59 protein-coding genes (2 of these 59 running past the window's edge) are annotated in these 54,558 nt (G+C 65.8%); 27 read left to right on the top strand and 32 right to left on the bottom strand.

The window, feature by feature from the left end:
* Together GD627_RS15040 and GD627_RS15035 are read left to right on the top strand one after the other, a co-directional pair.
* Positions 1 to 483, top strand: partial view of an isopenicillin N synthase family dioxygenase gene (locus tag GD627_RS15040; RefSeq protein ID WP_152273216.1) — the 3' end only. The gene continues 549 nt to the left of window position 1, outside the view; 483 of the gene's 1,032 nt are visible here — the last part of the coding sequence; the start codon falls outside the window, past its left edge; the stop codon is at positions 481 to 483.
* Positions 484 to 493: 10 nt separating this feature from the next.
* Entirely contained in the window at positions 494 to 883 is a 390-nt protein-coding gene (locus tag GD627_RS15035; protein WP_152273215.1) for a hypothetical protein, read from the top strand.
* 85 nt (positions 884 to 968) lie between these two features.
* On the opposite strand, the gene GD627_RS15030 is transcribed toward GD627_RS15035, so the two are convergent.
* The 4 genes from GD627_RS15030 to GD627_RS15015 are packed head-to-tail and all read right to left on the bottom strand — an operon-like array spanning position 969 to position 4,673.
* Positions 969 to 1,661, bottom strand: a complete 693-nt coding sequence (locus tag GD627_RS15030) for a glycosyltransferase family 2 protein (protein WP_152273214.1) — start codon at positions 1,659 to 1,661, stop codon at positions 969 to 971.
* Positions 1,658 to 3,007, bottom strand: coding sequence for a PIG-L family deacetylase (locus GD627_RS15025; protein WP_152273213.1), 1,350 nt, complete (start codon positions 3,005 to 3,007; stop codon positions 1,658 to 1,660). The genes GD627_RS15030 and GD627_RS15025 overlap by 4 nt, the downstream gene beginning before the upstream one ends.
* Positions 3,001 to 4,056: an acyl-CoA dehydrogenase family protein gene (locus tag GD627_RS15020; RefSeq protein WP_152273212.1), complete on the bottom strand. Its 1,056-nt coding sequence runs from the start codon at positions 4,054 to 4,056 to the stop codon at positions 3,001 to 3,003. The genes GD627_RS15025 and GD627_RS15020 overlap by 7 nt, the downstream gene beginning before the upstream one ends.
* Positions 4,053 to 4,673, bottom strand: a complete 621-nt coding sequence (locus GD627_RS15015) for a class I SAM-dependent methyltransferase (RefSeq protein ID WP_152273211.1) — start codon at positions 4,671 to 4,673, stop codon at positions 4,053 to 4,055. The genes GD627_RS15020 and GD627_RS15015 overlap by 4 nt, the downstream gene beginning before the upstream one ends.
* Before the next feature lie 142 nt (positions 4,674 to 4,815).
* On the opposite strand from GD627_RS15015, the gene GD627_RS15010 reads away from it, so the two are divergent.
* Both GD627_RS15010 and GD627_RS15005 read left to right on the top strand, forming a co-directional pair.
* Positions 4,816 to 6,933, top strand: a complete 2,118-nt coding sequence (locus tag GD627_RS15010; protein WP_210250518.1) for an NAD(P)/FAD-dependent oxidoreductase — start codon at positions 4,816 to 4,818, stop codon at positions 6,931 to 6,933.
* A gap of 189 nt (positions 6,934 to 7,122) precedes the next feature.
* The gene (locus GD627_RS15005) at positions 7,123 to 7,851 is read left to right on the top strand and encodes a hypothetical protein (protein ID WP_152273210.1); all 729 of its coding nucleotides are present in this window, start codon (positions 7,123 to 7,125) and stop codon (positions 7,849 to 7,851) included.
* 36 nt (positions 7,852 to 7,887) lie between these two features.
* Here the strand turns inward: GD627_RS15005 and GD627_RS15000 are convergent, their stop codons facing one another.
* Positions 7,888 to 8,469, bottom strand: coding sequence for a TetR/AcrR family transcriptional regulator (locus GD627_RS15000; protein WP_152273209.1), 582 nt, complete (start codon positions 8,467 to 8,469; stop codon positions 7,888 to 7,890).
* A gap of 55 nt (positions 8,470 to 8,524) precedes the next feature.
* Here GD627_RS15000 and GD627_RS14995 point away from each other — a divergent pair, with 55 nt between their 5' ends.
* From GD627_RS14995 to GD627_RS14985, 3 genes are all read left to right on the top strand, one after another.
* Positions 8,525 to 10,018 carry an MFS transporter gene (locus GD627_RS14995; protein WP_152273208.1) on the top strand — a complete coding sequence of 498 codons (1,494 nt, stop codon included), beginning with the start codon at positions 8,525 to 8,527 and terminating at the stop codon, positions 10,016 to 10,018.
* Between the two features lie 137 nt (positions 10,019 to 10,155).
* Positions 10,156 to 10,371, top strand: a complete 216-nt coding sequence (locus tag GD627_RS14990) for a helix-turn-helix domain-containing protein (RefSeq protein WP_152273207.1) — start codon at positions 10,156 to 10,158, stop codon at positions 10,369 to 10,371.
* Between the two features lie 4 nt (positions 10,372 to 10,375).
* Entirely contained in the window at positions 10,376 to 10,957 is a 582-nt protein-coding gene (locus GD627_RS14985; RefSeq protein ID WP_152273206.1) for a Clp protease N-terminal domain-containing protein, read from the top strand.
* Between the two features lie 571 nt (positions 10,958 to 11,528).
* Here the strand turns inward: GD627_RS14985 and galK are convergent.
* A complete protein-coding gene (galK, locus tag GD627_RS14980) occupies positions 11,529 to 12,680 on the bottom strand; it encodes a galactokinase (RefSeq protein ID WP_152273205.1) in 1,152 nt (383 codons plus the stop codon).
* Positions 12,677 to 13,807 (bottom strand): galactose-1-phosphate uridylyltransferase, encoded by a 1,131-nt coding sequence (gene galT, locus GD627_RS14975; RefSeq protein ID WP_152273204.1) that lies wholly within the window; start codon positions 13,805 to 13,807, stop codon positions 12,677 to 12,679. Before galT ends, galK begins: the two co-directional genes overlap by 4 nt.
* Positions 13,808 to 13,957: 150 nt before the next feature.
* Between galT and GD627_RS14970 the strand changes: the two genes are divergently transcribed.
* The 4 genes from GD627_RS14970 (at position 13,958) to GD627_RS14960 (ending at position 18,199) form a co-directional block, all read left to right on the top strand.
* Complete coding sequence (locus GD627_RS14970) at positions 13,958 to 14,986, top strand: NADPH:quinone reductase (protein ID WP_152273203.1); 1,029 nt, start codon at positions 13,958 to 13,960, stop codon at positions 14,984 to 14,986.
* Positions 14,987 to 15,233: 247 nt separating this feature from the next.
* The gene (locus tag GD627_RS14965) at positions 15,234 to 16,751 is read left to right on the top strand and encodes an LTA synthase family protein (RefSeq protein ID WP_246165549.1); all 1,518 of its coding nucleotides are present in this window, start codon (positions 15,234 to 15,236) and stop codon (positions 16,749 to 16,751) included.
* 98 nt (positions 16,752 to 16,849) lie between these two features.
* Positions 16,850 to 16,996: a hypothetical protein gene (locus GD627_RS16615; protein WP_194266074.1), complete on the top strand. Its 147-nt coding sequence runs from the start codon at positions 16,850 to 16,852 to the stop codon at positions 16,994 to 16,996.
* A gap of 129 nt (positions 16,997 to 17,125) precedes the next feature.
* Positions 17,126 to 18,199, top strand: coding sequence for a DNA polymerase IV (locus GD627_RS14960; protein WP_484463050.1), 1,074 nt, complete (start codon positions 17,126 to 17,128; stop codon positions 18,197 to 18,199).
* A gap of 31 nt (positions 18,200 to 18,230) precedes the next feature.
* Here the strand turns inward: GD627_RS14960 and GD627_RS14955 are convergent, their stop codons facing one another.
* Positions 18,231 to 18,827, bottom strand: a complete 597-nt coding sequence (locus GD627_RS14955) for a TetR/AcrR family transcriptional regulator (RefSeq protein WP_152273201.1) — start codon at positions 18,825 to 18,827, stop codon at positions 18,231 to 18,233.
* A 63-nt stretch (positions 18,828 to 18,890) separates the two neighbouring features.
* Between GD627_RS14955 and GD627_RS14950 the strand changes: the two genes are divergently transcribed.
* Complete coding sequence (locus tag GD627_RS14950) at positions 18,891 to 19,964, top strand: hypothetical protein (protein ID WP_152273200.1); 1,074 nt, start codon at positions 18,891 to 18,893, stop codon at positions 19,962 to 19,964.
* A 62-nt stretch (positions 19,965 to 20,026) separates the two neighbouring features.
* Here the strand turns inward: GD627_RS14950 and GD627_RS14945 are convergent, their stop codons facing one another.
* Positions 20,027 to 20,923, bottom strand: coding sequence for a helix-turn-helix transcriptional regulator (locus tag GD627_RS14945; RefSeq protein ID WP_152273199.1), 897 nt, complete (start codon positions 20,921 to 20,923; stop codon positions 20,027 to 20,029).
* Between the two features lie 101 nt (positions 20,924 to 21,024).
* On the opposite strand from GD627_RS14945, the gene GD627_RS14940 reads away from it, so the two are divergent.
* Together GD627_RS14940 and GD627_RS14930 are read left to right on the top strand one after the other, a co-directional pair.
* Complete coding sequence (locus GD627_RS14940) at positions 21,025 to 21,717, top strand: SDR family NAD(P)-dependent oxidoreductase (protein ID WP_152273198.1); 693 nt, start codon at positions 21,025 to 21,027, stop codon at positions 21,715 to 21,717.
* 415 nt (positions 21,718 to 22,132) lie between these two features.
* On the top strand, positions 22,133 to 22,714 hold the full coding sequence (locus GD627_RS14930; protein WP_152273196.1) for a TetR/AcrR family transcriptional regulator: 582 nt from the start codon (positions 22,133 to 22,135) through the stop codon (positions 22,712 to 22,714).
* A gap of 22 nt (positions 22,715 to 22,736) precedes the next feature.
* Here the strand turns inward: GD627_RS14930 and GD627_RS14925 are convergent, their stop codons facing one another.
* Genes GD627_RS14925 through GD627_RS14915 form a run of 3 tightly spaced genes read right to left on the bottom strand, consistent with a single transcriptional unit; the run spans position 22,737 to position 27,066 of the window.
* Positions 22,737 to 24,989: a cytochrome P450 gene (locus GD627_RS14925; RefSeq protein ID WP_152273195.1), complete on the bottom strand. Its 2,253-nt coding sequence runs from the start codon at positions 24,987 to 24,989 to the stop codon at positions 22,737 to 22,739.
* Between the two features lie 17 nt (positions 24,990 to 25,006).
* Positions 25,007 to 26,218 (bottom strand): serine hydrolase domain-containing protein, encoded by a 1,212-nt coding sequence (locus GD627_RS14920; RefSeq protein ID WP_152273194.1) that lies wholly within the window; start codon positions 26,216 to 26,218, stop codon positions 25,007 to 25,009.
* Positions 26,219 to 26,253: 35 nt separating this feature from the next.
* The gene (locus GD627_RS14915) at positions 26,254 to 27,066 is read right to left on the bottom strand and encodes an SDR family NAD(P)-dependent oxidoreductase (RefSeq protein ID WP_146363964.1); all 813 of its coding nucleotides are present in this window, start codon (positions 27,064 to 27,066) and stop codon (positions 26,254 to 26,256) included.
* Between the two features lie 420 nt (positions 27,067 to 27,486).
* On the opposite strand from GD627_RS14915, the gene GD627_RS14910 reads away from it, so the two are divergent.
* Positions 27,487 to 28,938 (top strand): amino acid permease, encoded by a 1,452-nt coding sequence (locus GD627_RS14910; RefSeq protein ID WP_246165566.1) that lies wholly within the window; start codon positions 27,487 to 27,489, stop codon positions 28,936 to 28,938.
* Here the strand turns inward: GD627_RS14910 and GD627_RS14905 are convergent.
* The 4 genes from GD627_RS14905 to arsB are packed head-to-tail and all read right to left on the bottom strand — an operon-like array spanning position 28,935 to position 33,114.
* The gene (locus GD627_RS14905; protein WP_152273193.1) at positions 28,935 to 30,056 is read right to left on the bottom strand and encodes an ArsO family NAD(P)H-dependent flavin-containing monooxygenase; all 1,122 of its coding nucleotides are present in this window, start codon (positions 30,054 to 30,056) and stop codon (positions 28,935 to 28,937) included. The genes GD627_RS14910 and GD627_RS14905 overlap by 4 nt on opposite strands.
* The gene (locus GD627_RS14900) at positions 30,057 to 31,538 is read right to left on the bottom strand and encodes an FAD-dependent oxidoreductase (RefSeq protein ID WP_246165548.1); all 1,482 of its coding nucleotides are present in this window, start codon (positions 31,536 to 31,538) and stop codon (positions 30,057 to 30,059) included.
* Between the two features lie 26 nt (positions 31,539 to 31,564).
* Positions 31,565 to 31,987 carry an arsenate reductase ArsC gene (locus tag GD627_RS14895; protein ID WP_152273191.1) on the bottom strand — a complete coding sequence of 141 codons (423 nt, stop codon included), beginning with the start codon at positions 31,985 to 31,987 and terminating at the stop codon, positions 31,565 to 31,567.
* Positions 31,984 to 33,114 carry an ACR3 family arsenite efflux transporter gene (gene arsB, locus GD627_RS14890; protein WP_152273190.1) on the bottom strand — a complete coding sequence of 377 codons (1,131 nt, stop codon included), beginning with the start codon at positions 33,112 to 33,114 and terminating at the stop codon, positions 31,984 to 31,986. Before arsB ends, GD627_RS14895 begins: the two co-directional genes overlap by 4 nt.
* 94 nt (positions 33,115 to 33,208) lie before the next feature.
* Here arsB and GD627_RS14885 point away from each other — a divergent pair, with 94 nt between their 5' ends.
* Positions 33,209 to 33,559 carry an ArsR/SmtB family transcription factor gene (locus GD627_RS14885; protein WP_246165547.1) on the top strand — a complete coding sequence of 117 codons (351 nt, stop codon included), beginning with the start codon at positions 33,209 to 33,211 and terminating at the stop codon, positions 33,557 to 33,559.
* A 227-nt stretch (positions 33,560 to 33,786) separates the two neighbouring features.
* Here the strand turns inward: GD627_RS14885 and GD627_RS14880 are convergent, their stop codons facing one another.
* Genes GD627_RS14880 through GD627_RS14870 form a run of 3 tightly spaced genes read right to left on the bottom strand, consistent with a single transcriptional unit; the run spans position 33,787 to position 36,899 of the window.
* The gene (locus tag GD627_RS14880) at positions 33,787 to 34,725 is read right to left on the bottom strand and encodes a DMT family transporter (protein WP_152273189.1); all 939 of its coding nucleotides are present in this window, start codon (positions 34,723 to 34,725) and stop codon (positions 33,787 to 33,789) included.
* Between the two features lie 10 nt (positions 34,726 to 34,735).
* A complete protein-coding gene (locus GD627_RS14875; protein ID WP_152273188.1) occupies positions 34,736 to 35,719 on the bottom strand; it encodes an N-acetylglucosamine kinase in 984 nt (327 codons plus the stop codon).
* A 25-nt stretch (positions 35,720 to 35,744) separates the two neighbouring features.
* Complete coding sequence (locus GD627_RS14870; protein WP_210250516.1) at positions 35,745 to 36,899, bottom strand: SIS domain-containing protein; 1,155 nt, start codon at positions 36,897 to 36,899, stop codon at positions 35,745 to 35,747.
* 162 nt (positions 36,900 to 37,061) lie between these two features.
* Here GD627_RS14870 and GD627_RS14865 point away from each other — a divergent pair, with 162 nt between their 5' ends.
* Positions 37,062 to 37,958 (top strand): DeoR/GlpR family DNA-binding transcription regulator, encoded by an 897-nt coding sequence (locus GD627_RS14865; RefSeq protein ID WP_152273187.1) that lies wholly within the window; start codon positions 37,062 to 37,064, stop codon positions 37,956 to 37,958.
* Positions 37,959 to 38,026: 68 nt separating this feature from the next.
* On the opposite strand, the gene GD627_RS14860 is transcribed toward GD627_RS14865, so the two are convergent.
* Complete coding sequence (locus tag GD627_RS14860) at positions 38,027 to 38,242, bottom strand: DUF4177 domain-containing protein (protein ID WP_246165546.1); 216 nt, start codon at positions 38,240 to 38,242, stop codon at positions 38,027 to 38,029.
* Positions 38,243 to 38,611: 369 nt separating this feature from the next.
* Here GD627_RS14860 and GD627_RS14855 point away from each other — a divergent pair, with 369 nt between their 5' ends.
* Positions 38,612 to 39,400: a hypothetical protein gene (locus tag GD627_RS14855; RefSeq protein WP_152273186.1), complete on the top strand. Its 789-nt coding sequence runs from the start codon at positions 38,612 to 38,614 to the stop codon at positions 39,398 to 39,400.
* Between the two features lie 11 nt (positions 39,401 to 39,411).
* Here GD627_RS14855 and GD627_RS14850 read toward each other — a convergent pair whose 3' ends face one another.
* The 4 genes from GD627_RS14850 to GD627_RS14835 all read right to left on the bottom strand — a co-directional run bounded on the left by GD627_RS14850 (position 39,412) and on the right by GD627_RS14835 (position 41,653).
* A complete protein-coding gene (locus tag GD627_RS14850; protein WP_152273185.1) occupies positions 39,412 to 39,879 on the bottom strand; it encodes a hypothetical protein in 468 nt (155 codons plus the stop codon).
* A complete protein-coding gene (locus GD627_RS14845; protein ID WP_146363946.1) occupies positions 39,876 to 40,217 on the bottom strand; it encodes a PadR family transcriptional regulator in 342 nt (113 codons plus the stop codon). The genes GD627_RS14850 and GD627_RS14845 overlap by 4 nt, the downstream gene beginning before the upstream one ends.
* 80 nt (positions 40,218 to 40,297) lie before the next feature.
* A complete protein-coding gene (locus GD627_RS14840; protein WP_152273184.1) occupies positions 40,298 to 41,134 on the bottom strand; it encodes a PhzF family phenazine biosynthesis protein in 837 nt (278 codons plus the stop codon).
* A gap of 51 nt (positions 41,135 to 41,185) precedes the next feature.
* Positions 41,186 to 41,653 carry a VOC family protein gene (locus GD627_RS14835; RefSeq protein WP_152273183.1) on the bottom strand — a complete coding sequence of 156 codons (468 nt, stop codon included), beginning with the start codon at positions 41,651 to 41,653 and terminating at the stop codon, positions 41,186 to 41,188.
* A gap of 106 nt (positions 41,654 to 41,759) precedes the next feature.
* Here GD627_RS14835 and GD627_RS14830 point away from each other — a divergent pair, with 106 nt between their 5' ends.
* Entirely contained in the window at positions 41,760 to 42,722 is a 963-nt protein-coding gene (locus GD627_RS14830) for a helix-turn-helix transcriptional regulator (RefSeq protein ID WP_152273182.1), read from the top strand.
* On the opposite strand, the gene GD627_RS14825 is transcribed toward GD627_RS14830, so the two are convergent.
* Both GD627_RS14825 and GD627_RS14820 read right to left on the bottom strand, forming a co-directional pair.
* Positions 42,719 to 43,486 carry an EAL domain-containing protein gene (locus tag GD627_RS14825; RefSeq protein WP_152273181.1) on the bottom strand — a complete coding sequence of 256 codons (768 nt, stop codon included), beginning with the start codon at positions 43,484 to 43,486 and terminating at the stop codon, positions 42,719 to 42,721. The genes GD627_RS14830 and GD627_RS14825 overlap by 4 nt on opposite strands.
* A gap of 42 nt (positions 43,487 to 43,528) precedes the next feature.
* Positions 43,529 to 43,786: a hypothetical protein gene (locus GD627_RS14820; RefSeq protein WP_152273180.1), complete on the bottom strand. Its 258-nt coding sequence runs from the start codon at positions 43,784 to 43,786 to the stop codon at positions 43,529 to 43,531.
* Between the two features lie 32 nt (positions 43,787 to 43,818).
* Here GD627_RS14820 and GD627_RS14815 point away from each other — a divergent pair, with 32 nt between their 5' ends.
* From GD627_RS14815 to GD627_RS14795, 5 genes are all read left to right on the top strand, one after another.
* Entirely contained in the window at positions 43,819 to 44,799 is a 981-nt protein-coding gene (locus tag GD627_RS14815; protein ID WP_152273179.1) for a sensor histidine kinase, read from the top strand.
* A complete protein-coding gene (locus tag GD627_RS14810; RefSeq protein ID WP_152273178.1) occupies positions 44,799 to 45,491 on the top strand; it encodes a response regulator transcription factor in 693 nt (230 codons plus the stop codon). Before GD627_RS14815 ends, GD627_RS14810 begins: the two co-directional genes overlap by 1 nt.
* Before the next feature lie 161 nt (positions 45,492 to 45,652).
* Positions 45,653 to 46,711, top strand: coding sequence for an ABC transporter substrate-binding protein (locus tag GD627_RS14805; protein WP_246165545.1), 1,059 nt, complete (start codon positions 45,653 to 45,655; stop codon positions 46,709 to 46,711).
* Between the two features lie 134 nt (positions 46,712 to 46,845).
* Positions 46,846 to 48,504 carry an ABC transporter permease gene (locus GD627_RS14800; RefSeq protein WP_152273176.1) on the top strand — a complete coding sequence of 553 codons (1,659 nt, stop codon included), beginning with the start codon at positions 46,846 to 46,848 and terminating at the stop codon, positions 48,502 to 48,504.
* Between the two features lie 32 nt (positions 48,505 to 48,536).
* On the top strand, positions 48,537 to 49,688 hold the full coding sequence (locus tag GD627_RS14795) for an ABC transporter ATP-binding protein (protein ID WP_152273175.1): 1,152 nt from the start codon (positions 48,537 to 48,539) through the stop codon (positions 49,686 to 49,688).
* A 17-nt stretch (positions 49,689 to 49,705) separates the two neighbouring features.
* On the opposite strand, the gene GD627_RS14790 is transcribed toward GD627_RS14795, so the two are convergent.
* Both GD627_RS14790 and GD627_RS14785 read right to left on the bottom strand, forming a co-directional pair.
* Positions 49,706 to 49,924 (bottom strand): hypothetical protein, encoded by a 219-nt coding sequence (locus GD627_RS14790; protein WP_152273174.1) that lies wholly within the window; start codon positions 49,922 to 49,924, stop codon positions 49,706 to 49,708.
* Entirely contained in the window at positions 49,921 to 50,541 is a 621-nt protein-coding gene (locus tag GD627_RS14785) for an ArsR/SmtB family transcription factor (protein ID WP_152273173.1), read from the bottom strand. The genes GD627_RS14790 and GD627_RS14785 overlap by 4 nt, the downstream gene beginning before the upstream one ends.
* 139 nt (positions 50,542 to 50,680) lie before the next feature.
* On the opposite strand from GD627_RS14785, the gene GD627_RS14780 reads away from it, so the two are divergent.
* Positions 50,681 to 51,193 carry a PaaI family thioesterase gene (locus GD627_RS14780; protein WP_152273172.1) on the top strand — a complete coding sequence of 171 codons (513 nt, stop codon included), beginning with the start codon at positions 50,681 to 50,683 and terminating at the stop codon, positions 51,191 to 51,193.
* Here GD627_RS14780 and GD627_RS14775 read toward each other — a convergent pair.
* The 3 genes from GD627_RS14775 to GD627_RS14765 form a co-directional block, all read right to left on the bottom strand.
* Entirely contained in the window at positions 51,149 to 51,445 is a 297-nt protein-coding gene (locus GD627_RS14775) for a hypothetical protein (protein WP_152273171.1), read from the bottom strand. The genes GD627_RS14780 and GD627_RS14775 overlap by 45 nt on opposite strands.
* Before the next feature lie 108 nt (positions 51,446 to 51,553).
* On the bottom strand, positions 51,554 to 52,129 hold the full coding sequence (locus tag GD627_RS14770; protein ID WP_152273170.1) for a GrpB family protein: 576 nt from the start codon (positions 52,127 to 52,129) through the stop codon (positions 51,554 to 51,556).
* Positions 52,130 to 52,210: 81 nt separating this feature from the next.
* Positions 52,211 to 52,633: a nucleoside 2-deoxyribosyltransferase gene (locus GD627_RS14765; protein ID WP_152273169.1), complete on the bottom strand. Its 423-nt coding sequence runs from the start codon at positions 52,631 to 52,633 to the stop codon at positions 52,211 to 52,213.
* 225 nt (positions 52,634 to 52,858) lie between these two features.
* On the opposite strand from GD627_RS14765, the gene GD627_RS14760 reads away from it, so the two are divergent.
* Positions 52,859 to 53,254 (top strand): VOC family protein, encoded by a 396-nt coding sequence (locus tag GD627_RS14760; protein WP_152273168.1) that lies wholly within the window; start codon positions 52,859 to 52,861, stop codon positions 53,252 to 53,254.
* A gap of 38 nt (positions 53,255 to 53,292) precedes the next feature.
* Here the strand turns inward: GD627_RS14760 and GD627_RS14755 are convergent, their stop codons facing one another.
* Positions 53,293 to 53,799, bottom strand: coding sequence for a GrpB family protein (locus tag GD627_RS14755; protein WP_152273167.1), 507 nt, complete (start codon positions 53,797 to 53,799; stop codon positions 53,293 to 53,295).
* Between the two features lie 267 nt (positions 53,800 to 54,066).
* Here GD627_RS14755 and GD627_RS14750 point away from each other — a divergent pair, with 267 nt between their 5' ends.
* A protein-coding gene (locus GD627_RS14750; protein WP_152273166.1) for an alpha-hydroxy acid oxidase crosses the window boundary here: on the top strand, positions 54,067 to 54,558 show its start. The gene runs 582 nt beyond the window's last position; the window shows 492 of its 1,074 coding nt (coding positions 1-492); it begins with the start codon at positions 54,067 to 54,069; its stop codon lies beyond the right edge, outside the window.

The raw sequence follows: 54,558 nt of genomic DNA, 5'->3' as shown, positions 1-54,558 counted from the left end.
AAGCTCATCCACTACGTGGGCGGCGTCGTGAAGGAAGCCGGCACCCAGGGTGTCGGCGAGCATGCCGACTACGGCTTCATCACCCTGCTGCTGCAGGACTCGGTGGGCGGACTGGAAGTGAAGCCGCACGAGTCCGACGTTTGGCTTCCGGTGGAACCCATTCCCGGCGCACTGGTGGTGAACCTGGGCGAAATGCTCGAGGTGGCCACCCAGGGCTATCTCTCCGCCACCATCCACCGTGTCCTGGCGCCCGCGGCCGGGGTGGACCGCTACGCCATTCCGTTCTTCTGGTCCCCGCGGCTGGATTCGGTGATTGACCCGGTGCAGCTTCCTGCCGAACTGGCCGCACAGTCGCGCGGCATCTCCGATGATCCGGACAACCCCATGCTGGCTTCCTACGGCGCCAACGTCCTGAAGGGCTGGCTGCGGGCGCACCCGCAGGTGGCTCAGCTCCATCATCCGGAGCTGGTGGCCGGCAAGTAGAATCCGCGGCATGGGGATCAGCGGGCGGCCGGCGGGCAGGGTCTTTGTGACCCTGCCCGCAGCCTGTTTGCTGCTAGCCGGGCTGGCAGCGCTGCTTCTGGTGCCCGGTGGAATCTATCCGCGTGCCGCGTTCACAGCTGTGGCCATGCTGTGCGGGCTGGCCTGGACGGCAGTGGTCTGGCATCCGCTCTGGAAACGGCTGACGAAGGAGCCGCTGCCGTCAGCGTTCCGCCTGGCAGCCATGTCCGGAGCCGGGGCGCTGCTGGCGCTCCCGTGCGCAATAGTGGAATTCACCACTGAGCAAAGTCTCCTCGTCTCTTTCTTCGCCGGTATGTACGGAACCGCAAGCGGCTTTCTGGGCGGCCTGGTCCTGGTCTACGCCTTTCCGGACGCCGGATAGTCGGATCGCAGGACCACCAAGCGACGGCGCCGTCCGGCCTCTCCGCCGCGCGGCGCCGTCGGCGTTTCTCCGGCCGGGGCGAAGCTCAGGCCCCGAGCCGGCGCAGGTAGCCGGAAAAACCGCCCGGAGCCCTCCCGTCCAGTCGCCCGGAGGTGACGGCCCGAATCTGGTCCGTGGCGGCCCAGCGCGCCCCGGCGGCCCGGATCCGCGAGACCAGCTGGACGTCTTCGTGGACGTGCAGTGCTTCGAACCCGCCGGCAGCGTCGTAGGCACGCGCGGAGAAGGCCATGTTCGCCCCATGGATGTACGGATGGCCCTCGGCCAGCCGGTGTTCGGCATGCCAGCGGGCCAGGCGTTGCGCACTGAGGTCCGCCGCGTCGGGCACCACCGTGCCCAGGACCAGCTCATAGCCGGCGTCAGCAAAGCCCCGCTGGATGGTCAGCCAACCACCCGGCACCACTGTGTCCGCGTCGGTGACGGCAATCCACTGCGCACCCAGCCCGAGCATGGCGGCGGTGCCGGCCGCCCGGGCCGCACCCACCGACCCTGAATCCGTCTGCAGCAGGTGCAGGTCCAGCCCCAGCCGCAGGCCGGCCTGCGCGGCGGCCCGGGCGGAGCCGTCAGTGCAGGAGTCGAGCACCACGGCCACGCTCACCTGCGCGGAGGCATCGTGGTCCTGCAGCGCCGCCACGGCGGCGGCCACCGCGGCCAGGCAGCGGGGCAGGAGCTGTTCCTCGTTGCGGACAGGAATAACGACGCCGACGCGCGGCCGGGTCACAACAGCCCTTCCCGGTCTGCCACGGACCGAGCCGGCGGATGCACCAGCACATCAATGCGGAAGTCGGCCTCACAGTGTTCAGCGAGCAGCTCCAAACCGCTGTCGGACCGAAACACCTCGTGCACCTCGTCCCCGTCCATCGGCCAGTCCCGGATCGGATGCCGCCAGTGGCAGAGCAGCAGCACGCCGTCGCTGTCCAGGGCTTCCGCAGCCCGGAGGACCGTGCCGCGCAGCTGCTCCCGGCTGAGGAAATAGCCGATCTCGGAGAGGACCACCAGGTCGAAGCTGCCGTCCGGCCAGTCCTCCGGGATGGATCCCTGGCGGAGCCGGATCCGCTGGTCCGCACCGATCCGCTGCCGTGCCAGTTCCAAGGCACGCGCGGAAATGTCCATGGCCGTAACACTTTCCGCGCGCCGGGCCAGCTCCGCAGTGAGCACTCCGATGGAGCAGCCGGGTTCAAAGACGCGGCCGAACCGTTCGCGCGGCAGAAGGGCCAGGGTCAGATCCCGTTTGCGCCGTTCATAGAAGCTGTCCCCGAAGTTCCAGGGGTCCGGCGAGGCGGCGTAGAGGTCTTCGAAAACCTGCTTGCCGGTCCGCGGCACGGTCACTTTGAACGTCTCGAAGGGCCGCGCAAAGTGGGCCAGGACCTCCGGCGCCAGAAGCGCCTCGTCCCCCGGCCGATCCGAGAGCGGGGCCACCTGACTGCGGTGCGCGCCCATCGCCGCGGCCTTGGCAGCGGGGGCGCCCTGCGGCAGGGCCAGCGTGTGCATATCCTCCGGCAGGTCCGCGGCGGTGCCCCAGTGCCAGAGCCAGATCGGGTATTCCAGCAGCGGTACCCGTGCCTTGGCGGCCAGCCGTGCGGCTGCAGCTCCGGCGGCGTCGTGGTCGGTATGCCCGTCCCCGCGCCAAGGGGCAGCCAGCCAGAGACCGTCCGTGTCGGTGCCGACCACCCCGGCCAGGAACGCGTCCAACTCCGCACGGTGAGCGGCAAGCTGCCCGTCCGGCAACCCCAACAGGTGAACCCGGGCGTTCGGCGCGAGCCGCCCGACGGCGGTGCGCAGCTCCGTTTCACGCAGCACGGTCAAGGTCTGCGGGGTGTGGGTCGGGGAATCGGGGTGGGAGGCTTCCCCGGCGGTCGCCACCACCACGTCAACGGCGGTGCCGGCGGCCGCGAGAGACGCGATCAGGCCGCCGGCACCGAGGGACTCATCGTCCGGATGCGCGGCCAGGACCACCAGGCGGCGGGGCGGTTCCGGCAGGACGTCCGCCAGCCCGGGCAGCCCGTCCAGCACCGGCAGCCAACTGTCCTCGCCCGGCGTCGGGTCCCGGTGCGTGAAGCTCACCATGGCTCGCCTCCAGCGGTAAGCAGGGCGCGGCCGAGGGCTGCCGAGTCCCGTTCGGCATGGTGCTGGCGCAGATAGACCTGCAGGTCCACCACTCGCCGGGCGTGGTCCTCCTCGCCGGTCAGCGGCCCCGGGCCCAGCCCGTGTCCGGCCAGCCGGAGGACCTGCTCGGCGGCGTCCGCCACCACGGCCCGGACCTGCCCGGCGAGCAGGGCGCCGTCGGGCCCGTTGGCGCGGCCGGCGTCGACGTCGGCCGCCGCGGCGGCCAGGACGCGGCGGGCGGCGTGCAGGGCGGCGTCCGCCTGGCCCAGCAGCATGAGGGCAATCTGGTCCGGTTCCCGGTCCCGGCCGGCGGCGGCCAGCCTGCGGGCAACGCCCACGGCCCCGCCGAACCAGACCGCGGCAACGCCGATGCCGCCCCAGGCGAAGCCGCTCCGTGTGAGGTACCAGTTATCCCCGCCCACCGGCACAGCGGGTACAGCGGTGAAGTCGACCGGGGTGCTGTCCACGCCGGCCAGCCCGCGGCTGGCCCAGGTTCCCCGGCCCGGGCTGACACCGGCGTGGCGGAGGTCCACGGCGAAGGCCCGGCGGGTGCCGGCCCCGGTATGGGCGGTGACCACCGCACGGTCCAGCTGCGCGGCCAGGGAGCACCACGGTTTGGTGCCGGCCAGGCGCCAGCCGCCGCCTTCCGGCCGGGCGTCCAGGCGCAGCCGGGGAGCCTCGGCGGCGTACACGCCCCAGGAATGCGCGGCGGAGCCTGTGCTTCCGGCACTGTCCAAGCCGGCCTGGGCCAGGATAGCCAGGGCATCGAGGTGGGGCTCGATCACCCGGGCGGCGGTGAGGTCTGCCGCACCCAGGGTGGCCAGCAGCTCCCAGAGCCGCACCGTGGCGCCGGTGCCGGGCAGCGGCGCCAGCGCCTCAGCCGGTGCAAGCAGGTCCAGGGCGGCGTCGACGGATCCTTCCGTCGCAGCGGCCCGATGGGCTAAGTCGGCAAGCAGCGCCTGCCGAGCTGCCGCCGGGGTATCGGAGTCCAGCAGGACGGGGCGGTTCACGCCCCGCTGCCAAGTGCGGTGGAGAGAACAGCCACCAGGAACCCGGCGTCCGGGGTCAGCGGGCGCAGGTCCCAGGTGGACAGCTTGAGGTCCACGCTCAGCCCGGCGGCCTCGGCGTCGGCGAAGAACTGCTCGAAGTCGTAGCCGCGCCCGGCGCCGAAACCGATCACCACCCGTCCCTCCGGCGCGAGGTGCGCGCGCATCCGGGCCAGCACCTCACCCGCGGTTCCGGGGGCCAGGAATGTCATCACGTTGCCGGCACAGACAATCAGGTCAAACGGTTCGCGGATACCCGCGGCGGGCAGGTCCAGTTCCGTCAGGTCCCCAACCAGCCAGGTGGCCTGAGGATGGTCCTTCCGGGCCGCGTCGATCAGTTCAGGGTCCACATCCACACCGACGACGGCGTGCCCGCGCCGTGCCAGTTCGCCGCCCACCCGGCCGGGCCCGGCACCGGCGTCGAGGATGCGCGCGCCGCGCGGCACCATGGCGTCGATCATCCGAGCCTCGCCGTGCAGGTCCGCGCCCTGCTCCCGCATCTGCTCGAAACGCTGGATGTACCAGGCGGAGTGGCCCGGATTCTGCTTCTTCTTGGCTTCCCAGAGGGTTTCCTTGCGCATCCTTCCAGCGTACTCAACCGCGGACGGGGAAAATGCCCGCCCTGGCGCCTGCCGACGGCAGGAACCGCTGCGGTTGGGGGTGTACGGCGGCTCACCCCACACCGAGTGTTTACGGTGTAAACATCAGCGGTAAAGTACCACTGTGAGCACTAAAACCTTCCCCCATTTGATGTCCCCGGGCCGTATCGGCCCGATGGAAACGCACAACCGCATCGTTCTCCCCGCAATGGACATGAATGTCTCGGAGCACGGTGAGATCGAGCAGCCGGAGATTGACCACTATGTGTCCCGCGCGGCCGGCGGCGCGGGCCTGATCATCACCGGTGCCTGCGCCATCGCCTTCCCGCACGGCGCGGCGTCGATGAAGGAGCCGGGTCTCTCGGATGACAAGTACATTCCCGGGCTCAAGGCGCTGGCCGATGCCGTCCACGCCGCCGGCAGCAAGCTGTGTATCCAGTCCACGCACCACGGCAAGGTAGCCCGCGTCGACGTCGCCAATGACCGGCCCGTATTCGCCCCCAACCAGCCCGACTACACGTATGACATGTCCGCCCTGGCGGACAGCACCCGCGAAGAGCTCGGCAAGATGGGCGCCGCGACGGCCGGCAAGCAGACCGAATACCGCGAGATGACCGACGAGGACATCGCCTGGCTGATCGAGACCTGGGCAGACGCCGCCGAACGCATTGCCAAGGCCGGCTGCGACGCCGTCGAAATCCACGCGGCGCACGGCTATATCCTGGGCGTGTTCCTGAACCAGCGGGACAACAAGCGCACGGACCAATACGGCGGTTCGCTGGAAAACCGTGCCCGGCTCGCCTGCGAGGTCATCAGCGCCGTCAAGCAACGCGTGGGCGACCGCCTGGCCATCCTGGTCCGCGTGGCCGGCGAGCAATACGGGCAGGACGGCGGCCTGACACTCGACGAAGCGGTTGAAGCCTCCAAGCTGTTCGAGCAGGCCGGCGCGGACGCCATCCACGTCACCGGCTGGGGCCGCAATCCCTTCGACAACTTCACCGACGGCCCGCTGCCCAACAAGGTCGGCGCCTATCTGGCGAACGCGGCGGAGATCAAGAAGCACGTCTCCCTCCCGGTGATCGCTGTTGGCCGCATGCTGCCGGAAGTCTCCGAGAAGGCCCTGGCCGCAGGGCAGATCGACTTCGCCGCCATGGGACGCCAGCTGCTGGCCGATCCGGAGCTGCCGAACAAGCTTCGCGACGGCAAGTTCGACCAAGTACGCCCCTGCATCAACTGCTACCTCTGCGTCGCCGAGAACTTCTTCGACGACACCCCGTTCTGTGCGGTCAACCCGGCCCTGGGCAACGAGGCCCTGCTGCCGCTGAAGCCGGCTTCTGCCTCCAAGCACGTGGTGGTTGTAGGCGCCGGACCTGCCGGCCTCGAGAGCGCCCGGGTGCTCACCGAACGCGGCCACCGGGTCACCGTGGTGGACAAGTCGGACCGCCTCGGCGGCACCATGTGGTTCTCCACCATGACCACCCCGGACAATGAACGCCTGCTGAAGTGGTTCAAGGCCGAAATCAAGCGCCTGAACATCGCGGTGAAGCTGAACACTCCGGCAACGGTGGAATCCATCAAGGCGCTGCGCCCGGACCACGTTATTGTGGCCACCGGCGCCGTCCGCCCCAAGCCGGACTTCCCGGGCGGGGACCTGCCGAATGTGCAGACCGGTGACACCCTGCGGGCCATGATGCTCGGCACCGCCACCGCTGAGGAAGCCGGCGCCCTGCTGAGCACCTTGGGCAAACTCGGCCGCCTGTCCGGCGTGACCAAGAGCCCGGAGTTCGTCCGACAGTTCACCAAGTTCTGGCTGCCCATGGGCAAGGACGTCGTGGTGATCGGCGGTTCGCTCGTAGGCCTGGAACTCTCCGAATTCGTGGCCGAGCGGGGCCGCCGCGTCACACTGCTGCACGAGAAGCAGCAGCTCGGCCTGCCGCTGGCCATGCCGCGGCGTTGGACCGCGGTCAAGGACGCCGAAAAGCACGGCGTGAAGATCCACCGCAACGTCTCCATCACCCGCATCACGGAGAAGAGCGTGGAATGGACCGAGGGCGGCGAATCCTTCTCCGCCCCGGCGGACATGGTGGTCTATGCGGACGGCACGACGTCGGCCTCTCCCCTGGCGGACGAGCTGCGGGCTGCGGACCTTGGCATCGGCGTCGACGTCGTCGGTGACGCGGGCGCGGTCAACTACATCCACGGCGCCATCCACTCATCGTGGAAGGTGACTACGGAGCTGTAGTCCGGCACCTCGGCTGCGCCCCTGATGTCCGCATCGGGGCGCAGCCGTTGCCGATCGGCCTGAGAAACACGGCGACTGATCCGCGGCTGTCGAGCCCCATAAGCCCATTCGCCGTTTATATCGCCGCCGCTTGGGATGACACTGGATTCAACTCCATCCCCGGAAAACTCTTCGACCCGAGGAGACGGCATGAGCGCAAATCTGGGAGGAATCAGCCGGGAATACAAGGTACTCGCTGTGTTCCTCGCCTTAGTGGTCATCCTCGCGCTGGTTCTCGCTGCCTCTGCCGCCGCCCCTCGCCTCGTCTCCACGCCCCCGCCCGTGGGTGGCTCTTCAACTGAGAGCGGGTCCGGGAGTCTGGCTTACCTGTTCATCGCCTTCGCTGCGGGAACCCTGATCATCTTTGGCATCCTCTTCGTATTCGCCGCACTGGGTCGATGGATCAGCGGCAACGACGCGTCCGAACGGGGTGCACTAAGCCTGCCCCACGGGAGCATCAGTGCCGTTCTGGCACTCATTATCGTGGTTGTTTTCTCGGTTACCTCAATTCACGTTTACAGTGAGCTCCGCGCGGGAGAGGACGTTGGCATCGAGAGCGCAGGGGTAACCCAGGAGGCACTGGATGCCCTTCCCAGAGACCGGGTGCTGCACATAGCGCCAGAGACCGCCATGGACGGCCAGCCCGCCACCTACACAGTCACTCTTGCCAATCCGCATGAGAACAGTACGGTTTTCGCCGGCGATCTGATGACCATCTTCTCCACCCTGCTGATTGCCATCGTGGGATTCTATTTCGGCCAAGGGGCCACTGCTGCCGGCGTGCGCGAGGCAGAGAAATTGAAGCTCGGGGAAAACCGGGGCGGCACGACCGCTATCAAAGACACGGAGACACCTCCCTCCGAAAACACCGGCGGATAATCCCGGTTTTGGGAGCGCAGCCTCGGCTGGCCGGGTCTACTGCTTCGTTTCCGCAGGCGCCAACAGTTTGCAGGCCGCAGCAATGGCGGCCTGCCGGCGTCGTTCGCGGGCGGCGTCGGAATCCTCGGTCTTGCCGGTATAGAGCAGTTCCGGGGACTGCGCCCAGGCAGTGGCCAGTGAAAAAAGCAGGGTCATCAGGTCATCCGGATCCCAGGCGGGATCGATGATCCCCCGCGCCTGGGCGGCGGCAATATCGGCCGACGCCGGTCCCGGGCGGCTGGAGGGCGCGAGCGCATCCGGCGCCCCCTCGAGCCGGGCCCAGTCCAGCATGCGCAGATGCTCGGGGTGCTCCAACGCATGGTCATATAGGGCACCCACAAACCCGGGAAGATCCAGCGCGTCCCGGGGAACCTGGTCCGTGGTCTCCCGGAGATTGGCGGCCAGCACCGCGGCGAACAACGCACTCTTGCCGCCGAAGTACGCGTAAAGGCGTTCCTTGCTGGCCCGCGCCTCTTCGGCAATGCGGTCCACCCGGGCACCGGCCAGGCCGTACCGGGCAAATTCTTTTCGTGCTGCGGCCAGGATCCTGGCCCGCGTGGCTTCGCCGTCGGTTCTCATCCCTGTAGTCTATCTAAGCCAACCAACCAGTTCGTTTGATGAGGATTTCCGCTTTATGGACCGCACCACCCCCTCCGGCCTGCAGCAGGCCACCACTCCGGCGCACGATCACTCCGCGCATCCGCACCGCTGGCTGCTGCTGGCCGTCCTGGCGCTGGCCCAGCTGATGGTGGTCCTGGACGGCACCATCGTGAACATCGCCCTGCCGGACGCGCAGCGCGAACTGGGCATGTCCGACGGCGACCGCACCTGGGTGGTCACGATCTACGCCCTGGCCTTCGGCTCGCTGCTGCTGCTCGGCGGACGCATTGCCGATTACTGGGGCCGCAAGCGCACGTTCATGGTGGGAATGGCCGGCTTTGCCGCGGCTTCCGCCATCGGGGGTTTTGCGGAAAGCACCGAAATGCTCCTGGCTGCCCGCGGCCTGCAGGGCGCCTTCGCCGCACTGCTGGCACCGGCGTCGCTCGCCATCCTGACCATCACCTTCCCCTCAGGCAAGGACCGCATCAAGGCCTTCGCCGTGTACGGTGCCATCGGCGGCGGCGGCGCGGCCATCGGCCTGCTGCTGGGCGGCGTCCTCACGCAGTACGCCAGCTGGAACTGGTGCCTGCTGGTCAACGTCCCCATCGCGATTGTCGCCATGGCCGCCGCACTGCCGCTGATCCGGGAGAGCAAAGCCCACGGCAACACCCGCTACGACCTGCCCGGCGCCATCCTGGTGGTGGCCGGTCTCGCCTCGCTCGTATACGGGTTCTCGCAGGCCGAAAACGGCTGGGCACGTGTTGAAACCATTGCTTTCCTTGCCGCCGGCGTGCTGATCCTGGCGCTGTTCGTGTTTGTGGAAAGCCGCGTCTCCAACCCGCTGCTGCCCCTGCGCGTGCTGGCCAACCGGGTCCGCGGCGGCGCGTTCCTGACCTCCACGCTGACCGGCGCTGCCCTGCTGGGCGGCATCCTGTTCCTGATCTTCTATTTCCAGATTGTGCTCGGCTACTCGCCGCTGAAGTCCGGCCTGGCCTCGCTGCCGATGACCCTGGCGATCATGGTCGGCGCCGGCGTGCTGTCCAACCTGCTGCCGCGCACCGGCGTCCGCCTGCCCATGACCGTGGGGCCGATCGTCGGCGCCGCCGGACTGATCTGGCTCTCCTTCATCACGGTGGAAGGGAACTACGCGCTGGAGGTCCTGCCCGGCCTGATCCTGCTGGGCTTCGGCTTGGCAATGATCTTCGTGCCGCTGCAGAACGTGGCCCTGGCCGGCATTGACGAGCACGACGCCGGCGTGGCCAGCGCCGCCGTTTCGGCCACCCAGCAGATCGGCGGGTCCATCGGCACCGCCCTGTTCACGGCCGTCTACACCGCCGGCATCACGTCCTACCTGAGCAGCAACGGCGGCCGGCCGGCCGCGCAGCTCGAGGCGCTCGTCAGCGGCTACTCCACGGCGTTCATCTGGGCCGGCGTCGCGCTGTTCCTCGCCGCTCCGATCGGCTTCTTTATGATCCGTCCGGCCAAGGAGGACCTGATGAAGGTTCCCGATATGGCGCACGTCGGCTAGTTTCCGCGCGCTGCAGCAAAGGAGGTCCGGACATTCGGGCCTCCTTTGCTGTTTCCAGAGACCCGGCGGCACCGGCGGATTCACCGATTCGTCAATTCCTCTTGACGCATCCTGATCGTCAATCTAGATTGACGCTTATGGAAGACAATTCCCCCTTGGCCGCCGCGGCGGCGAGTCCCGATCCGGCCACCGGGCTGCGCGCCGTCGTCGCCCTCGGTAGGCTGCGCGACCAGCTCGAGGCCGTGCAGGTGGCCAATGCCCGGGCGCAGGGCTGGTCCTGGCAGGCCATCGCCGACCAGCTCGGCATCAGTAAGCAGGCAGTGCACCAGAAGTACAACCGGAAAGCGAAGTAACGCCATGTTTGAACGGTTCACTCAGCAAGCCCGCCAAAGTGTCGTCCTCACCCAGGAAGAAGCCCGCACCTTGGAGGCGACCCAGATCCTCCCGGTGCACGTGCTGATCGGCGCGGTGTCCGCCGTGGAAACATCCACCCCTCGGCTGGCGTCCGTGCTGGCCGAGTGCGGCCTCACGTCAGCGCAGCTGCGTGCGGACCTACGCGCCGTGGGACCGGACTCCGGGTACGACGACGCCGCCGCCTTGGAATCCGTCGGTATCGACCTGGACGAGGTGCGCCGCGCCGTCGATGCGCAATTCGGGGAAGGCACCCTGGACGCCGCCGCCGGTCCCGCCCCGCGGCGCCGTCACCTGTTCGACTCCCTCAAAGGCGGGCACCTGCCCTTCAGCAGCGGCGCGAAGGCCGTACTGACGAACAGCCTGCGCGAATCAACGGCCCGGAAGGACGGGTACATCGGGACGGAACATCTCCTGCTGGGGATCCTCCGCGGTGCCGACCCCGCCGCTCTGTCCCTGATCAGTCGACACGTGGGGCCGGAAGACCTGCGGGGTCGGATTCTCGGCACCATGGACGCCGCGGCCTAGTCCCGGCCGTCGGCGGCCAGGCGGTTCCGCATCCGGGTAGCACCTCGACGGCGGTGCCCGGTGCGAGGATGGTCATCACGTTGCCGGCGCGGCAGCAGCGCGTCATTCAGCTGGGCCTCGTCCGGCAGTCGGGAAAGGTGGGCCACGGCAGCAAACCGCCCCGAACGCACTCTGCCGAGAAAAACAGCAGACTACGGGTTCCAAACCGGCAGAGTGGTGCAGGATGGGGATACCCAGCCGGGGCCGTACGAGTTCCGGACCGCACAGCCGAAAGGGCAGAATCCGATGGCAGATCTAGGCGGCATGGCAGATAAGGCAAAGGACGCAGCCAAGGACCACCCGGAGAAGGTGGACCAGGCGAAGGACAAGGTGAAGGACACCGTCGACGGACATAAGGACGACCAGAAGTAGTCCACCGTCGCAGGACATGGGCCGGATCGTCCCCTGCGGGCGGTCCGGCCCTCCCGCTGTAAGGGGCACGGCCGCGGATGCATAGAGGGCGGGCCAGCAGGAACCCGCCGCGAAACTCCGATGCCCCAGGGCGCGCCGCCCTCAGCCGGCGGTCCGCTCCTCAGCCGGCCCGGCCCGCCCCGGCCCCGGGAAGGACGCTGAAGATGCCCGGTGCGCGGAAGTCCGCGGAGGCGAAGGCCTGCTCAACGGCAGACCGGATCGCCGGCACGTCCGAGACCCGCGCCAGTGCAATGGCGGAGCCGCCGAAGCCGCCGCCCGTCATACGGGCTCCGAGGGCTCCGGCTGCCAGGGCTGCCTCCACCGCTGTGTCCAGCTCGGGGCAGGAGATTTCGAAGTCATCACGCATCGACGCGTGGCTGGCAACGAGCAGCGGTCCGAGTGCGGCGGGGCTGCTGCCGGTGAGCACCTCGACGGCGGCTTCCACCCGCGCGTTCTCGGTCACCACGTGACGGACGCGCCGGAACGTTTCCTCCTCCAGCACATCGGCTGCCCGGCCGAGGTCCCCGACGGTCAGATCCCGAAGTGCGGGAACACCCATCTGTTCGGCGCCGAGCTCGCAGGAACGACGGCGCGCGGCATAGCCGCCGGTGGAGTGGGAGTGGCTGACGCGGGTGTCAATCACCAGCAGCTCCAGCCCGGCCGCCTCCAGATCGAGGGGAACAAGCCGGGCTTCGCCGGAACGGCAGTCGAGGAAGACGGCATGGCCCGGCTTACCGAGGAGGGAGGCGGACTGGTCCATGATGCCGGTGGGCGCACCCACCATCCGGTTCTCCGCGAGCTGCCCGATGCCGGCCAGCTCCCGGCGGGACATGCCTGTCTGCGCGAGGTCCGTGACGGCAACCGCGACGGCGCATTCCAGCGCGGCGGAAGACGACAGGCCTGCTCCCACGGGCACATTGGAATCGACCAGCAGGTCCAGGCCGGGACAGCGGTGCCCGGACTGCTCCATGGCCCAGAGGACTCCGAGAGGGTAGGCGGCCCAGCCGTGGACGCCGCCTTCGGTGAGGAGGTCAAGGTCCGCTTCCACGGGCTCGTCGTCGGGCGCGAAGGTGGATGAGACCCGGACCGTCCGGTCGCGGCGCACGGCGGCGGCAACCGTCGTCGAGTGTTTGATGGCGAACGGCAGGACGAAGCCGGCGTTGTAGTCCGTATGCTCGCCGATGACGTTGACGCGGCCGGGCGCTGACCACAGGCCGTCCGGCTCCGTACCGAAGCGCTCGGCAAAGGCGGCCGCGAGCGCGGCGGAATTCATGACCGGTCCTTTCCGGCGGAGCGGCCGACGGCGTTGCGCAGCGACTGGGCGACGGCCTCAGGAGTGGTGTCGTTAATAAAGGCGCCCATCGCCGCTTCGGATCCGGCAAGGAATTTCAGCTTGTCGGCGGCCCGGCGGGGCGAGGTCAGCTGCAGGTGCAGGTGTCCGGCAGGCCGCAGCGCGGGATCAACCGGCGCCTGCTGCCAGGCTGCAATATAGGGCGTGGGCGTGGGATACAGGGCGTCGATGCGGCCGAGGAGATCGAGGTAGAGCGTAGTGAGCTCGTCGCGCTCCTCGCCGGTCAGCCCCGAAAGGTCCGCGACCTGCCGGTGGGGAACCAGGTGGACCTCCAGCGGCCACCGTGCGGCGAAGGGCACAAAGGCACTGAAATGCCTGCCCTCAATCACTATCCGCTCCCCGGAAGCCCGCTCGGAGGCGAGGGCGTGGCCCACGAGGGTCTGTTTCCCTCCGGATGCGGCGTGGAACGCAGCTGCCCGTGCCGCCAGGGTTGCCGCGCGCGGCGGCAGGAACGGATACGCGTAAATCTGTCCGTGCGGGTGCAGGAGTGTCACGCCTATCTCGGCTCCGCGGTTCTCGAAGCAGAAGACCTGCCGGATGCCGGGCATCGCGGACAGCGCCTCGGTACGCTGTGCCCAGGCATCGATGACGGTCCGGGCACGCGCAGGGGTGAGGGAACCGAAAGAACCTTCGTGTGCCGGGTCGAAGGCCACCACTTCGCACCTCCCGTACGCCGTCGCCGTCGTTCCCCATTCCGGTGCGGCCGGGAGCTCGCCGAGGTCCGGTCCGAAGGAGGGGAACCGGTTCTCGAATACCACCACCTCATAATCGGAGGCGGGAATCTCGGACAGGTGCCCCGGCGCCGCGGGGCAGAGCGGGCACTGGTCCGCGGGCGGCAGGTGGGTGCGGGACTGCCGGTGGGCGGCGACGGCGATCCATTCCCCGGTGAGCGCGTCATACCGTACGGTTCCCGCGGGACCGCGTGCGGGCAGTCCCCGCGCGTCCCGGGCTGCTGCGGGGCCGCGGTGCCGTGCTGCGCTCTCCTCGTCCGCGTCGAAGTAGATCAGCTCCCGCCCGTCGGACAGCCTGGTGGGGGTAACAAAGGTCATGGGCGCCCTTCCGGGGGTCGCAGCGGACGCAGGACGGAGGAACGGGTCCGCACTGAAACGAACAAAATTTATCACGGCGGAGAAGGGATGGGGGCGCCGCCGTCTGTCCCTTCCGGGAATAGAACACAGACCATCCCTCTTGTACCGCCCATGAAAGCAATCGTGTACTCCGCCACAGGTTCCTCTTCCGTCCTCTCGCTCGTGGACCGCGACGTCGCCGCTCCCGGTCCGGGCGAAGTGCGGGTCCGCGTCGCTGTTTCGGGTGTGAACCCGACGGACTGGAAGGCCCGCGCCGCCGGCGACCTTGCCTTCCCCGAGGTGGTCCCGAACCAGGACGGGGCCGGCACGGTGGACGCCGTCGGAGACGGCGTCACCGACCTGCAGGTGGGTGACCGAGTGTGGATCTACCTCGCTGCCCACGGCCGGCCGACCGGAACCGCCGCCGAATTCACCGTCCTCCCCGCCGACCGCGCAGTGAAGCTGCCCGAGGGCATCGGGTTCGACGCCGCGGCCAGCCTCGGCGTGCCGGCCATGACGGCGCACCGCGCCCTGACCGTCCACGAGAACGGCCCGTCCCGCCTCGCTCCCGGCGCGCTTGAGGGACGCATGGTCCTCGTCCAGGGCGGCGCCGGAGCCGTGGGCCACGCTGCCATCCAATTCGCTGTCTGGGCGGGTGCCACCGTGATTGCGACGGTCAGCAGCGACGCGAAGGAGCAGCTGGCCGGCGCCGCCGGCGCGCACCACGTGGTTCGGTACCCCGACGACGCATTGGCTGAGCGCATCCGTGAGATCGCCCCGAACGGCGTAGACGCCATCGTCGAGGTGTCCCCTGCCCAGAACGCAGCCCTCGATGTGGACGTGATCGCCAACCACGGCAGCATCGCCTACTACGCCAACAACAACGGCGAGGAGTTCACGGCGCCGATTGTCGCCAGCTTCGCCAAGAACGTCCGCTGGCAGGGTGTGCTCATTTACACAGTGGGAACCGAGGCCCAGCACGCCGCGGCGGAGGATATTACCGCTGCCCTGCGGGACGGCGCCCTGCCCGTCGGAGAGGCCGCCGGGCTCCCCCTCACCTGGTTCCCGCTGGAGGAGACCGCGGCAGCACACGACGCGGTCGAGAACGGCACCACCGGGAAAATCCTCATCCGGGTTGCCGGCGAAACCGGTGCCGCCTAACCGAGGCCCGCTGCGCGGAAGGGGCCCTGCCTTACGGCGGGGCCTTTTCCGTGTCGCGCCCTTTCCGCGGCCGCGCAGCGGCTCTCCGCAAGGACGCGGAGAAGCCGGGTGTACCGGCTAGCCCAAGGTTGAGCGGGTAGCATGACGGTACTATTCTTCTTCCACCCCTCACCGGGCTGGTTGTCAAGGGTGTCCAGCCAAACCGCGGGGAACGTGAGGTATTGCAATGTCCGGCCAGATTCTAGACGTGACCCGACGGGTCGGCGTCGTTGTGGGGCGTGTGCTCGTCTACGTCCTGATCTGGCTTGGCCTTGTGCTGCTGATCGCCGCCGCCGGCATCCACTTCTTCTGGGGTGAGATCTCGGTGGGGCAGATGCTCCTGAACCTCGTTTCGGTGGAGACCGACGGCGGCGGCGGCGGCATCGTCTGGCTCGGCATCATCGGCGTCGGCGTCCTGCCCCTGCTCATCACAGCCGGCATTGCCCTCTGGCAGTACTACCGCCGCCGCAAACGCCGCAGCACCGGCCAGGAGCCGCGCCGCCCCTGGCTTCGGCGCACCGTTGCGGCGGTCCTGGTAGGCGCAGTGGTGGTGGGCGGCACCACGGCCTTTGCCACCACCGTGGGCATGGCCGATTACATCAAGGCCGCGAACTCCAAATACAACATCGGCGACTACTACGTGGAGCCAACCGTCACCGGCGACAAGCAGAAACGCAACCTGGTGCTGATTTACCTGGAATCCGGCGAGGCCACCCTCGAGGATGACCAGCTCTTCGAAAAGAACGCGTTCCTCCCGCTGACCAACGCCACCCAGCCTGGCTGGCAGAGCGTGGAAAACTACCAGCAGTACGAGGGCGGCGGCTGGACCATGGCCGGCCTCGTCTCGACGCAGTGCGGCGTTCCGCTGAAGGGCGTTGGCTCCGGGGAGAGCAGCGACGCAGGCAACCTCGACGACGACGGCGACACCTACCTGGGCGGGTCCATCTGCCTCGGCGATGTCCTTGCCGAGCACGGGTACACCAATGTCTTCCTGGGCGGCGCCAACTCGTCCTTCGCGGCGAAGGACGTGTTCCTGGGCACCCACGGCTATTCCTCGGTGAAGGGCCTCGACGACTGGCGTGCCGCCGGCGAACCGGAGGAAAACTTCCGCAAGGACTGGGGCCTGAGCGATGAACGCCTGATGGCCCACGCCAAGGAAGAGGTTGACCGCCTGCATGCCGAGGCGGAACAGACCGGCAAGCCGTTCAACCTCTCCATGTTGACGCTGGACACCCATGAGCCGGTGCATGTGTACAACTACTGCGACGTGGATACGGAAAACAACGTCACCTCGGTGTTCGCCTGCTCCATGACCCAGGTGGCCGGCTTTGTGGACTACATGAAACAGCAGGGGTATCTCGAGGACACCGCCGTGGTGATCATGGGCGACCATCTCAAGCACATGAGCGCCGGCGACGCTTTCCACGAGCAGCTGGACCACCACGGCAACCGCACCGTCTTCAACCGGATCTGGATTCCGGGCCGGGACGCCTCCGCGCCGCTGCGCCCCGGCGTGGACCAGCTGAACATGTACCCGACCATCCTGGAAGCCGCCGGCCTGACCCTGAAAGACAGAGAAGCAGGTTTGGGTGTCTCCGCCCTGGCGCCGGAAGTCCCTGCCGGATCGGCGCAGGCGCTGGAACCGGAAGCCTACGCGGAGCTGCTCAAGTCCCTGTCCCCGCAGTTCTACGCCCAGGCCTGGGCCGGGCCGGGCGCAGTCAAGTAGCCCCTTCCAAAGAGGGCGCGTCGTGCGTGACTCTGGCTAGGACCGTACCTGTATGGTTCGGAGTCTGGAACCCCTTCGGTTCCGCTAGAGGAGCGAACATGTCAGACAAGTCCCCGCGCCAGGCAGCATCCAAGAAGTCCAGCAAATCCATTAAGGAAAAACGCGCCGACAAGAAAGCCGCGGCAGCTCCGGCCAGCTCGGCCGACAAGGCCACCGCTAAACCTGCACCCTCCAAAAAGAAGTAAGCGGGCCTGCGGGCCGGCTCACGCCCGGCGTCCTTTCCGGCGTGCGTGAGCCTGCCGGACGCCGCGGAACCGGACAGCATCGGCGGGTGAGGCGGTGCGGCTGAGCGCCCGATAGGGCAAACTGGTCGCGTGGACGCTACGCCCTGGGTGCTGCACGTTGACCTCGACCAGTTCATTGCCGCGGTCGAGGTGCTCCGGCGCCCCGAACTGGCCGGCAAGCCGGTCATCGTCGGCGGCCGCGGCGATCCCACCGAACGCGCCGTGGTGTCCACCGCATCCTACGAGGCCCAGGCGTTCGGCGTCGGGTCGGGGATGCCGCTGCGGATCGCGGCCCGGAAGGTGCCCGACGCCGTGATCCTGCCGGTCGACGCCGAGGCCTACCTGGAGGCGTCCGACGTCGTGATGGCCACCCTCCGTGCCCGGCCCGGCGCCGTCGTGCAGGTCCTGGGCTGGGATGAAGCCTTCGTGGGCGTCTCGACCCAGGATCCGGAAGCCTATGCCCGGGAGCTGCAGGCCGCCGTCCTGGAGCAGACCCAGCTGCACTGCAGCGTGGGCATCGGTGACACCCTGGTCCGCGCCAAGAACGCCACCGATCTCGGCAAGCCCGCCGGCGTCTTCAGCCTTACTGCCGGAAACTGGCTGGACGTGATGGGCGGCCGTCCCACCAAGGAGCTGTGGGGTGTCGGGAACAAGATCTCGGGCCGGCTGGCGAAGCTCGGTATCAGCACCGTTGCCGAACTCGCCGCGGCCGACCCCCAGTCTCTGGTGCCGGAATTCGGCCCCAAAATGGGACCCTGGTACGCGTCGCTGGGGCGCGGGGACGGTTCCAGCGAGGTTGATGACACCCCGTGGGTCGCCCGCGGACACTCACGGGAAACCACCTTCCAGACCGACCTCACCGACCCGGAGCAGGTGCAGGACGCCGTGCGGCAGCTGGCCGCGCAGGTGCTGGCGGATGTGGCTGCGGAGGGCCGGCCAGTGATCGGGCTGACCCTGAAGGTCCGGTACGCCCCGTTCACCACCAAGACGCATGCGAAGAAGATCCCCGAAACGTTCGACCGGGAGGATGTCCTGGCCCGCGCCCTGGACCTGGCCGGAGCCATCGAGCCCGGCCGCCCGATCCGACTGCTGGGCCTGCGGGCGGAAATGACGATGCCCGACGACGCGCGGCAGGGACATACCCCGACCCGCGGCGGATGGTGAAGGGCCCCACGGTCGCGCTGTGCTGAATTCCCTACCGGGCGGTCTCTGGACCGGCCGAGCGTGACCCCTTCAGCACCCGGTCGGCAAGCTGACTGCCGGCAGGATCGGCAGCCATCTCCATCCGCAGGCCCATGAGGGTATTGATGAGCATTCCCCGGGCAATGAAGTCATCAGCCTCGGCGGGGGAAAGCTCCGCTTCCTCCAGCAGGAATTTCAGCAACTGCAGGAACCCGCCGCGTGCTGCCGGCCCGATCACCGGGTCCGATCCCATGGCAAAGGCATGCATCAGGGGAAGGTGGACGCCCCGCTGCTCGGCCAGCATGACGTAGGCCGCCCCCAGCCGGTCCATCGTGGACCCCTCACCGTCCGGCGCGGCCAGGGCCTTGCGGAACCCGTCGAGGATGAGCTCCAGTGACTGGCCCATGACGGCAAGGAAAAGCTGCTCCTTGCTGCCGAACATCCGCACGACGTACGCCTGGCTGATGCCGGCCTCCCGGGCGATCCGGTCCGTCGTCGCGCCGTAATAGCCATGCTGGGCGAACACCTCGGCGGCGGCACCGAGCGTAGCCTGGCGCCGTTCTGCCGCAGGGAGCCGGGGAGTGGACCGGCTGGGGTCTTGTGTCTTCATGGGATTAGGTTATCATTCGATTACTTACGTTGTAATCAACCGATTACAACCAGAGAGGACATCATGAGCTCACCAGAATCAACCACCCCTGCGCCCCGGCTGGCCGGCGGGCGCCTCGTCGGCATGCTGGGCAGCCAGGTCATGGTGGGGGCCGCCGTCGCAGCCGCCTTCGTTGGGCTCTACGTTGGGCTGCAGCGCGATCCGCAGCCGGACCACCTGCCCATAGCTGTGGTCGGCACGGAAATGGCTGAAGGCGCCTCGCATGCCTGGGGTGAAAGGGTGACCGTGCTCCAGGCCGCCGACACGGCGGCGGCGACGCAGCTGCTCCAGGACCATGCGGCGGTGGCCGCGCTCGTGCCGGATCCCGGGGCGCCCGGACTGGACCTGCTCACCGCAGGAGCCAACGGGCGAAGTGCCGTGGGCGCAGCGACCGCCCTGGCGGCAGGGCTCGCCGAAGCGGTGAAGCAGCCTATCCTCTCGACCACCGACGTCGTACCCCTTGCCGCGCAGGACATGCAGGGGCTCTCCGGCTTCTATCTCGTCTTCGGCGTCACCCTGGCATCGTTCATCCTGGCGCAGATCATGTACTCGGTGGCTGCACTTGTTCGGCTTCGCTGGCGGGTCCTGACCCTCGTGGTCGGCGCGGCCGCCATCGCCGCCGTGGCGGCCATCCTGGCCGGGCCGGTGTACGGGGCCGTTCCGGCCCCCGTGGCCGCAGTGATTCCTGTGCTGACGCTCCTGGGAATCGGCGTTTCGCTGGCCACCCTGGCCATCGCCAGCCTCGTGGGGCCGCTGGGCAATATCGTCTCGACGATCACGTTCACCACGCTGGGCAACGCCTCCAGCGGCGCCACCGTCAGTGCGTTCCTCATGCCTGCCGCGATCGCGCATATCGGTGCTGCGCTTCCGCCGGGTGCCGCCTTCCGGGCCATCAGCGATGCCAGCTACTTTGGCGGCCGCGATGCCCTGGGGCCGGTCCTCGTGCTTCTTGCGTGGATTGTTGCCGCAGGCGGCCTGATCGCCCTGCATGCCGTCCGCAGCCGGACCGTCAGTCCAGGAACAGTGCCGTCCACCCGTCGTCTGCCCGGCCGCCGTCGGGCTGGCGGAACTGCTCGCGCAGCTGCCCTTCAACGGTGAAGCCGTGCTGGCGGTAGAGCTCGACGGCGACGGTGGCCGGCGCAGCTACAGGGTTTCCGATGTCATGGATGCAGACTACCGTGCGGCTGCGGTGAACTTGCCAATGCGGGCGCGGCAGCAGAGACAGCCGAGACGCGCAGGAAATCGAGTTTCCCTGCCGCTTCGGATCCGGCGGCGGCGGTGTAGGCGACAATGTGCAGGTCCGTGCCGGCCACGGTGAAAATGTCGCAGTCCAGCTCCACATCCCCGACGACGGCATTCTGCACCACTTTCATTTCGGACTGGTGCTCGCTGACGGTTCCGCTGTCCCACAGTGCACGGAAACGCTCACTGGACGCAATCAGATCAGCAATCAGCTCCTGCACCCTGCGGTCATGCGGGTACCTTCCGTAAGCACGGCGCAGGTCCGACACCAGGGAGGCTTCAAAGATCTCAAGGCTGCCCTCCGGACAGATGATCCGGATTCCGCTGCTGCCCAGCGCTCTCCCGGCAAAGTGCGAGCGCAGGAGATTGGGACGGCCCTTGTCGGGCGGGGCGGGCTCCCCGAGAAGCGCCGCCCATAGCGCACTGAAGGAGAGCAGGTCCCAGGCGGCAGTGAATACGGCGACCGGTACTTCACCGAGCCGCGCCACCAGCCGCTGCACGCTGGGCGGGATATGCGTCGGAACTTCTCCGGGCCCGGGCGGAAGCAGCCCGGAAATCTCGAAGAGATGGGAGCGTTCGGCGTCGCTCAGTTGCAGCGCGCGTGCCAGTGCCGCCGCCACCTGGGCGGAGGGCCGGCGGGCACGGCCCTGCTCAAGGCGGACCAGGTAATCAACACTGACACCTGCCAGCTGGGCCAGCTCCTCCCGCTTCAGCCCCGGCGCCCGCCTGAACCCGTAGACGGGCAGGCCCGCGTCCGCCGGCTGCAGGCGGTCACGCCAGGAACGGAGAATGGCACCCAAATCAGAATCCTGCATGGAGAGAGTCTGCCAGCCGCAAACCGGTTCTGGGTGGCCCTGGCAGTCCATATGCAGGCCCGTGCCACGACATCAGTCCACAGCGGGCCAAGACTAAAGCCATGACAACAACACTGATTACCGGCGCCAACAAAGGCCTGGGCTATGAAACAGCACGCCGTCTCCTCGAGGCGGGGCATACCGTCTGGATGGGGGCTCGCGATGAAATCCGCGGGCGGGAAGCGGCCGAAGCACTCGGCGGCACGTTCGTCCAGCTCGATGTCACCGATGATTCCTCTGTGGAGGCCGCAGCCAAGACCGTGGCAGCTGCCGGCGGCGTGGACGTCCTGGTCAACAACGCAGGCATTCCCGGACCCTACGCCCCGGCGGAGGAACTGACGGCAGCGGACGCAGAGGCGGTGTACGGCACCAATGTGGTGGGCATTGTCCGCGTGATGCACGCTTTCCTGCCGCTCCTGCGCGAGTCCACCGAGGGAACGGTTGTGAACGTCACCAGCGGAGTGGGCTCCTTCGGCTTTGCGCACGACCCGGAGCGCGTCGAGTCCACCGTGGTGATGCCGCTCTACACCTCCTCCAAGTCCGCCGTCACCATGCTGACCGTGCAATACGCCAAGGCGTTCCCGGAGCTCCGCATCAATGCTGCGGACCCCGGCTACACCGCCACTGATTTCAACGGGCGGCAGGGCACCCAGACAATATTCGAGGGAACGGACGCCATCGTGGAGCTGGCCACCCGCGGCGGCTCCGGCCCCACTGGCACGTTCATCGACAGGTCCGGTGCCGCCCCCTTCTAATGCTCCGCAATCCTGCCCGCCCTGTCCCTCACAATCTGCCCGGCCCGGTTCCCATCGGGCCGGGCAGACCGCGGGCGGGGCCGTGGTTTCCTCAGCACTCGCTCGGCCAGCTGATTGCCTGCGGGGTCCGGGTCCATCTCCGTCCACAGGCCATCAGGGTATTGATGAGCATGCCGCGGGCAATAAACTCGTCGGCCTCGTCGGGGGCCAGTTGCGCTTCGTCCAGCGGCCGAGGACACAGCCGGGAAACCACCTACCAGCAGCAGGACCTCACCGAGCCGGAGCAGGTGCACGACGCCGTCCGGCAGCTGGCGGCGCAGGAGGGCACACGCCTACGCGCGGCGGATGGTGAGTTTGAGACAATAACAAAATGCGGTGCCCGCCGCGCAGGATATCGCCTACCCCGGAGCCCCGCATGACTGCCCGCACTGCCAAGAGCGCCGCCACCCGGCAACGTATTGTCGATGAGGCATTACGGCTGTTCCGGGAACAGGGATATGAGCAAACCTCCATGGCACAGATAGCCTCCGTGGCCGGCGGAAGCAGAGCCAATCTCTACCTCTACTTCAACGGCAAACCGCAGATCATCATGGCTCGGATGCGGGAGATTGAAACCGAGGTAGCCCAGCTGTATGCGGTCCTGGACCGCCTGGCCGACCATACGCCGGGCACCCTGCGGCCCTGGCTCGAAACGGCCCGCAGTATGTGGCTGCGGTATGCCACGGAGTTCGAGGCCATCAACCAGGCCATGGCAACGGACCCGGCCGTGCTGGATGAATGGCTGGGGCTGGTCGCCAGGATCTGTGCGGACCAGACTTCGCTGTACCGGGACTGCCGGACCGACGATGAGCGGCAGGACCGCGAAGCACACATGGCAACCCTGATGTCCAGCCTGGAACGCAACTTCTATTTCCTGTATATCCGCGGGCATAAAGAACGGGAGGACCGGGTCCTGGCCGCATTGGCCCGGCAGTGGGCACAGTTGTACAGCGGCTGACCGGGTCCTCCCGTGGATACTCTCAGCGGCCGAGCACCAGGCGGGGGCAGCCTCCGGCGGCACGCGACACGCAGATCATGAGGGTCCCGTTGGCCTCCTGTTCCGAGGCGGTAAGGATCGAGTCCCGGTGGTCGGCGGTTCCGGACAGAATCGGCGTCTCACACGTGCCGCAGGTGCCGGTCTTGCAGGAGGAAAGCACCGGCAGGCCGGCCTCCTGTGCTGCCTCCAGGATCGTCTGCTCGGCGCCAACCGTCACGACGGTGCCGGAGTTGGCGAACTCCACCTCGAACGGGGTATTCGGCAGGGTCCGCTCGATGATTTTGGGAGCGAAGCGTTCCAGCCGCAGGGAATCCTTGGGCCAGTGCGCGGCGTGCTCCTCGGCGGCATGCAGCAGGGGCTCCGGGCCGCACGCGTAGATCAGGGTGTCCTCCCGCGGCTGGGTTAGCAGGCCGGGCAGATCGAGGCGCCCGAGTTCATCCTGCGGCACCACTGTGATCCGGTCCCCGTAGACCGCCAGTTCCTCCAGGAACGCCATCGATGTCCGCGTGCGGCCGCCGTAAACCAGCTGCCAGTCGGAGCCTGCACGCTCGGCCTCCCGGATCATGGCCAGGATCGGCGTGATGCCGATGCCGCCGGCGATGAAGAGGTAGTGCGGGGCGGCAGCAAGGCGGAAGTTGTTGCGCGGCCAGGACACGGTGACCCGGGAACCGGGCAGAAGGGCTTCGTGGACGGCGGCGGATCCGCCGCGCCCGGAGACCTCCTTCAGCACACCGATCCGGTAGGTGGTCCGCTCCTCCGGATCGGAGGACAGCGAGTACTGCCGGACGAAGGGTTCGAGTTCACCGTTGGGGACGTGGATGTCTACGTGCGCCCCGGCCTTCCAGTGCGGCAACTCACCGCCGTCCGGATGGCCGAGAGTCAGGCTGACCACCCCGTCGGAAGCCTCCCGGCGCTCGAGCACCTGCAGATTGAGGGTCCGGACGGCCCGGTCCCGGGACCGCTCGACATCCGCCACATCCCAGTGCACGTTCAGGGACCGGCGCACCGGCAGCAGGGCCATGCGCAGGAAATCCAGCTCCTCGGTGTTGTCCGGCCGCAGCGAGGGCAGCCGTTCGAAGAGCACCCGCAGACCCGTGGCACCCTGCACCCGGGCCAGCGGATTGCCCAGGCAGGTGTGCCGGCCGGCGGTGAAGGCCAGATGGTCGGTGGGGTCGGGACGGTGGATGTCGAATTCGAAGGGCCGTTCCACATGGTCCGGATCCGTGTTGGCCGCAGCCAACCCGACCCAGATCATGTCTCCCGCTGTGATTTTCACCCCGGACAGTTCGACGTCGTGCATCGCGCGGCGGGAGGTGAATGTGGAGGAGGGGCGACGGCGGACGGTTTCCTCGAAGACCCGCGGCCACAGCTCGGGTTCGTCAATGGCATCCTGCAGGGCGCCGGGGTTCTCGGAAAGGAAGATCACCGCGTTGGTCATGGCCTGGGCGGTGGTGTCAGTGCCGGCAGCCGCAAATTCCGAGACGTGCAGCGCGATCTGCGGGGTGGGCAGTGCCCAGGAACCGTCCTCCTTCCGGGCCGAGGCCATCACCGAGATGATGTCGTCGGCGTCGGAACCTCGCCGCGAGTCAATGATGCCGCGCAGCACCAGGTTGGCAGCGACAAACCGCTCCCACACTTCGGAACGTTTCGGCTCCAGCAACGGCTCGTGGGCGGAGGACAGCACGGAGAAGAGATCATCGCGCAGCTGCCGCAGCATGGCCTCGTGCTCATAGTCCAGGCCCAGCAGCGCCATGATCGTCTGGGTGGTCAGTTCGAGGGAGTATTCCTCAAGGAGGTTGGCGGTGCCGCTGTTCTCGAAGCGGTCGATGATCCGGTGGGCGCGGGCCTCGATCTCGGGCTGGAGCCGGTCCATGCGCTCCTTGACGAAGCCCAGCTGCGCCACGGAGCGGGCCTCCGTGTGCCCGGGCGGATCCTGCCCGACGATCATTTTCGCCACGAGCTCCGGCGGGTAGATGTCCTGATACTTCTCGGGAACATCCGCCGCGGAATTCGACGCCGAGGAGTAGGTCCGCCAGTCGGAGAGCACCGTCAGGCAGTCCTCGCGCTTCGTGACGATCCAGGCGTTGAGGTAGGGGTACCAGAACACCGGGGTGGCGTCCCGGACCTCCGCCAAGTGGCGGGCCGGGTCGCGGTAGTAGTCATCGCCCATGGCATCAAAGCCGTGGGCGACCGGGCAGCGGCCCGCGGGACGGGCTTCATTGTGCAGAACGGTCATGGCGGGGCCTTACTGGATCAGGATTCGGGGACGACCGCGGACGCGGCGATCGTGGACAGTTTCTGGAAGCGCGCAACGTTGTCGCCCTCGTCCATCACGCCGGAGGAAAGGAAGCAGAAGGACAGGTCGGAGACGGGGTCCACCCAGAGAAGGGATGATCCGGCACCGTAGGATCCGAAGGTCCGCGGGGAGACAAACGGGCCGAAGAACCGGGCATGCGTACCGGTTCCGGCCAGGGCCAGGCCAAGGCCCATGTTTCCCGGCGGCAGGTCCCACCGGCGGGCATTGGCGACCATGCCGTAGAGGTCATTGATCTGCTCGCCGGTCTGGTTGGTGGTGGCGAAATCGAGTACGGATTCCCCGATGAGCTGCTCCCCGTCCGCGGTGCGTCCCTTGTTGCGGAGCATCTCGGTGAACGCGAAGACGTCGTCGATGGTGGACACGGCTCCGACCCAGGGCATCTCGGCGTCGGGACGGTCGATGACGTCATTGAGGCACTCGATGTCTTCAGGCTTGAGCCAGGAATCGTTTGCCTCGATCACCTTCAGCGGCACGGCACGCTCCTGCAGCCGGGCGGGCATGCCGAACCGGGTGTCTGTCATTCCGATCGGCGCGAACACCTTCTCCTCCATCAGGTCACGGAAGGAATCGGCGCCATAGGCCCGGCGGGCCATCTCGCCGATGAGGGCATGGTTGATGGCCGCGGAATAGTTGAGGTTCGTGCCGGGCTCGTGCACAACATCCACCCCGCCGAGGGCGGCGATCACGTCCGCCAGCACGGCGAAACCCTCAGGTCCCACTCCCGGATTCGGGGTGGCGGGCATACCGGCCCGGTGGGTCAGCAGATGTGCAAGGTTGATGCGGTCCTTGCGGGCGGCCCGGAAGGGTTCGACACCGAAGAACTCGGGGATAAGGTCGACAACCCGGGTGGAAAGCATCAGCTTTCCCTCGCTGAGGGCCCGGAAGACCAAGGCATTGGTGAAGCCCTTGGACATGGACAGGATCCGGTAGACATCGTCGGGACGGGTGGATCGTCCGGTGGCTGCCTCGGCCAGACCGTAGCTGCCGCGCAGTGCTACCTCGCCGTGGCGGGCCACGATGATGTTGGCGCCGTGATAGTCGCCGCGCTCAATGTCCTCGTGGATGGTTTCATCCAGGACTTCCAGGAAACGCCGTTCGACGCCGGGAAGGTCGGTGATGGTGGCCTCGTGGACCGCGGTGTGCTGCACAGGGTTCTCCGTTCGGTGTGGGTGTGCGGGGCGGTTCAGAGCATGAGGGCGCCGCCGGAGGGCGACATGGTCTGCCCGGTGTAATGTCCGGCTGCGTCCGAGGCCAGGAACAGCACCGTCTGACCGATTTCCTCCGGTTCGGCAACGCGCTTGAGCGGCTGCAGCGCGAGCAGCGCCTGCACGTGGTCCTCGCCCGAGGCAGTAAACATCGGGGTGTTGATGCCGGCGGGGGCCAGGGCGTTGACCCTGATATCGAACGGCGCGAGTTCTGCGGCTACCGCCTTCGTCAGGCCGACGACGGCGGCCTTGGAGGCCGGGTAGTACGCGGGCATCGGCAGGCCGATCAGCCCTGCAACCGATGCGAAGTTGATGATCGAGCCGCGCCCGGCCTTCTTCAGCAGAGGGACGGCGGCACGGATGGTGTAGAAGGTGCCGTTGAGGTTGATCGCCACGACGCGGTCAAAATCTTCGTCGCTGATACCGCCGAGAAACTCGGGGTGGTAAACCTCGCCGGTCTTGAAGGACTCAACCATCCGGTTGTTGATTCCATCCACCCACGCCTGCTTATCCCGGTTGGGAGTGGAGACGCCGGCCGCGTTGACCAGGATGTCGAGTTTGCCGTGCTTCGCTTCGATCTGCGCAAAGACCTGGTTCACGGACCCGGAGTCCGAAACGTCCGCCACGAAACCGTGGGCACCGTCAAGGCCCGTAAACTCCGCGTCAAGGGCTTCCTGCCGGAGGTCGATGCCGTAGACGGTTGCACCTTCCTCGATCAAGGCCTTAGCTGCGGCCAGGCCCATGCCCGAGGCCGCGCCGGTGACGGCTGCAATCCTGCCGTTCAGTTTCATCCGGTTTCTCCGTTCATGTGGAGGCGTCACATCATCAATGATGTGAGCTGCCTCACAGTAGTAATGCTGGACAGCCTGCCACAGAACTAGACACCTGTCCATTTTTTCTGCAGCGGCACGATCCAGGCGCATTTCCGGAGATTCCTGTTGGCGGATCCTTTGACCGGAGGGAAACCTCACCCGGGTCCCGGACCCCGCGGGCACACCCGTTTTGACGCTCGCCTGTGGCCGGTGCCATAGTCTACGGGTGCACTTTTCGGAAGTGCCGGATATCCACCCCCCCTCCCCTGCCCCCAGGCAGCTGCGGGCTGCCCGAGGACGAGCAGCCCGCCGAACTCGTCAGCCGGCACACCCCGCCAGGCGCGAATAACCAAAGGATCCCTCTTGAGCCAGCATCCACCGGCCACACAGCAGGCCGTTTTGGACTCCACCCTTCCGGCCAACTCGTCGGATTCCTCCTTCCACCACGAGGAAGAGGGCTACCAAAAGGGCCTCAAGCCCCGCCAGGTCCAGATGATCGCCATTGGCGGCGCTATCGGCACAGGCCTCTTTATGGGTGCCGGCGGCCGCCTTGCCTCGGCCGGACCGTCGCTTGTCATCAGCTACGCTGTCTGCGGCTTCTTCGCCTTCATGATTCTCCGGGCCCTGGGCGAACTGGTCATGCACCGCCCGTCCTCCGGGTCCTTCGTCTCCTATGCCCGCGAGTTCTTCGGTGAAAAGGCAGCCTTCGTCACCGGCTGGCTGTACTGGCTCAACTGGGCCATGACCGCCATCGTGGACATCACCGCCGTCGCCCTGTACATGAACTTCTTCCGCAAGTACTGGGCCCCCATCGCGGACGTCCCCCAGTGGACCTGGGCGCTGGCCGCCCTGCTCCTGGTACTGGGCCTGAACCTCATCAGCGTCAAGGTCTTCGGTGAACTCGAGTTCTGGTTCGCGCTGATCAAGGTGGTGGCACTGGTCGCGTTCCTGATCGTGGGCATCTGCTTCGTCATCTTCGGCACCCCCGTGGATGGCCAGCAGGTCGGCTTCAGCCTGATCTCCGGCAACGGCGGCCTTTTCCCCAACGGCCTGCTGCCCGCCGTCGTCGTGATGCAGGGCGTGGTGTTTGCCTACGCCTCGATCGAACTCATCGGCACTGCCGCGGGCGAGACCGAGCATCCCGAAAAAATCATGCCCAAGGCCATCAACACGGTGGTTATCCGCATCGCGGTGTTCTACGTCGGCACCCTCGTCCTGCTTTCGCTGCTGCTGCCCTACAGCTCCTATCACGCCGGTGAAAGCCCGTTCGTGACCTTCTTCGGCTCCATCGGCGTGGGCGGTGTGGACGCGATCATGAACCTGGTGGTCCTGACCGCCGCGTTGTCCTCGCTCAACGCCGGCCTCTACTCCACCGGCCGCATCATGCGCTCCATGTCCCTTGCGGGCTCCGCACCCAAGTTCGCCGGGCGCATGAACAAGGCCGGCGTCCCCTACGGCGGCATCGCCATGACCGCCGTCGTCGCCCTGCTGGGCGTGGTGCTCAACGCCGTGGTTCCCGCCGAAGCCTTCGAAATCGTGCTGAACGTCGCCTCGCTGGGCATCATCAGCACCTGGGCCGTGATTGTCCTGTGCCAGATGGAGCTGACGAAGCGGGCCAAGCGCGGGGAACTCGAGCGTCCGGGCTTCCGGATGCCCGGCGCACCCGTGACCGGCTGGATCACGCTGGCGTTCCTGCTGGCGGTGCTGATCCTGATGGCCTTCGACTCGCCCGTGGGCACGTGGACCATCGCCTCCCTGGTCATCATCATCCCCGCACTGATGTTTGGCTGGCGGATGTGCCGGGACCGGGTCCTGGAAATCGCAGCGGCCCGCGACGGCGACGCCGGCTAACGGCTCACGCCCGCGGCCGGCCGAAGCGCAGCCACGGTGTCGCGTGCGGCCGAGCCGACGCCTATCAGGGTCGCCGAGGACGGTCCGCACCAGTCCCCGTACCCCAGGAAAAACAGTCCCGGACCGTCCACCGACCGGGTGGGCAGCAGCGCGTCGGTTGCCGGCACGCCGTTGCGGGTGGTGAGGCCCAGGGGCTGCAGGTGCCGCAGGTCCGGCCGGAAGCCGGTGCACCACAGAACCGCATCGGCCGCCAGCTGCTCCCCGTCCTCCCACTGCACGCCCTCCGGCACGAACCGGGAGAACATCGACCGGGCCTTCAGCAGGCCGGCGTCGCGGGCCTTGCGAACCGCGGGTACGGCAACAATATCGCCCAGCTCGGCGATGCCGGCCGGTGCCGGTTCTCCGGCGGCGAGGGCTTTTTTACGGTCCGTGGCGATGGAGAACAGGGCCCGGCCGTCGACGTCGTCGGGCAGGTAACGCGGCGGCGTGCGGGTCACCCAGGTGACCGATGACGTGGGGGCCAGGTCCGCGGCAATCTGCGCTCCGGAGTTGCCGCCGCCCACCACCACCACGTTTTGTCCTGCCAGCGGCTCCGGTCCCCGGTAGTCGGCGGTGTGCAGCTGCCGGCCGGTGAACTGGCTGCTGCCAGGCAGGTCTGGGATGGACGGGGTGTTCCAGCTTCCGGTGGCGTTGAGAACCGCCCGGCTGGTCCACTGTCCGTGATCCGTGTCCGTGAGGTAAGCGCCGCCGTCGGCCGCCCGCACGGAGTTCACCCGGACCGGGCGGTATACCGGGAGGCCATAGCGGGCCTCATAGGTGCGCAGGTACTGCGCAACATGGTCCGCTGAGGGGTTGCCCTCGCCCTGCCAGACCGGCATCTGGTAGCCGGGTAGGGAGCTGTAGGCCGCCGGGGAGAACAGTTCCAGGCTGTTCCAGTAGTGCTGCCAGGCCCCGCCGGGCTCCGAGTTGGCGTCCAGGATCGCGAACGAGGGTGCGGGGCCGGACCGGCCGGAGGCCTCATCCCGCCGCAGGCGGTTTAGGTAATAGCCTGCGGCGAGACCGGCCTGGCCTCCCCCGATCACCAGGACGTCGACATCCCGGACCGGTGTGGTGGGCAATCAGCTCTCCCGTTCTGCGGATCGGCCGTGTTCCAGTCCGGTGGGGATGCCCAGGAAAGCCGGTTCGGGTGTGCTGCAGCAGGAGGATTCCGTCGGTTCGGATTCCGTTACCGTTTCAGGAGCGCCACAGCACGACGCCGCCTGCTCAAGCGCGGGTTCGGGTGCCGTTCCGCAGCACGACGCCGCCTCAGCTGACCCGTCCGCCGCCGGTGCATCGCAGCTGCCGCCGAGGTCCGTAGAGCAGACGCCGGTTTCGGGCAGCACCAGCTGCACGTCGTCGGCCGCCTGCTGGTCTCCGGCCAGGGCTGCCGCGATGGAGCGGACCTGCTCGTAGCCGGTGGCCATCAGGAACGTGGGTGCCCGGCCGTAGGACTTCATGCCCACAATGTAGAAGTCCTTCTCCGGGTGGGACAGCATCCTGGCGCCGTGCGGTGCCACGGTGCCGCAGCTGTGGAACTCGGGATCGATCAGCGGACCGAGCTCCCGCGGTGCCTCCACCACCGGGTCAAGATCCAGCCGGATTTCACGCAGCAGGTCCAGATCCGGGCGGAAGCCGGTGGCCGGAACCAGCAGGTCCACCTCCAGCTGCTTCTCGCCGTACGGCGTGCTGCCGATCACGGCGAGGGTGCCGGAGGTTTTGAACCCGGTGATGGTGAAGGCGGTGTGCAGCTCAATCCGGCCGTCCGCCACCAGGGTGCGCAGCCGGCTTCCCAGCGCGCCGCGGGCCGGCAGGCCGTCCAGGTCGCCGCCGCCGTAGACACCGGCCGCGGAGGCGCTGCGGATGGCCCAGCTGATCCGGGTGCCGGGTTCCTGTTCGGCCAGTTCGCCCAGGGCCAGCAGGGTGTTCGCAGCGGAGTGGCCGGCGCCGACCACCAGGACGTGCTTGCCGGCGAAGCGGGCACGGTCGCGGCCGACGACGTCGGGCAGCGGCCCAGTGATGAGCCCGGCGGTGAACGCTTCGGCTTCCCCGACGGCAGGCAGGCCGGCCTGTCCCAGCGGGTTGGGCGTGCCCCAGGTGCCGGAGGCATCGATGACGGCGCGCGCCCGGTAATCGGTGACCGTGCCCTCGGCATCTTCCACCCGAAGCAGGAACGGCGTGTCCTCGCGGCCGCCGGTGCGGGTCTTGTCCAGGCCTTCACGGCTGACCGCCAGCACCCGGGTGGAGGTGTGCAGTGCGTCGGCGATCGCGGGAACCTCGGCCAGCGGCTGCAGGTACCGGCCATGGAGTTCGGCACCGGTCGGCAGGGTTTCCGCGTCGGGTTCCTGCCAGCCGGTGGCGGCGAGCAGCCGGCGGGCGGCGGCGTCGACGTCGTACTGCCACGGCGAGAACAGCCGGATGTGGCCCCAGGACGCGACGGCGGCCGCGGGTGCGGCGCCGGCCTCGAAGATGACCGGGGTCAGGCCGCGTTCAAGCAGTTCGGCGGCGGCTGCGAGGCCTACGGGGCCGGCGCCGATCACGGCGACGGGGAGTTCGGAAATCATGGCGGCGTCCTTCATAGATACGGGGGTTACTTGGCCGGCAGGAGGTCGGCGATGAGTGCGGTGATCCGTGCCCTGATGTCGTCGCGGATGGGGCGGACCGCCTCCACGCCCTGGCCGGCCGGGTCGTCGAGCTTCCAGTCCTCGTAGCGTTTGCCGGGGAAGATCGGGCAGGCGTCGCCGCAGCCCATGGTGATCACGACGTCGGACTCTTTCACGGCCTCGGTGGTCAGCACCTTGGGGAGCTCGGCGGACATGTCGATGCCCTCCTCCGCCATGGCCGCCACGGCGGCAGGGTTGACCGAGTCCGCGGGTGCGGATCCGGCGGACCGGACTTCAATCAGGCCCTCGCCGAGGTGTCGCAGGTACGCGGCGGCCATCTGCGAGCGGCCGGCGTTGTGCACGCAGACAAACAGCACGGAGGGCTTGGCGGCGGTTTCGGAAGGGCTCATCGGGTTGTCTTTTCTGCCGTAGCGGCGGGTAGGGAGGCGGCGGGCCAGTATTTCTTCTGCGCCCAGAGGGCGGCGTAAACCAGGGCAACCAGCACGGGTACTTCGATCAGGGGTCCGACGACGCCGGCCAGCGCCTGCCCGGAGGTCACCCCGTAGGTGCCGATGGCCACGGCGATGGCCAGTTCGAAGTTATTCCCGGCCGCGGTGAAGGCCAGCGTGGTGGTGCGGGGGTAGCCCAGGCCCAGGAGTTTGCCCAGCAGCATGCCGGCGCCGAACACGACGAGGAAGTAGACCAGCAGCGGCAAGGCGATGCGGGCGACGTCGAGCGGGTTCGAGGTGATCTCATCCCCCTGCAGGGCGAAGAGCAGGACGATGGTGAACAGCAGGCCGTAGAGCGCCCACGGGCCGAGCTTCGGCAGGAACGTGCCCTCGTACCAGTCGCGGCCCTTCGCCTTTTCGCCCAGGGTGCGGGTGAGGAAGCCGGCCAGCAGCGGGATGCCCAGGAAGATCAGGACGCTGAGCGTGATGGCCCAGAAGGAGAACCCGGCACTGGTGGTTTCCAGGCCCAGCCAGCCGGGCAGGACCTGGAGATAGAACCAGCCCAGGGCACCAAAAGCGAGGACCTGGAAAACGGAGTTGATGGCCACCAGCACGGCGGCGGCTTCGCGGTCGCCGCAGGCCAGGTCGTTCCAGATCATCACCATGGCGATGCAGCGTGCCAGGCCCACAATGATCAGGCCGGTGCGGTATTCGGGCAGGTCCGGCAGGAAGATCCAGGCCAGGGCGAACATAAACGCCGGTGCGGCCACCCAGTTCAGGATGAGCGAGGTGATCATCAGCTTCCGGTCGGCAATCACCCGCGAGGTTTCGTTGTAGCGGACCTTGGCCAGCACCGGATACATCATCACCAGCAGGCCGACGGCGATGGGCAGTGACACGTTGGACACCTTGACCGAGTCCAGGGCCGGGCCGATACCGGGCACCAGCCGGCCCAGCAGCAGGCCGGCGGCCATTGCAGCCAGGATCCAGACGGGCAGGAAGCGGTCCAAGGTGGACAGCCGGGCGGTGACCTGGCCGGTCTGGGGTGGTGCGGTGGACGTACTCACAAAGCTCCTTGGCAGGGACATCGACAGGGCGGCCTACATTGAAGAACATCGATATCCTTCGATGTTGAGTATCCCGGGATATATCGATACCTGTCAATCTGTGCATAATGGGCAGGTGACCACTGCACTGACAGTTCCCGCTCCCGCCGTCGAGGCCTGCTGCACCCCGCTGACTTCTGAAGCGCTGAGCATCGAAGATGCCCAACGCTTCGCCCAGCTGCTCAAGGCCGTGGCCGAGCCGACCCGGCTGCGCCTGGTCTCGCTGATCGCCGCGCAGGAAAACAAGGAAGCCTGCGTCTGTGATCTCACGGAGCCTGTCGGTTTGGGCCAGCCCACCGTGTCCCATCATCTGAAAATCCTGGTGGACGCCGGCATCCTGCACCGCGAAAAGCGCGGCGTCTGGGCCTACTACTCCATCATTCCCGGCGCCCTGGAGCGGGCTGCGGCTGTACTCGCGCCGCAGTAACCGCCGGTCCGGGTTGCCGGGCTCCGTCTATGCCTGCGCCTTGGATGCCCTGGCCGATGCCGGCCGTACGCAGATGGTGCCGATGTCCCGCGCCCCGCGATCAGCGCCCGCAGAGACTGCGCGCACTCATGAAGAACTCGCCACCAACGGCCCGGGCCAAACTGGCTTCCAGCCGTGGTGGCAAAGCGAGGAGAGGCCCTAGTACGGACCCCTCCTCATTGCACTGCCTAAGGGGCAACGGGTTTGCCTTCGATGTAACCGTCCTCGAGGACGGCGTCGCTGAGCGCTTCACCACGGCGTTCATCGCTGTAGACCATGAGCGTGGAACCGACGAGTGCCAGCACGATGGCAATCGCTCCATAGACGCTAGGCAGTGTTTGGTATACGAGGAGCGAGACCACGATGGTCAGTGCGGGGGCTAGGGCATTAGTGACGGGGGAAACGATGGAAGCCTTACCGCGGCTCAATGCCATGACGAGGAACAGGGCCCCAATGGCATTAAGCAGCTGCGTTGCGGCGGTGAGGGCAGGTGCCTGCCAAGGTACGTCGAGGGGAAGTCCGCCGGAAGCAATGATGGCGACGGGTGCGAGGGCAAGTCCCGTAATGGCCATCCAGGCGAACGTGGTCGCGTCATTCACACCGATCGTGGCAGCTTTGCGCATGAAGAAGGCCTGCACGCCCCACGCGATGCAAATAAAGATTGAGAGAATCAACCACGTACCTGATCCGGCGTCATCGTTGCCGCTACTGACGCTGAATAGGACCAAAGCAACGAGAACGGCGGCCAGACCGAGCACGGCGATTTTGGACAGTCTCTCCCGAAGAAAAAGAATCGCCATGAGTACGGTGATCGCCGGGGAAATGGAGATGATCGGGAAGATTAGGTATGCGGGACCTATCGTCAGAGCCTGAAAGAGCAGGAGTTGCCCTCCGGCGCCAGTCAGTCCGACGAGAATTCCATAAAGCGCTGCTTTGGGCCTTCGATCGAATTTTTGCCTGCGAAGGGCGAAAACAGCGGGGATGATCATGGTGAGGGACCAAATCACGTAGATCATTTCATCGGGATAGCCATAGAGGGTGCTCGGCAGCGCAGAGAAGGCACCCCAAACGCCCCAGAAGACGATAAGAAGCGTGGCGTAAACGATCCAAGAGTTGGTTTTTTTCATGGCTGCTTCCTTAGACGACGGCTTGGGCTTGGAGCTGTTCCAGACTTTTCAGTGCCTCGGCGGACAGAGGACTCCCCGTTACCTTTGCCGCATACAACGCGGCGCCGATGCCTGGGTCGAGCAGGGGTGCACGCAGTTCGTAGTGCCGGGACCGGGACCCGATGACTGACTTGAAGATTTCCAGCAGGTACGGTGCCGTGAACATTCCGCCCGAGTATGAGACCGGGACAATGTCCTCAGGTGGGTATCGAAGCTCACGGGCAGTAGCGTCAACTATCCCGGCGAGCTCCACGCATGCGTCGATAAGAATCTGACGGGCTGTGGCGTCGCCCAGCTCAGCGGCCTCCACCACTGTTTTGGACAGGTCGGCGATTGCCGTCCGGCGGCCATGCCACTGATTAAGAACGATGCCGACCAAGTCCAAGTCGTTCCTGACGTCCACCCGGGACTTTAGGGCTTCATATAGCGGGCCTCGGGGCAGCCGTCCGTCGCTCATGCGGGAAAAGGCATTGAGCCCTCGTACAGCAATCCAGTACGCAGACCCTTCGTCGCCGAAAAGCTCACCCCACCCCCCTGCCCTGTGTGTGCGGCCTTCTCGCTCGCCGTACGTCATGGATCCGGTCCCACTGATGATGTTGATTCCATCTGCTGCCGCGAGGGATCCAGACCAGCCACAGATCATGTCGTTGTCGCAGGAGTAGCGGGCAGTACCCAGCAAGGATCCGGGGATGGAATTCAGCACCGGGACGTCAGCACTGACCTCGCCGTAACCGGGTAGGCCGAAAAAAGCCTGGGTGATATCCGATGCAGCTATGCCGGACTGCTCTGAGACAGCAGTGATGCCGTGCCCCAATACCTGTTCCACCAGATCGATGCCCTCTTCAAAGTAATAGCAGCTGGGGCCTTTGGCCTCAGCGAGGACATCGCCGGCTTCGCTGATAAGGACGAAGGCCGTTTTGGACCCTCCCCCGTCGACGCCCAGGAAAGTTCTCATGTCAGTTGTCCTCTCCATCAGGTGGCTACTGGACAGTGCTTAGCGGATGAATGGTGACACCCTTTACTACGCGGTTGACATCTCCATCCGGGAACGGATTATCGGGAGCGGCGCCGAGGCGAAGTGAGCAGTGAAGCCCAAAGAGCTGGGCGAATACGACGTAGGCGGCGGCGAGATAGGCGTCATCCAGGTCGGCCAGCCCCTCCAACACCCACCCCGGGGCGTCCACTGTTCCGGCAGGTGACACTGAAATGGTGACCACATGGTCATCTCCCAGGTCCCTTCGGAGTTCAGAGACGATATCGATGTCGTAGCGGCTGGTGTAATGATCGGAAGACACGAAGACAATGACCAAAGTTGCCTCGTCGATGACGGCTTTCGGCCCATGTCTGAAGCCCAAAGCAGAATCGAAATAGGTGATGACCTGTCCAGCAGTAAGTTCCAGCAGTTTCAATGCTGATTCTCGCGCCAGGCCGGTCAAGGACCCGCTGCCCAGGTAAACGATTTTGTCGCCGGCTCGATGCGCAAGCTGTTCTACGTCTTTCTCCTTGGCAGACAGGATGTTTGATACCGCGGCGGACAGCGCCTGGATAGCTTGGTCATTCCTGCCGTTGAAGATGAGCAGACACGCCAGCAGCATGGAGGTGAAGCTTGAAGTCATAGCGAAACCCTCATCGTTTGCCTCGGCTGGCATGAGGACAACAAATGAATTCTGCTGATCGCCATGTTTCATGGCGAGCTTGCCCGCTGGGTCACAGGTCACCACCAGGTGGTGAACCAAATGCCGTCCAAGCAGTTCTTCGGCCAGATCCGTAGCCGCGATACTTTCCGGGCTGTTGCCGGACCGGGCGAAGGAGACCAGCAAGGTGGGGAGCTCCTCGGCGAAATACTGTGTCGGGTTTGAGACGAGATCCGTCGTGGCAACAGCGTCCACTCGCGTCCTCAGGCTTTTCGCCAATGCCGGTGCCGCAATTTCACCGATGAAGGCTGACGTGCCGGCACCGGTCAGAATGATACGAAGATCGGAACTTTCCAGTAGAGGAGCAAGGAAGACTTCTATCTCAGTCCGAGCGGCTTCAATGTTCAATGCCAACTCCTGCCAGACCTCCGGCTGCTGCTTGATCTCACGCATCGTGGCTCGCGCCCCGGAGGCGGCGATGGAAATGCTGGTCTCAGACAATAGATGCTCCTGAAAATATTTGATTCGCCGGCGGACCCGAAGGTTGCAGGCAATGAGGCGGGGCGCGTCCCGGATTCTGTCGATCCGCTCCCCGCAAGCGATTGCCGGCTATCAGCCCTGTCATGCCTGATCGCTTCAATTGGTGATGGGTATCACGCAATAATGAACAAAACTGAGTGCATCGCGCAATATTTGGAGGCGAGATCGACTAAAGTGAACAAAAAAATTGTCCATAAGGAGACGCACCCGGTGGCCCGGCCCCTTCCAGAGATCCACCCGCACGCAGTAAGCAGAAAACGCCTAGAACGAATGCGCCAGATTCTCTCAGTTCTGCATACAGAGCAGTCCGCCTCGCTCGAGGCATTGGTGGCTCGGCTCGGATCATCAAAAGCCACTCTTCGCCGCGACCTGGCAGAGCTGGAGGATCAGGGGCTTCTCGTCAGAACCCATGGGGGTGCCAGGGCGAAGGATTTCAGCGCTGAAATCCCTGTACGGCTTCGAGACTCGCAGGCGCGGGACGCGAAGATACTCATAGCCCGAACCGCGGCACGAATGATTCCGGCCGGGCCCCACGCCCTGGCAGTCAGCGGCGGCACAACGACCAGGGAAGTCGTCAGGGCTTTGCACTACAGGTCTGACCTGACAGTCATAACCAACGCGCTCACCATCGCCGCGGAGTGCGCGTCCAATCCCAGGTTTGACGTCATTGTCACCGGTGGGAAGATTCGCTCGAGCTCTCTGGAAGCGGTGGGACCGTTGTCCGAAGAAACCTTCAGGTCCATGAACATTGGCACTGCAGTCCTAGGAACCGACGGCATAAGCGCAGAAGGAGGAGTAACAACCCACGACGACACGGAGGCCCGTACTAACAATGCAATGGTGCAAGCTGCCAGGCGCGTAGTTGTGGTAGCTGATGGCTCCAAAATAGGCGAAATCACGCTCGCCAAAATGGCCGACTTGACTCAGATCAATGACCTGGTGACGGATGCGACTGCGGATCCTCAAGCATTGGCTCGCATAGCCCGTGCCGGGGTCGAGATCCACGTTGTCACTCCATGAATCCCCAGTTAGCAGCTTCCGCCTAACATCGAGGTTGTGGACGCGTCATCCGTCGGGGCACGGGGCGGTCAGGCGAGGCTTTCAAACACCAATGTTGCCTGGAGGCGGTCGCCTCCACTGAAGCCTTTGCTCCCGCTGCTTGCAGTGGTGATCGTGTGGAGCCGGTAGCCTTTCGACGCCTGCTCGTTGATGGCCTTCTCCAGGGAGCTCAGGTTGCCCGACTTGGTTCCCAGAAGCTTCTCTTTCAGGATCACCTGTACAACTACATAGTGCGGCATGATCATGCCCTTCCCTTTGCGTTGGTTGGGGCCGGTGGGCGGGGTTCCGCTTTTCCACACGGCTTCACGGGTCCGGGGGTGTCGGATGGGGCAAAGTTATCCCCGCCCGCAAGGCACCGGAGCGGCCTTGGCACAGGCGGAGGTGAAGATACCCCGGCGGGCAGCCGGACGGCGATGTGTCCGGTATTGTTGCCCCGGCGCAGGCGCGGCGGGGTCAATGAAGGCTGGTAGCGAACGCCCGGCTCACACCCCCACGCTCCACCGGGTACGCAGCTAGACTGAATCTGAGCCTGGAAACAGAGTTATGGCCACCGTCCACAGATTAAGGACGACGGCGGCCGCTCTGTTGGCCGCCCATCTCACGAGAGGATCATGATGTCTCGTCTTACTCTGGGGAACGTCTTCAAGGTCACTGTGGCCCTGCTGTTCTTTCCTTTTATGCCGCTCCTGATCCTGATGATCGGGGTGCGCCGCAAGAACTTCAAAGTGATCCTCGAGGGTGCCCTGTACGTAGCCCTCTTCCTGGCCGCCGTGTCTATCACCAGCACACTCTCGGCCTTTGTCGGCCTCGGTGTCATCGCGGTTTCCGGCATGCGGTCCTACATGCTCCGGGATCTCTGGCTGCATCGGAGGGCTCCCCGGGGAGCACAGCCCTACGTCATGGCTCAGCCCTCCGTGCCTGCGCAGTCCGCCCCCTCCTCGTCTGCGCCGGAGGCACCGGTTGACCCGTCCGCCCAGGAACTGGCCCAGGCGCTGGCATGGTCAGCGTCCCTCGCCAAGCAGAACAAGGCCCGGATCCCCACTGAGGCATACGTCAGCATCCTGGAAACCTGCCAGACGCTGGATGCAGTGATCGACGCCGAAGCGCGGCAGCCGCTGGGCGATCCCCAGTTTGAGTACGAGCTGTCCGCCACCGTGCGTGACTATCTGCCCAGCGTGCTCCGCAGCTATCTGGCCGTCCCGCCGCGCATGCTGGAGACCCGGCAGGCCAGCGGACGCACACCCAATCAGGAACTCGTGGAGCAGCTGCAGCTTCTCTCCGGCCAGGCGGACACGCTGCATGCCAGCCGCCACCGCCGCACCTCCGCGGAGCTGACCAACACGGGCAACTTCCTGCGGGAGCGGTTCGGCCGCGGCCAGGGCTACGACTTCGGGATCAAGTAACCGCCCTAGGCTCAGAAGTTGGCTGCGGAACGGACCAGATACAGCAAGGCAGCGAGTCCGACCGACGCACCGGACACCCATAGGGCCGCCTTCTGCAGCGGCAGGCTCCCCACATGGCGCCTCATCCGCACGATCGCCCAGATGAGCATCGCGATCGAGAGCACCGGAATGATGAAGTACGCCAGGCCAAGGATGGAGCCCACGAGCAGCCAGATGTCTGCCCACGGCCGCGTCGCGGCCGGTGCCGGCGTGGCCGCCGGAGTGGCGGCCGCGGCAATCCGTTCGACGGGGCCGAATTCGGCGATGATGCGTCCAGCAGTCTGCTCCGAGGCTCCGTCCCGGTTGAGCATCTCGGCGGCATCCTCCCGCATCGCCTGGACTGTCTCAGCGTGCTCGCGCGGGTCCGTGCCGATCAGCGCGCGGTCGAGATCGGCGAAGTATGCCTCCAGAAGTGCCGGCATCGGTTCAGTGGTGGTCATGAGTTTTCCTTAATCATGGTTGTAACGTCTGCAGCGAACGGGTGCCAGGTCCTGGTAAAAACCTGCAGCGCGGCCTTGCCCTCATCCGTGAGGTGGTAGTAGCGGCGGGGCGGCCCCACCGGTGATGGTTCCAGCGTGGTGGTGACCCATCCCTGCTGCCGCAGCCGCGACAGCAACGGGTAGAGGGTGCCGCCGCTGGCGAAGAGCACTTTCCCCTCCCCTAGCCGTTCGGCTATTTCCAGCCCGTAGGCCGGACCGGAGCGCAGACAGGCGAGGACGCAGTAGTCCACTGTGCCTTTGCGGAGTTGAGTCAGAACGGACTCAGCAGTAGGTGTCATGCACTGCACGGTACCGGTAACTTGCAATGCATGCAACCGGTCGGCGGTAAGAGACCAGTAAGCCTCGTGGCCTGTTCAAACTACAGGCGCACAGTCCCCTCGATACAGCTTGTGACTGTGCCGCCCACCCAGATTTTCCCGTCGCGCCGGCTTATCCTGACCCGGCCGCGGCGGCCGAGAACCGTTCCCTGCGACACCGTGTAGGGCGGTGTTGCCATAGCCGTGTCAGTGAGCCACTGCCCCAGGCCGGCGTTGAGGCTGCCCGTTACCGGGTCTTCCCAGACGGGGTCTCCGCCCACGAAGGCACGCACCTCATAGGCGGCGTCACCGGCGGCGTCATACGGTCCCACCACCCCGATTTCCAGATCGCCTGCTTTCGTCGGATCCGGTTGCAGATCCAGGACCTCCCGGGCGGAGGCAAGCCGAACCCCGATCCACTGCGGACCGTTCACCAGCCATGACGCATCAAGGATTTCCACGCGCCGGATCCCCAGCACCTCCGCCAGCCGGCGCAGAAGCGGTTCATCCACGGGCCCGTAACGGGTGATCGGCGGCGCTTCGAAGGCCAGCGACTCCCCCTCCACCCGGACCGGAACCAGCCCTGCGGCGCATTCCTGCATCACCGTTCCGTTCGCCCTGGGGCTCCCGCCGGCGTCGAGCCAGGCCCGGGCCGAGCCCAGGGTCGGATGACCGGCAAACGGCAGCTCTTCACTGCCGGTGAAGATCCGCACCCGGTAGTCGGCCTCGGGGCTGCTCGGGGGCAGAAGGAACGTTGTTTCCGATAGGTTGGTCCAGGCGGCGAAGCGCTGCATCTCTTCGTCACCCAGCCCGCCGGCATCGTGGACCACCGCCAGCGCATTGCCCCGGTAGGGTTCTTCCGAGAAGACATCGACTTCACTGTAGGGACGCGTTCTCATCGCGCCACTGTAACAAGGTCCCGGGCGCCCCGCGGCGCCCGGGACGGCGGCTCACCCGTTGTGGGTAGCCTCGACGTCGATCACCCAGGTCACGCCGAAGCGGTCCGTGAGCATCCCGAATCCCGGGCTCCACGCAGACGCGGCGAACGGTTCGATGATCTGCGCGCCGTCGGCCAGGGCGCCCCAGAGCTTATCCACTTCCGCCAGGCTCTGCCCGCGCAGTGACTGGAAGAAGGGGCGGTCGGTGATGGTGGTGCCGTTCTCGCGGCGGGTGCTGCCGGCGGTCGCGGCGGCATCGGTACCGTCCTGGCCGGGGATGTCGTAAGCCATCAGGCGGAGGCCGTCCGCGGTTTCGAGCTGGCCGAACACGATCTTGTCCGCGCCCGGCACGTCCTTCGGCATGCCGAAGTCGCCGTAAGTGGCGGCAGTGACGGTGCCGCCGAAGACCGACTGGTAGAACTCCAGGGCCTCGGCCGCGGTGCCGCGGAAGTTCAGGTGGGTGGTGGTGGTGATGCTCATGGTTCTGTCCTTTGGTCTGATCGACGGCCGCCGTTTTGTGGCCCTGAGAACAGACTGAACCTGGTAGAGGACAGGTTATGTCCTCTTCTTCGGCCATACTCGGATCATGCCCGGAACCTCCTCGAGAATGCTCGCCCTGCTCTCGCTGCTGCAGTCCCGCCGGGACTGGCCGGGGCGGGTTCTGGCCGAACGTCTGGACGTAACGCCGCGAACGGTCCGCCGCGACGTGGACCGGCTGCGGGAGCTGGGCTACAGCATCGATGCGGTCAAGGGGCCCGACGGCGGCTACCGGCTGGCTGCCGGTTCGGAACTGCCGCCGCTGCTTTTTGATGATGAGCAGGCCGTGGCCATCGCCGTCGCACTGCAGAGCGCCCCGTCCAGCGGAGTGGATCTGGACGACGCCGCGGCCCGGGCGCTGACCACGGTGAAGCAGGTGATGCCCTCGCGGCTGCGGCACCGTGTGGAGGGGATCCGGTTCACCGACGCCGGCGCCTCCGCGCGGGTGGATCCGAAGGTCCTTGAAGCGGTCAGCACCGCCGCCCGGGACCGCCGGGTGCTTCGCTTCGACTACGGCGATGACGTGTCCCGGCCGCCGCGCCGTGTGGAGCCGCACGCCGTCGTCGCCCGGCGGGGGCGCTGGTACCTGATCTGCTGGGATCTGGAGAAAACGGATTGGCGGATCTACCGGCTGGATAAGCTGACGCCGAAGGTCCCTGCCGGGGCAGGATTTACCCCCAGAACGGTCCCCGCCGGGGGTGCCGCCGGCTTCCTGACCGCACGGCTGAAGGGCTCCGACGGCGGCGCGGACTGGCCCTGCTACGGTGAGCTGCTGATCGAACTTCCCGCCGCCGCGATTGCCCCGTGGCTGGGTGACGGCGAGCTGGAACAGGTCTCGGAGACCGCCTGCCGGGTGCGGGTGGGCTCCTGGTCGGAAGCCGGGCTGCTGTCCTGGGCCCTGCGCTTTGATGCTCCGTTTACCGTCCTTGGGCCCGACGCATTTATCGACTCGCTCGGCGGCTTCGCTGCGCGGATTACTGCCGCCCGCCCCGAGGAGGTGCGGCGCTCCTAGACGGTGACGCCGGACTCCGGTACGGCATCGAAGCGCACCGGCGGAAGCGCTTCAAAGGCAGGCTTCGCAAACCAGTAGCCCTGGAACAGGCGGATTCCGGCGTGCTTGAGCACCTGATACTCCGCTTCGGTTTCGATGCCTTCGGCCAGCAGCGTGATGCCCAGGTCCCGGGCGATGCCGATGATGCCGGCCAGGACAGCCTGACGGGCCGGGCTGGTGTCGATTCCGCGGACGAGTTTCATGTCGATTTTGATCAGGTCCGGCTGGAAGTCGACCAGCAGGCCCAGCCCTGCATGTCCGGCACCGAAATCGTCCACGGCCGTGGTGAACCCGTGCCTGCGGTATTCGGTGATGATGTTGGTGAGGTGGGCGGTGTCCAGCACCTCTTCGTTTTCGGTGAACTCGAACATGATCGAGGACATCGGGAAGTTGCAGCGCCGGGCGGTGTTCAGGGTGGCGCGCAGGCAGGCGGCCGGCTCGTAGACGGCCTTCGGCATGAAGTTGATGGAGAGCATCGGCTCCTCGCCGGCGGGAAACAGCTGCGAGGCCAGCTCAATGGCTTTGACCCGGCAGTCCTGGTCAAAGCGGTACTTCTGCTCCGGCAGTACCTTGGACAGGACCTCGTAGGCCCCTTCGCCGGAGGTTCCCCGCACCAGGGCCTCGTAGCCCCACACGCGGCCGGCCCCGGCGTCGTAAATCGGCTGGAACGCCATGCTGAAATCGAAGTCGAGTTTGGAAGCCGTGCTGCAGCCGTTGCATGCCATGTGGTGTCCCCCTGAGTGAATAGGAGCAGTACATTACGGCAGCTAGACCACCGTGGTCAGCACACCCCCGTCGACTCGCACCGCCGCGCCGTTGGTCGCGGAGGCGGCCGGGGGACCCGTTTCACTCAGGTGGACTGAGGGTTGCCGGCACACGCTTCCTTTTGCGTGGCGGTACTGGTCAAAGACAGTCGTCACCGCCAGGCATCGATAGACCTGACCAACACCGGAAATTTCCTGCAGGAGCGGTTCGGGCATCATCAGGGCGGGTTCGCCTTCGACATAAAGTGACGCCGCTTTCATAGCCCGGCCGGAGGCCCCTCTACACTGCAACTGTGAAATGGCTTTGCTACTGCTCCGCTGCCGGAGCGATCCTCGGACTCTTTGCGGTCTGGCGGATGCCCTTGCCGTTGATCGTACGGAGCATTGGCGCCGCATTTTTCCTCGTGCTTGCAGGGCTTTTCATCTTCTGCGGCCTGGCCCCCTCTGGCACTGTTCTGGCCGCACTGATCTTTGACACGCTGGCTATCGGAGCGATGGCCGCCCTTTTTGTGGTTGTCCGGTTCTGGCTATCCGACCGCGCCGAGATTGCCCGGCTGCGCAATATCGCCCAGCGGAATGCGGACCAGATTTCCGTAGTGAGCCACGAAATCCGTACACCCCTGGCCCTGATCCGCGGTGCGTCGGACCTCCTGGCCGAGCGTTCCCCCGGGCCACTCACGGACAGCCAGGCACGCTTTGTGAGGACGATTAGCGGGAACTGCCATGCGGTCATAGCCTTGGCAGAGGATCTGCTGACTCAGGCGCGGATTGACGCCGGTATGTTCGAGTTGCATCTTCACCGCGTCAACCTGCGCACCCTAGCGGCCGAGGTGCTTGCCGAACATCGCCAGCTGCACGACATGCAGTTCGCCCTTGACTGCCCCGGCGCCCCGCCGAGGGTATGGGCGGACGGTGCCCTGATCCGGCAGGCGATGACCAACCTCATCAACAACGCCGTGGCGCACGCGACAAACACAAAGCTCATCACGCTACGCATAGTCAACGCGGATGACCAGGTGCTCGTTTCGGTCAGCGACGACGGCGAGGGGATGGACGAAGCGCGCCGCCGCGAGTTGTTCAAGCGTTTCTCCAGCGGCAGGCCGCTTCAGGACGGCACCGGCCTTGGGCTTGTGATCACCCGACAGATAGTCCAGATGCACGGCGGCGACGTTTTTGTAGACAGCACCCCGGGCCGCGGCACCACCATGCTCTTCAGTCTTCCCGAGCAAAGCCCGGAGCGGGTCCTGAGCCGTGCCGCCGCAGGAGCGTCCTAATGGAATACCAGCACCTTGCCCTTGTGGTCGATGATGAGCCCCAGATGCTGGACATCGTCACCTTCGCCCTGGAAACCCAGGGGTTTTCCGCCGTCTCGGCGAAGGACGCGGAGTCTGCCTGGAACCTTTTCCGCGGCCGGAAATTCGACCTCGTGGTCCTCGATGTAATGCTGCCGCAGGCCTCCGGGCTTTCGCTGTGCCGGCGGATCCGGGAAACGAGTGATGTTCCGGTGCTGCTGCTGACGGCGAAAAGCGGTGCCCAGGACCGCATCGCCGGACTGGAGGCCGGTGCTGATGACTACGTAATCAAGCCCTTCCATCCCCGCGAACTGGCCCTGCGCGCCGAAGCACTGGTTCGCCGGTCAAGGGCTGCCCCTGCGCAGTCCGAGGTCATCGTTTGCGGTCCTCTGCATGTCAGCCAGGATGCCGCTACAGTCAACGGGCATTACGTCCACCTCTCCTCCTTGGAACTCAGGCTCCTGCGGCGCCTCGCCAGTGCACAAGGCCAGCCCGTTTCCTTCCGGGATCTGCTGTTGTCCGGATGGCAGATCGATGAAGGACCCGGCGGGAAGGAAATGCTGAAAACCGCGCTTTACCGGGTCCGGAAGTCACTGCAAAGTGAGGGCCTTCCCCGGGCCATCCGGGCGGTACGCGGGGTCGGGTACGAGCTGGCCCGTCCGGGACGGGAGTAGCGCACCGAAGCCGCCCCAAAGTCACGATGTTGTGACCGAACGTGACCATGGGCATGCCCGCAGTGGGCGGGATCGTCGATACCTTGAAGAGCACTCTCCACCCGGGACTCGGGTAATCGACGGGGCCGCAATGATGCTCCCCCAATACGAAAGGCATGCCCATGAAGCGCAAAGTAGCGCTCACAATGGCCATTCTCGGTTCCGCCTCGCTAGGCCTTTCGGGCTGCGTGGTCGACGATGCCGAGCAGGCATCGTCCGACGGCGAGCTCAGCGGCAGCCTCACCGTCGCCTGCGGCGCCATGGAGGACTGGTGCCAGGCGATGACGTCGGCGTTCACCGAGAAGACCGGTGTCCAGACCAATTTTGTCCGTTTGTCCTCGGGCGAGACCGTGGCCCGCCTTGAGTCCGCGAAAGACTCCCCCGAATTCGATATCTGGCACGGCGGTCCGGTCGACGGCTACGGAACAGCCAGTGCCGCCGGACTGCTTGAGCAGTATGAGTCGCCCAACGCGGATGACATTCCGGAAAAGTACCGCGACTCCGAGAACTACTGGACGGGCGTGTACGTCGGCGCCCTGGGGTTCTGCTCGAACCAGGCAAAGCTGGATGCCCTCGGCGTTGACGTGCCGGACTCCTGGGAAGACCTTCTGGATCCCAAGCTCAAGGGGCAGGTCTCCACCGCGCACCCGTCCACGTCAGGCACCGCCTTCACCACGCTGTGGACGCAGGCCACTCTGGCAAACGGTGATGAAGACGCCGCCTTCGAATACATGCGCGGCCTCCACAACAATGTGTTGCAGTATTCCAAGAGCGGCACCGCCCCGGGCCAGGCCGCAGGACGCGGCGAGGTCGCCGTCGGACTGGTCTTCACCCATGACTGCGTGAAGTACAAGGAAGCGGGCATGACGGACCTGGTGGTGTCCTTGCCCAAGGAGGGCACCGGCTACGAGGTTGGCGGTGTCGGCATTGTGAAGGGCAGCAAGAACCTGGCCGCCGCGCAGGCCTACGTGGACTGGTCGCTGACTCCGGAGGCCCAGAATATCGGCCCGACGGTGGGCTCCTACCAGGTCCTGACCAACCCCGAGTCTGTGCAGGACGATCGCATGATTGACCTGGCATCCACGAATCTCGTTGACTACGACTTCGTTGCGGCTGCAGAGGCCAAAAAGGGCCTCACCACTCGTTTTGACGAGGAAATCGCCGCACAGCCACGCGAGTAACCGCGCTCCCATCCGTATGCCGCTGTTCCTTCATCCCTGCTAGGAGTTCCCCCGTGAGCCTTGATACGCTCCCCCCTGCTGCCCTCCCAACGGCTGCACCGCCCCGGAAAGGATCCCGTCAGGGGGGAGCCAGGATGGACACGGTCACCAAGGCCGTTATCGCTGCCATCGTCCTGATCCTGGCCCTCCTGATCGGCTATCCGCTGATCCGCATCCTGACCCAGGCCTTCGGCGCCGACGGTATGGAAACGTTGCGGAACGTCTTCACGTCATCGGCCAACCGGACCGTCCTGCTCAACACCGTCGTCCTCGGGATCCTTGTGGGGGCTGTCGGGACGGCAATCGGTTTTGCCTTCGCCTATGCACAGGCCCGGCTCGACTTCCGCGGGAAAAAGCTCCTGCACCTGATTGCCCTGCTGCCTATCGTTTCTCCGCCGTTCGCGGTGGCGACGGCGGTGATCACCCTGTTCGGGCGGAGCGGCCTGGTGACCAACAAAATGCTCGGCCTGGACTACAACATCTACGGGCTGACCGGATTGACCTTGGTCCTCTCCCTGTCCTTCTTCCCCGTGGCCTATATGAACCTGCTCGGGATGCTGCGCAGCCTGGACCCGGCAATGGATGAGGCGGCCTCCAGCCTGGGCGCCAACCGGTGGAAGATCTTCCGCAGCGTCACCATTCCCATGCTCATCCCGGGTTTCGCGAGCTGCTTCCTGCTGCTCTTTGTCGAGGCAATTGCTGACTTGGCCAACCCGTTGGTCATCGGGGGCGACTTCACCGTCCTGTCCTCCCGTGCCTACATCGCCATAACGGGTGAGTATGACGTGGCCAGCGGCGCCGCATACTCCCTGATTCTGCTGCTTCCCGGGCTACTCGTTTTCCTGGTCCAGCGGTACTGGGCGGAGCGGCGCAGCGTGGTCTCCGTCACCGGCAAGCCCTCCGGCCACGTCACGCTGCTTCGTTCCCCCCTCGCCCGGATTCCACTGCTCACCGTCGTCCTGAGTATCGCCGTACTGATCCTCGCCATTTACGTCACCGTTTTCGTGGGCGCCTTCACCGCCATTCTGGGAGTGAACAACACCTTCACGCTCGCCAATTACAAATACGTGTTCTCCGGTATCGGCTCGGACGCCATGTTCACGACGACGATCCTTGCCCTGATCGCCACCCCGGTTGCCGGCGTCCTGGGCATGGTCCTCGCCTGGCTGGTGGTCCGAAAGGTGCGCCGCGGCCGTGGCGCTCTGGATTTCCTGGGCATGCTGGGGCTCGCCGTCCCGGGCACCGTCCTTGGCATCGGCTACGCACTGGCGTTCAACAAGCCGTTCATCATCGGCAACATCCAACTCCTGCCGGCCCTGGCAGGAGGCGGTGCGATCTTCGGCGGCGCCCTGGCCATTGTGATGGTTTATGTCATCCGGTCCATGCCCTCCGGGCAGCGTTCCGGCATCGCTGCCCTGCAGCAGATCGATCCAGCCATCGACGAGGCATCCACATCGCTGGGGGCCTCCGGACTCAGGACCTTCAGGAGCATCACGCTTCCGCTGATCCGTCCTGCACTGCTCTCCGGCCTGACCTACGCCTTTGCCCGTGCGATGACCACGTTGTCCCCCATCATCTTCATCACCACCCCGCAGACAAAGATCATGACGTCCCAGATCCTCTCCGAAGTTGACTCCGGCCGCTTCGGCAACGCTTTCGCGTACTGCACTATCCTCATCGCCATCGTGCTCGGAGTGATCGGTTTGATGAACCTCCTCATCCGCGACCGCAGCGCACCGACGCGGCTCAATTGACCTCCGCTTCCCGCATAACCCTGGAGAACACCATGGCAACAGCCCTCAGCACCACCAGCAAGACCATCGGTACAGAACTCCCGTCCGGGAGCCTGCACCTGGATAACCTCGTCAAGCAGTACCCCGGCGGGGCCAGCGCTGAACCCGCCGTCGCAGGCATCAACCTCGATATCCTCCCGGGTGAATTCCTCACCCTCCTTGGCCCGTCCGGGTGCGGCAAAACCACCACCCTGCGCATGATCGCCGGGTTCGAGACCCCGTCTGCCGGAAAACTGACCCTCGACGGCGAAGATATGCTGGAACTCACCCCGGACAAGCGCCCGATGGCGATGGTGTTCCAGTCCTATGCCCTCTTTCCGCACATGAGCGTGTTCGACAACGTCGCCTACGGCTTAAGACTGCAGAAGTTCCCCAAGAAACGCGTTGAGGAAGAGGTAAATTTCGCCCTGACCTCCATGAGTCTCACCAAGCTTGCGGACCGGGCGCCGAACCAGCTCTCCGGCGGCCAGCAGCAGCGTGTGGCCCTGGCACGCGCGATGGTAATGAAGCCGAAGGTGCTGCTCTTCGACGAGCCACTGTCCAACCTCGATGCAAAGCTCCGTGTCCAGATGCGCACCGAAATCCGGGCCCTGCAGCACAAACTCGGGATCACCAGCGTGTACGTCACACACGATCAGGACGAGGCCATGAGCCTGTCCGACCGCATTGTTGTGATGCGCCAGGGCCGGATCGAACAGGTGGCGACGCCCGAGGTGGTGTACCGCCAGCCGGCGTCGGTCTTTGTAGCCGACTTCATTGGCCGGGCAAACTTCATTGACACCTCGATTGGCGAACTCATTCCAGGCGCCGAGGGCACACGGGCTTCCGTGCATGCCCTCGGGGCCTCGTATGCCGTACCTGCCCACGATGCCCTCCAGGCCAACAGCCACGTCTGCCTGATGGTGCGGCCGGAATCCGTCCTCCTGTCAGCGGCCCCGGAAGCCGTGGAGGTCTCCGGCAACCAGGGACGTGTGCTCAAGTCCGTTTTCTACGGCGCGTGGGTCGAGTACGAGATCGAGACGATGGCTGGAAACGTCACCGCGGTCAGCTACGACCCCGCGCCGGGGGACATTCTGCAGGCCGGGACCTTCGTGCAGGTGTCCTTCGAACAGGATCGTGCCTGGCTTCTTCCGGCTGAGGACTAAGGCCCCGGGGCGCTGTCCTACAACATCAGGTGGAGGCCGCTGTGCGCGATGGCCCGTGCATCGGTCCGGCGCTCCAGATGCTCCCTGAAGAGGGCCACTTCCGGTCCTTCGGGCTGGGCGAGCCTGGAGCCGGCGGCGATGAAGGCCGTGCCGAGGCGGATCAGGGCGCGGGACGTGAATCCTGCGTGGACGGCGGCGGGGGCGGACGGGTAGTACACGAGGCTGGCAGAACTCATGGCTGCTCCTGGAAGTCGATGAGGGGAAAGGCGTTGAAGTGCAGTTGGACGGGGCGGGCTCCGGGGGTTCCGGGCTCGCTCCGGTAGGCCTCGAGCTTTTCGCGCAGGATCGCTTCCATCTCGCCGGTGAACGCCTTGAGCTGGTCCGCGGTGAACTGGGCGTTGAGCGTGCTGAGCATGGCGGCGTCCGCCCACTCTGCCGGCAGCTCGGACGGGTTGCTCGCCGTAAACGCGGCCAGGGCCTCCGCACGCCCCTGGACGAAGTGCCGGTTGACCTGGCGGGCCGCCTCCCGGACGGCCGGGTCTTGTTCCGGCGTGGAGGTACTGAGGATCAGGGAGCCGTGCGGTCGTTCCCACCACCGCTCGCGCCCCGAGCCCCGGTTCTCGATTTCGCGGACCAGGCCGTGCCGGGCCAGTTGCCGAAGGTGGTAGCTGGTGGCTCCGCTCGATTCCCCCACCCGTTTTCCCATGCTGCTCGCTGTCTGGGGCCCGTACTGGGACAAGATGTCCAGCAGCTGCACCCGGAGCGGGTGGGCGAGGGCCTTGAGGACGGGACCGTCGAGGACGCGGTCTCCGGCGTGGGTCGGCTGCTGTGCGGGGCTGGGATCTGCGGTCATGGACCCAGCATGACAGTGCAAAGGTTTATTTGCAAACAGTTCTTTGCATGTCGGGCCCATTGGACAACCACACGCCCCTGAGTGGCCTGCATTACTGTGTGTAGGAATCCCAGCACTCACCAGCCCTGAAGGAGCCCCGATGACCGCTTCCGAAATGCGTTCGAAAACGCTTGAATACTCCCCTGCAGAACGGGACGTCGCACGCATATTCTCGCGGACCGGACTCGAGCACCTGCAGGCACTGGCCGCCGGCGAGGTTCCCGGCCCGCCGATCAGCAGCCATGTGGGGCTGCGCATCGTCAGCGTGAGTGAGGGCGACGTCGTGATGACGGCGGAGCCCGACGAATCGCATTACAACCCGATCGGGTCCGTCCACGGCGGTTTTTTCGCCACCGTCCTGGACTCCGCCTGCGGCTGTGCCGTGCACTCGACACTGCCGGCGGGTGCCGGCTACACCAGCCTCGAGCTCAAGGTGTCCTTCCTTCGGCCCGCCACCGCGGACACGGGCACGGTCACCGCCCACGGATGGGTGACCAAGGCGGGGCGCAACGCGGCGTTTGTCGAAGCGGACCTGCGCGACGCCGCCGGCCGGGTTCTCGCTACCGCGTCAAGCACCTGCCTGGTGGTGGGTCCCGAGCCATCGGGACGTTGAGCGGGTGGTGAGGGAGACGGTGACGAGGACGGCGCAAAGCAGCACCGATGTCAGCAGCAGGACCAGATAGGCCGCCGTTACCAGCACCGCAACCGGCGCCGTTTCCCAGACTGCGGAAAGCGGCATCGAACTCAGGCTGTCCGCTACGCCGAAGTTCCTGTTGATGAACGGCCCCAGAACGAGCAGGACCGCCGCTGCGACACCAAACCTTGTGCCACGCCTCAGTGCGGTCTTCGCTGCTCCACGGGACATGTCACTCCTAGGTTCATTCCTGCCGTAGCCCCGAGTATGCGCGAGGCCTGCGGCAGCATCAACACTTGGCTTGGGGCTCGCTACCGCAGCACGCCCGGTCTGTGCCGCTCACATAGCGTCAAGGCCTGCAGACTGCCTTGCGCGCGCCTTGATCGCCACAATGACTTCGGCCTTGGCATCGGCGTAGTCATTCATGTCGTCCCACGCCTTATCGAGCAAGGCCCTCTTGGTCCTTTCGTAGAGGACACGGTCGTCGACATTGCGGCGCAAATGATCGCGAAGAAGGAGGTACTCAGCGATTGCAGGATCATCTCGTTCATATAAATGAACGTGGACGTCGCGCTCCGGCGTGCGTACTAGCCGGTGCCGCGGTTCCCGGACCCGCAGTTCGTACCCGGCTGCCAGAAGCGGGTCGAGGTAGTCTTCCTCGGCCGTGATGTCCTCCACTGCGACCACGATGTCGATGATTGGCTTGGCTGCCAATCCCGGCACAGAGGTGGAACCGATATGTTCGATCTCAATGTCCTCACCTCCCAGAGCCTCACTAATCCGCCGTCGGTGATCGAGATAAGTGTCCGCCCATTTATCGTCGTGGCTGCAGAGCCCAAGCGAGAGCTTCTCAGGACCACCGACGATCTCGACTGATGTGACGTCTGGACGGCGCGGCTTCCGGTTCCTTTTCACGTATGTATCTTTGCAGAGCAGGCCAACTGCCGACGAAACTCTGCGCCCTGCAAGCCGGCCCCTCGCTGCGGCAGGATCGAGTCAGGCCGAGGCGGCGGGCACGTCGCGGCCGACGATCATAGCCAGGAGGTCATCCAGAGTTCCGTGGCACTTCTCCACCTCGGGCAGGTGGTAGAACGTGCTGGTGGTCGCCGGGTTGTTGATGTCCTGGTCCGCCGAATGCAGGATTGTTCTTCTGCCCTGAGCTATGGCGATGCCAAGCTCAACATGCGTGCCCTTCCCGCCTGGAAGCAGGATAACGACGACGTCGGCCCGCATCACTGCGTCTCTCTCCTGCTGCCCGATAGAGCGCAGATCCTCGAGGGCTGCTGTGCCCGCATCGCGTGCCGAGGCGTTCTGGGTCCAGTCGTACGCGTTGACGTAGCCCTTGCTTTCCAGAGTCTGCGCGACGTACCGGACGTTGGCGATATTTTTGAAGCTCGACCCAACATAGAACCTTTTCAAAGCTGCTTCCTCCTGATGGGAACTGCGGTTATTCCGGTCAATTCCTCAGCATGACTCATTTGGTTCCATCGGTCGCCGGGCTAACACTTCCTCAAGCCGCGACGCCGGACGCAACCCGACGGTAAGTGCAGCAGTAAGGCCTTGCTACCCCCGCTTTTCTAAGGGATCGGCGGAGGGTGCCCAGGTCCGCCCGAACTGCATCATGTCACTTGGTAGCCTGCATATATGACTTCCCTCTCGGCCGCCCACATAAGAATTGCCCGCCCGACCAGGGATATGGATGCCGCAATACGCTTCTGGGTAGAAGGATTCGGCATGACCCTGGAAGGGCGGAAGCCTGGCGAAACCGGCACGCTGGAAGAGATAGCTTTTATCGGCTGGCCGGGCGGGAACTGGCACCTCGAGTTAGTTCTGGACCGGCAGATTGTGCCCGCACCGAGCGAGGAGGACCTTCTTGTTTTATATCTTGAAGGTCCGGTTGAGGAAGATCTTCTGGAGAGCATTCAGAATGCAGGCGGACGACGGGTGAGCGCACGTAATCCGTACTGGGACGAGCATGGGGTCACGATCATCGATCCCGACGGCTATGTCGTTGTCCTGTCCACACGTTCCTGGAGTTGAAGCCCAGCCTTTCTGGGACACCTGTGTCGATTGAGTATTTAGTTTTTTTCGGAGGCACTACCAGACAGCAAGTTGGAAACAATAGAGGTCTTGGACTGCGTGTAGTCATCCCAGTTTCTTGCTGCTTTTGCGGAGCGGATCTTGGTACGAAGGTATTCAGCACGGGCGCTTTCGTCGGACCTGAGTAGATCACGAAAGCTAATGCGCCTGCGCCACGGCAGGCTTTCGTATTCCACTACATGAAGGATGTAGGTACGGGATGATCTGGAAGGATGACTAAGCCAACAATGATGATCGCGTTCACCTTCAAGATCGAACCCGATCGTGGCGAGATGCTGTGAAACGCTGCTGACTCTATCTGCTTCGACACCAGCAAGGATGTCCACAACATCCTTGGCGGGAAGATCAGGCACGGCAGTGGAACCAATGTGCTCCAGATGGACACCGGGGACCTGTTGACGGATCTTGTCCATCATTTCAGCCGCCATTCCCGTCCATTCGGAGTAGCGGCTCGGAACGAGGAAAACAGGCTGATCGGGTGTCATGGAGTTATCTTTGCATAGGCCCTCCTGGCTGCTGCGGGTGCTGTAGAACAAGCTTCACCCAGTGCTTAGCGGATCCCTTTTATAGGTCGAGGTACAGCACAACCCCTGCATGCTGTGCCGCCCGCAGGTCGATCGTTCAACGAACACCTCTCGCTGCTCTCCAGAGCCGAATCATCCAAGGAAATGACGACCTGCAGAGCTCGCGTTCCCATAGGATGACGCAAATTAGCGAGATTACTTGATGGACCGATTAGGTTGAGGAGCAGGATGCAAAGGGAGGCGGCACAGTCATACGCAGATGAATTGGAGATGAAGGCAAAAGCGGAGCTTCCGGATTATGTGTATGGCTATTTCGCTGGCACAGCCGGGGGCGGGGAGTCCGTGCAGGATGCCGCCGCGCACTGGGACGCTGTTCGATTCCGTCCGAAGGCATTCACCAACACATCTGAGGGACTAACAAGAACGTCCATCTTGGGAACTCAGCTACGGACACCTGTTTTGGCAGCCCCGATGGCCCACCAGAACGCAGCCACGCCGCTGGCGGAAATCGCCACGGCACGTGCCGTCCGCCGCGCAGGATCACTGCTGGGAGTTTCAACCAATACCTCAGTACCGTTCTCCCAGATCGCCGCAGAAGGTGCGCCGTGGTGGTTTCAGGTTTATGTCATGAAAGACAGGGGTTTGTCCAGTGCCCTGGTCGAGCGAGCTGCTGCCGCCGAGGCGAAGGCACTGGTTCTTACGGTAGACACGACACGGCTC

The organism is Arthrobacter yangruifuii, from assembly GCF_009192775.1.
Lineage (GTDB): Bacteria > Actinomycetota > Actinomycetes > Actinomycetales > Micrococcaceae > Arthrobacter_B > Arthrobacter_B yangruifuii.
The sequence above is the reverse complement of the archived record's forward strand: the minus strand, read 5'-3'. Positions and strand labels throughout refer to the sequence as shown.

Coding starts and splice junctions, on each gene's coding strand:
- GD627_RS14925 (WP_152273195.1), bottom strand. CDS start 24,989: ATGACCGTTCTGCACAATGAAGCCCGTCCCGCGGGCCGCTGCCCGGTC.
- GD627_RS15015 (WP_152273211.1), bottom strand. CDS start 4,673: ATGCGCAAGGAAACCCTCTGGGAAGCCAAGAAGAAGCAGAATCCGGGC.
- galT (WP_152273204.1), bottom strand. CDS start 13,807: ATGACCTTTGTTACCCCCACCAGGCTGTCCGACGGGCGGGAGCTGATC.
- arsB (WP_152273190.1), bottom strand. CDS start 33,114: ATGTCCCTGCCAAGGAGCTTTGTGAGTACGTCCACCGCACCACCCCAG.
- GD627_RS14775 (WP_152273171.1), bottom strand. CDS start 51,445: ATGTCCCGTGGAGCAGCGAAGACCGCACTGAGGCGTGGCACAAGGTTT.
- GD627_RS14865 (WP_152273187.1), top strand. CDS start 37,062: ATGAACAAAACTGAGTGCATCGCGCAATATTTGGAGGCGAGATCGACT.
- GD627_RS15000 (WP_152273209.1), bottom strand. CDS start 8,469: ATGAGAACCGACGGCGAAGCCACGCGGGCCAGGATCCTGGCCGCAGCA.
- GD627_RS14810 (WP_152273178.1), top strand. CDS start 44,799: ATGGAATACCAGCACCTTGCCCTTGTGGTCGATGATGAGCCCCAGATG.
- galK (WP_152273205.1), bottom strand. CDS start 12,680: ATGAATTCCGCCGCGCTCGCGGCCGCCTTTGCCGAGCGCTTCGGTACG.
- GD627_RS14900 (WP_246165548.1), bottom strand. CDS start 31,538: ATGATTTCCGAACTCCCCGTCGCCGTGATCGGCGCCGGCCCCGTAGGC.
- GD627_RS14800 (WP_152273176.1), top strand. CDS start 46,846: ATGGACACGGTCACCAAGGCCGTTATCGCTGCCATCGTCCTGATCCTG.
- GD627_RS14970 (WP_152273203.1), top strand. CDS start 13,958: ATGAAAGCAATCGTGTACTCCGCCACAGGTTCCTCTTCCGTCCTCTCG.
- GD627_RS14985 (WP_152273206.1), top strand. CDS start 10,376: ATGTTTGAACGGTTCACTCAGCAAGCCCGCCAAAGTGTCGTCCTCACC.
- GD627_RS14875 (WP_152273188.1), bottom strand. CDS start 35,719: ATGAGAACTTTCCTGGGCGTCGACGGGGGAGGGTCCAAAACGGCCTTC.
- GD627_RS16615 (WP_194266074.1), top strand. CDS start 16,850: ATGTCAGACAAGTCCCCGCGCCAGGCAGCATCCAAGAAGTCCAGCAAA.
- GD627_RS14845 (WP_146363946.1), bottom strand. CDS start 40,217: ATGACACCTACTGCTGAGTCCGTTCTGACTCAACTCCGCAAAGGCACA.
- GD627_RS14955 (WP_152273201.1), bottom strand. CDS start 18,827: ATGAAGACACAAGACCCCAGCCGGTCCACTCCCCGGCTCCCTGCGGCA.
- GD627_RS14850 (WP_152273185.1), bottom strand. CDS start 39,879: ATGACCACCACTGAACCGATGCCGGCACTTCTGGAGGCATACTTCGCC.
- GD627_RS14945 (WP_152273199.1), bottom strand. CDS start 20,923: ATGCAGGATTCTGATTTGGGTGCCATTCTCCGTTCCTGGCGTGACCGC.
- GD627_RS14805 (WP_246165545.1), top strand. CDS start 45,653: ATGAAGCGCAAAGTAGCGCTCACAATGGCCATTCTCGGTTCCGCCTCG.
- GD627_RS14895 (WP_152273191.1), bottom strand. CDS start 31,987: ATGAGCCCTTCCGAAACCGCCGCCAAGCCCTCCGTGCTGTTTGTCTGC.
- GD627_RS14840 (WP_152273184.1), bottom strand. CDS start 41,134: ATGAGAACGCGTCCCTACAGTGAAGTCGATGTCTTCTCGGAAGAACCC.
- GD627_RS14795 (WP_152273175.1), top strand. CDS start 48,537: ATGGCAACAGCCCTCAGCACCACCAGCAAGACCATCGGTACAGAACTC.
- GD627_RS14995 (WP_152273208.1), top strand. CDS start 8,525: ATGGACCGCACCACCCCCTCCGGCCTGCAGCAGGCCACCACTCCGGCG.
- GD627_RS15035 (WP_152273215.1), top strand. CDS start 494: ATGGGGATCAGCGGGCGGCCGGCGGGCAGGGTCTTTGTGACCCTGCCC.
- GD627_RS14880 (WP_152273189.1), bottom strand. CDS start 34,725: ATGAAAAAAACCAACTCTTGGATCGTTTACGCCACGCTTCTTATCGTC.
- GD627_RS14790 (WP_152273174.1), bottom strand. CDS start 49,924: ATGAGTTCTGCCAGCCTCGTGTACTACCCGTCCGCCCCCGCCGCCGTC.
- GD627_RS14940 (WP_152273198.1), top strand. CDS start 21,025: ATGACAACAACACTGATTACCGGCGCCAACAAAGGCCTGGGCTATGAA.
- GD627_RS14780 (WP_152273172.1), top strand. CDS start 50,681: ATGACCGCTTCCGAAATGCGTTCGAAAACGCTTGAATACTCCCCTGCA.
- GD627_RS14760 (WP_152273168.1), top strand. CDS start 52,859: ATGACTTCCCTCTCGGCCGCCCACATAAGAATTGCCCGCCCGACCAGG.
- GD627_RS14855 (WP_152273186.1), top strand. CDS start 38,612: ATGTCTCGTCTTACTCTGGGGAACGTCTTCAAGGTCACTGTGGCCCTG.
- GD627_RS14825 (WP_152273181.1), bottom strand. CDS start 43,486: ATGGCATGCAACGGCTGCAGCACGGCTTCCAAACTCGACTTCGATTTC.
- GD627_RS15025 (WP_152273213.1), bottom strand. CDS start 3,007: ATGGTGAGCTTCACGCACCGGGACCCGACGCCGGGCGAGGACAGTTGG.
- GD627_RS14830 (WP_152273182.1), top strand. CDS start 41,760: ATGCCCGGAACCTCCTCGAGAATGCTCGCCCTGCTCTCGCTGCTGCAG.
- GD627_RS14990 (WP_152273207.1), top strand. CDS start 10,156: ATGGAAGACAATTCCCCCTTGGCCGCCGCGGCGGCGAGTCCCGATCCG.
- GD627_RS14915 (WP_146363964.1), bottom strand. CDS start 27,066: ATGAAACTGAACGGCAGGATTGCAGCCGTCACCGGCGCGGCCTCGGGC.
- GD627_RS14835 (WP_152273183.1), bottom strand. CDS start 41,653: ATGAGCATCACCACCACCACCCACCTGAACTTCCGCGGCACCGCGGCC.
- GD627_RS15005 (WP_152273210.1), top strand. CDS start 7,123: ATGAGCGCAAATCTGGGAGGAATCAGCCGGGAATACAAGGTACTCGCT.
- GD627_RS14950 (WP_152273200.1), top strand. CDS start 18,891: ATGAGCTCACCAGAATCAACCACCCCTGCGCCCCGGCTGGCCGGCGGG.
- GD627_RS14860 (WP_246165546.1), bottom strand. CDS start 38,242: ATGATCATGCCGCACTATGTAGTTGTACAGGTGATCCTGAAAGAGAAG.
- GD627_RS14755 (WP_152273167.1), bottom strand. CDS start 53,799: ATGACACCCGATCAGCCTGTTTTCCTCGTTCCGAGCCGCTACTCCGAA.
- GD627_RS14820 (WP_152273180.1), bottom strand. CDS start 43,786: ATGAAAGCGGCGTCACTTTATGTCGAAGGCGAACCCGCCCTGATGATG.
- GD627_RS14785 (WP_152273173.1), bottom strand. CDS start 50,541: ATGACCGCAGATCCCAGCCCCGCACAGCAGCCGACCCACGCCGGAGAC.
- GD627_RS14930 (WP_152273196.1), top strand. CDS start 22,133: ATGACTGCCCGCACTGCCAAGAGCGCCGCCACCCGGCAACGTATTGTC.